General features: G+C 53.2%; 54 protein-coding genes and 1 other RNA gene (2 of these 55 only partly in view). 32 read left to right on the forward strand and 23 right to left on the reverse strand.

The genetic code is table 11. The features are described from left to right. Both kdsD and R9X49_RS12290 read right to left on the reverse strand, forming a co-directional pair. Positions 1 to 996 carry the 5' portion of an arabinose-5-phosphate isomerase KdsD gene (gene kdsD / locus R9X49_RS12285; protein WP_319848683.1) on the reverse strand. It extends 60 nt beyond the left edge of the window, so the window shows 996 of its 1,056 coding nt (coding positions 1-996); its start codon is at positions 994 to 996; its stop codon lies beyond the left edge, outside the window. A 55-nt stretch (positions 997 to 1,051) separates the two neighbouring features. Beyond that, entirely contained in the window at positions 1,052 to 2,017 is a 966-nt protein-coding gene (locus tag R9X49_RS12290; RefSeq protein WP_319848684.1) for a calcium/sodium antiporter, read from the reverse strand. Between the two features lie 301 nt (positions 2,018 to 2,318). On the opposite strand from R9X49_RS12290, the gene mlaF reads away from it, so the two are divergent. The 7 genes from mlaF to murA all read left to right on the forward strand — a co-directional run bounded on the left by mlaF (position 2,319) and on the right by murA (position 7,161). Continuing rightward, a complete protein-coding gene (mlaF, locus tag R9X49_RS12295) occupies positions 2,319 to 3,131 on the forward strand; it encodes a phospholipid ABC transporter ATP-binding protein MlaF (RefSeq protein WP_319848685.1) in 813 nt (270 codons plus the stop codon). Between the two features lie 7 nt (positions 3,132 to 3,138). Further along, positions 3,139 to 3,921, forward strand: a complete 783-nt coding sequence (gene mlaE / locus R9X49_RS12300) for a lipid asymmetry maintenance ABC transporter permease subunit MlaE (protein WP_012773003.1) — start codon at positions 3,139 to 3,141, stop codon at positions 3,919 to 3,921. 4 nt (positions 3,922 to 3,925) lie between these two features. Beyond that, entirely contained in the window at positions 3,926 to 4,492 is a 567-nt protein-coding gene (gene mlaD, locus R9X49_RS12305; RefSeq protein WP_319848686.1) for an outer membrane lipid asymmetry maintenance protein MlaD, read from the forward strand. Positions 4,493 to 4,504: 12 nt separating this feature from the next. After that, positions 4,505 to 5,134 (forward strand): phospholipid-binding protein MlaC, encoded by a 630-nt coding sequence (gene mlaC, locus R9X49_RS12310; RefSeq protein WP_319848687.1) that lies wholly within the window; start codon positions 4,505 to 4,507, stop codon positions 5,132 to 5,134. A 13-nt stretch (positions 5,135 to 5,147) separates the two neighbouring features. Beyond that, positions 5,148 to 5,438 carry a lipid asymmetry maintenance protein MlaB gene (gene mlaB, locus R9X49_RS12315; RefSeq protein WP_319848688.1) on the forward strand — a complete coding sequence of 97 codons (291 nt, stop codon included), beginning with the start codon at positions 5,148 to 5,150 and terminating at the stop codon, positions 5,436 to 5,438. Positions 5,439 to 5,561: 123 nt separating this feature from the next. Continuing rightward, positions 5,562 to 5,816 carry a BolA family iron metabolism protein IbaG gene (gene ibaG / locus R9X49_RS12320; protein ID WP_319848689.1) on the forward strand — a complete coding sequence of 85 codons (255 nt, stop codon included), beginning with the start codon at positions 5,562 to 5,564 and terminating at the stop codon, positions 5,814 to 5,816. A gap of 82 nt (positions 5,817 to 5,898) precedes the next feature. Then, entirely contained in the window at positions 5,899 to 7,161 is a 1,263-nt protein-coding gene (gene murA / locus R9X49_RS12325) for a UDP-N-acetylglucosamine 1-carboxyvinyltransferase (RefSeq protein ID WP_319848690.1), read from the forward strand. 110 nt (positions 7,162 to 7,271) lie between these two features. On the opposite strand, the gene degS is transcribed toward murA, so the two are convergent. The 3 genes from degS to zapG all read right to left on the reverse strand — a co-directional run bounded on the left by degS (position 7,272) and on the right by zapG (position 10,848). After that, entirely contained in the window at positions 7,272 to 8,384 is a 1,113-nt protein-coding gene (gene degS / locus R9X49_RS12330) for an outer membrane-stress sensor serine endopeptidase DegS (protein ID WP_319848691.1), read from the reverse strand. Between the two features lie 215 nt (positions 8,385 to 8,599). Next, on the reverse strand, positions 8,600 to 9,970 hold the full coding sequence (degQ, locus tag R9X49_RS12335; RefSeq protein ID WP_319848692.1) for a serine endoprotease DegQ: 1,371 nt from the start codon (positions 9,968 to 9,970) through the stop codon (positions 8,600 to 8,602). Between the two features lie 473 nt (positions 9,971 to 10,443). Next, positions 10,444 to 10,848 (reverse strand): Z-ring associated protein ZapG, encoded by a 405-nt coding sequence (gene zapG / locus R9X49_RS12340; protein WP_005975485.1) that lies wholly within the window; start codon positions 10,846 to 10,848, stop codon positions 10,444 to 10,446. Positions 10,849 to 11,063: 215 nt separating this feature from the next. Here zapG and zapE point away from each other — a divergent pair, with 215 nt between their 5' ends. From zapE to sspB, 5 genes are all read left to right on the forward strand, one after another. Continuing rightward, positions 11,064 to 12,215, forward strand: a complete 1,152-nt coding sequence (gene zapE / locus R9X49_RS12345; protein ID WP_319848693.1) for a cell division protein ZapE — start codon at positions 11,064 to 11,066, stop codon at positions 12,213 to 12,215. Positions 12,216 to 12,452: 237 nt separating this feature from the next. Beyond that, positions 12,453 to 12,881, forward strand: a complete 429-nt coding sequence (gene rplM, locus R9X49_RS12350) for a 50S ribosomal protein L13 (protein WP_012773011.1) — start codon at positions 12,453 to 12,455, stop codon at positions 12,879 to 12,881. Between the two features lie 15 nt (positions 12,882 to 12,896). Continuing rightward, positions 12,897 to 13,289: a 30S ribosomal protein S9 gene (gene rpsI, locus R9X49_RS12355; protein WP_039346610.1), complete on the forward strand. Its 393-nt coding sequence runs from the start codon at positions 12,897 to 12,899 to the stop codon at positions 13,287 to 13,289. Positions 13,290 to 13,619: 330 nt separating this feature from the next. After that, entirely contained in the window at positions 13,620 to 14,261 is a 642-nt protein-coding gene (sspA, locus tag R9X49_RS12360; RefSeq protein ID WP_005975503.1) for a stringent starvation protein SspA, read from the forward strand. Between the two features lie 5 nt (positions 14,262 to 14,266). Then, positions 14,267 to 14,773 (forward strand): ClpXP protease specificity-enhancing factor, encoded by a 507-nt coding sequence (gene sspB / locus R9X49_RS12365; protein WP_271875799.1) that lies wholly within the window; start codon positions 14,267 to 14,269, stop codon positions 14,771 to 14,773. Between the two features lie 62 nt (positions 14,774 to 14,835). Here sspB and R9X49_RS12370 read toward each other — a convergent pair whose 3' ends face one another. Beyond that, on the reverse strand, positions 14,836 to 15,609 hold the full coding sequence (locus tag R9X49_RS12370) for a (S)-acetoin forming diacetyl reductase (protein WP_319848694.1): 774 nt from the start codon (positions 15,607 to 15,609) through the stop codon (positions 14,836 to 14,838). Positions 15,610 to 15,988: 379 nt separating this feature from the next. Here R9X49_RS12370 and R9X49_RS12375 point away from each other — a divergent pair, with 379 nt between their 5' ends. Next, positions 15,989 to 16,402: a GFA family protein gene (locus R9X49_RS12375; protein WP_319848695.1), complete on the forward strand. Its 414-nt coding sequence runs from the start codon at positions 15,989 to 15,991 to the stop codon at positions 16,400 to 16,402. Between the two features lie 66 nt (positions 16,403 to 16,468). Here the strand turns inward: R9X49_RS12375 and R9X49_RS12380 are convergent, their stop codons facing one another. After that, on the reverse strand, positions 16,469 to 17,887 hold the full coding sequence (locus tag R9X49_RS12380) for a glutamate synthase small subunit (RefSeq protein ID WP_012773016.1): 1,419 nt from the start codon (positions 17,885 to 17,887) through the stop codon (positions 16,469 to 16,471). A 9-nt stretch (positions 17,888 to 17,896) separates the two neighbouring features. Beyond that, positions 17,897 to 22,357, reverse strand: a complete 4,461-nt coding sequence (gene gltB, locus R9X49_RS12385) for a glutamate synthase large subunit (protein ID WP_319848696.1) — start codon at positions 22,355 to 22,357, stop codon at positions 17,897 to 17,899. Positions 22,358 to 23,008: 651 nt separating this feature from the next. Here gltB and R9X49_RS12390 point away from each other — a divergent pair. The 5 genes from R9X49_RS12390 to R9X49_RS12410 all read left to right on the forward strand — a co-directional run bounded on the left by R9X49_RS12390 (position 23,009) and on the right by R9X49_RS12410 (position 29,593). Then, on the forward strand, positions 23,009 to 23,938 hold the full coding sequence (locus R9X49_RS12390) for a TIGR01212 family radical SAM protein (protein ID WP_319848697.1): 930 nt from the start codon (positions 23,009 to 23,011) through the stop codon (positions 23,936 to 23,938). A 106-nt stretch (positions 23,939 to 24,044) separates the two neighbouring features. After that, a complete protein-coding gene (gene arcB, locus R9X49_RS12395) occupies positions 24,045 to 26,396 on the forward strand; it encodes an aerobic respiration two-component sensor histidine kinase ArcB (RefSeq protein ID WP_319848699.1) in 2,352 nt (783 codons plus the stop codon). 427 nt (positions 26,397 to 26,823) lie between these two features. Further along, positions 26,824 to 27,477: an isoprenoid biosynthesis glyoxalase ElbB gene (gene elbB, locus R9X49_RS12400; protein ID WP_319849097.1), complete on the forward strand. Its 654-nt coding sequence runs from the start codon at positions 26,824 to 26,826 to the stop codon at positions 27,475 to 27,477. Beyond that, positions 27,474 to 28,208: a monofunctional biosynthetic peptidoglycan transglycosylase gene (gene mtgA, locus R9X49_RS12405; protein ID WP_319848700.1), complete on the forward strand. Its 735-nt coding sequence runs from the start codon at positions 27,474 to 27,476 to the stop codon at positions 28,206 to 28,208. Before elbB ends, mtgA begins: the two co-directional genes overlap by 4 nt. 89 nt (positions 28,209 to 28,297) lie before the next feature. Then, entirely contained in the window at positions 28,298 to 29,593 is a 1,296-nt protein-coding gene (locus R9X49_RS12410; protein ID WP_319848701.1) for an alginate lyase family protein, read from the forward strand. 124 nt (positions 29,594 to 29,717) lie between these two features. Here R9X49_RS12410 and dolP read toward each other — a convergent pair whose 3' ends face one another. From dolP to R9X49_RS12430, 4 genes are read right to left on the reverse strand one after another with little or no spacing between them, the layout of a single operon-like run. Next, entirely contained in the window at positions 29,718 to 30,290 is a 573-nt protein-coding gene (gene dolP, locus R9X49_RS12415; protein WP_319848702.1) for a division/outer membrane stress-associated lipid-binding lipoprotein, read from the reverse strand. 11 nt (positions 30,291 to 30,301) lie between these two features. Beyond that, on the reverse strand, positions 30,302 to 30,892 hold the full coding sequence (gene diaA / locus R9X49_RS12420; protein WP_012773024.1) for a DnaA initiator-associating protein DiaA: 591 nt from the start codon (positions 30,890 to 30,892) through the stop codon (positions 30,302 to 30,304). A 41-nt stretch (positions 30,893 to 30,933) separates the two neighbouring features. Then, on the reverse strand, positions 30,934 to 31,290 hold the full coding sequence (locus tag R9X49_RS12425) for a YraN family protein (protein WP_319849098.1): 357 nt from the start codon (positions 31,288 to 31,290) through the stop codon (positions 30,934 to 30,936). Next, positions 31,287 to 33,305, reverse strand: coding sequence for a penicillin-binding protein activator (locus R9X49_RS12430; protein WP_319848703.1), 2,019 nt, complete (start codon positions 33,303 to 33,305; stop codon positions 31,287 to 31,289). The genes R9X49_RS12425 and R9X49_RS12430 overlap by 4 nt, the downstream gene beginning before the upstream one ends. 61 nt (positions 33,306 to 33,366) lie before the next feature. Here R9X49_RS12430 and rsmI point away from each other — a divergent pair, with 61 nt between their 5' ends. The 5 genes from rsmI (at position 33,367) to ygiD (ending at position 36,681) form a co-directional block, all read left to right on the forward strand. After that, entirely contained in the window at positions 33,367 to 34,254 is an 888-nt protein-coding gene (rsmI, locus tag R9X49_RS12435) for a 16S rRNA (cytidine(1402)-2'-O)-methyltransferase (RefSeq protein ID WP_319848704.1), read from the forward strand. Positions 34,255 to 34,279: 25 nt separating this feature from the next. Continuing rightward, positions 34,280 to 34,658, forward strand: an RNA gene (rnpB, locus tag R9X49_RS12440) — RNase P RNA component class A. Positions 34,659 to 35,185: 527 nt separating this feature from the next. Continuing rightward, positions 35,186 to 35,440: a type II toxin-antitoxin system Phd/YefM family antitoxin gene (locus R9X49_RS12445; protein WP_180778477.1), complete on the forward strand. Its 255-nt coding sequence runs from the start codon at positions 35,186 to 35,188 to the stop codon at positions 35,438 to 35,440. Further along, entirely contained in the window at positions 35,430 to 35,717 is a 288-nt protein-coding gene (locus R9X49_RS12450; RefSeq protein ID WP_319848705.1) for a type II toxin-antitoxin system RelE/ParE family toxin, read from the forward strand. The genes R9X49_RS12445 and R9X49_RS12450 overlap by 11 nt, the downstream gene beginning before the upstream one ends. Positions 35,718 to 35,895: 178 nt before the next feature. Further along, complete coding sequence (gene ygiD, locus R9X49_RS12455; protein ID WP_319848706.1) at positions 35,896 to 36,681, forward strand: 4,5-DOPA dioxygenase extradiol; 786 nt, start codon at positions 35,896 to 35,898, stop codon at positions 36,679 to 36,681. Between the two features lie 260 nt (positions 36,682 to 36,941). Here the strand turns inward: ygiD and R9X49_RS12460 are convergent, their stop codons facing one another. The 3 genes from R9X49_RS12460 to tolC all read right to left on the reverse strand — a co-directional run bounded on the left by R9X49_RS12460 (position 36,942) and on the right by tolC (position 40,451). Next, positions 36,942 to 38,102, reverse strand: coding sequence for a glutathionylspermidine synthase family protein (locus tag R9X49_RS12460; protein WP_225086603.1), 1,161 nt, complete (start codon positions 38,100 to 38,102; stop codon positions 36,942 to 36,944). Between the two features lie 11 nt (positions 38,103 to 38,113). Then, a complete protein-coding gene (locus tag R9X49_RS12465; protein ID WP_129702548.1) occupies positions 38,114 to 38,788 on the reverse strand; it encodes a DUF1190 family protein in 675 nt (224 codons plus the stop codon). Positions 38,789 to 39,056: 268 nt separating this feature from the next. Further along, positions 39,057 to 40,451: an outer membrane channel protein TolC gene (tolC, locus tag R9X49_RS12470; RefSeq protein WP_319848709.1), complete on the reverse strand. Its 1,395-nt coding sequence runs from the start codon at positions 40,449 to 40,451 to the stop codon at positions 39,057 to 39,059. A 337-nt stretch (positions 40,452 to 40,788) separates the two neighbouring features. Between tolC and nudF the strand changes: the two genes are divergently transcribed. The 7 genes from nudF (at position 40,789) to R9X49_RS12505 (ending at position 47,637) form a co-directional block, all read left to right on the forward strand. Next, positions 40,789 to 41,421 carry an ADP-ribose diphosphatase gene (gene nudF, locus R9X49_RS12475; protein WP_319848710.1) on the forward strand — a complete coding sequence of 211 codons (633 nt, stop codon included), beginning with the start codon at positions 40,789 to 40,791 and terminating at the stop codon, positions 41,419 to 41,421. 4 nt (positions 41,422 to 41,425) lie between these two features. Then, positions 41,426 to 41,857, forward strand: coding sequence for a DUF1249 family protein (locus R9X49_RS12480; protein ID WP_010280219.1), 432 nt, complete (start codon positions 41,426 to 41,428; stop codon positions 41,855 to 41,857). 107 nt (positions 41,858 to 41,964) lie between these two features. Next, positions 41,965 to 42,792, forward strand: a complete 828-nt coding sequence (cpdA, locus tag R9X49_RS12485; RefSeq protein ID WP_319848711.1) for a 3',5'-cyclic-AMP phosphodiesterase — start codon at positions 41,965 to 41,967, stop codon at positions 42,790 to 42,792. Beyond that, positions 42,792 to 43,373 (forward strand): esterase YqiA, encoded by a 582-nt coding sequence (gene yqiA, locus R9X49_RS12490; RefSeq protein ID WP_319848712.1) that lies wholly within the window; start codon positions 42,792 to 42,794, stop codon positions 43,371 to 43,373. The genes cpdA and yqiA overlap by 1 nt, the downstream gene beginning before the upstream one ends. A gap of 92 nt (positions 43,374 to 43,465) precedes the next feature. Continuing rightward, entirely contained in the window at positions 43,466 to 45,361 is a 1,896-nt protein-coding gene (gene parE / locus R9X49_RS12495) for a DNA topoisomerase IV subunit B (protein ID WP_319848713.1), read from the forward strand. A gap of 188 nt (positions 45,362 to 45,549) precedes the next feature. After that, the gene (locus tag R9X49_RS12500) at positions 45,550 to 46,563 is read left to right on the forward strand and encodes an aldo/keto reductase (protein ID WP_319848714.1); all 1,014 of its coding nucleotides are present in this window, start codon (positions 45,550 to 45,552) and stop codon (positions 46,561 to 46,563) included. A 177-nt stretch (positions 46,564 to 46,740) separates the two neighbouring features. Continuing rightward, entirely contained in the window at positions 46,741 to 47,637 is an 897-nt protein-coding gene (locus R9X49_RS12505; protein WP_319848715.1) for a LysR family transcriptional regulator, read from the forward strand. Positions 47,638 to 47,677: 40 nt separating this feature from the next. Here the strand turns inward: R9X49_RS12505 and R9X49_RS12510 are convergent, their stop codons facing one another. From R9X49_RS12510 to R9X49_RS12545, 8 genes are all read right to left on the reverse strand, one after another. Beyond that, the gene (locus tag R9X49_RS12510; protein ID WP_319848716.1) at positions 47,678 to 48,259 is read right to left on the reverse strand and encodes an NAD(P)H-dependent oxidoreductase; all 582 of its coding nucleotides are present in this window, start codon (positions 48,257 to 48,259) and stop codon (positions 47,678 to 47,680) included. A gap of 200 nt (positions 48,260 to 48,459) precedes the next feature. Further along, on the reverse strand, positions 48,460 to 49,323 hold the full coding sequence (locus R9X49_RS12515; RefSeq protein WP_319848717.1) for a ketose-bisphosphate aldolase: 864 nt from the start codon (positions 49,321 to 49,323) through the stop codon (positions 48,460 to 48,462). Positions 49,324 to 49,411: 88 nt separating this feature from the next. Then, positions 49,412 to 50,263 (reverse strand): class II fructose-bisphosphate aldolase, encoded by an 852-nt coding sequence (locus R9X49_RS12520; protein WP_319848718.1) that lies wholly within the window; start codon positions 50,261 to 50,263, stop codon positions 49,412 to 49,414. An 11-nt stretch (positions 50,264 to 50,274) separates the two neighbouring features. Then, positions 50,275 to 51,366, reverse strand: coding sequence for a PTS fructose transporter subunit IIC (locus tag R9X49_RS12525; protein ID WP_319848719.1), 1,092 nt, complete (start codon positions 51,364 to 51,366; stop codon positions 50,275 to 50,277). Between the two features lie 25 nt (positions 51,367 to 51,391). Next, positions 51,392 to 51,706 (reverse strand): PTS fructose transporter subunit IIB, encoded by a 315-nt coding sequence (locus R9X49_RS12530; protein ID WP_319848720.1) that lies wholly within the window; start codon positions 51,704 to 51,706, stop codon positions 51,392 to 51,394. A gap of 13 nt (positions 51,707 to 51,719) precedes the next feature. Beyond that, positions 51,720 to 52,199, reverse strand: coding sequence for a PTS sugar transporter subunit IIA (locus R9X49_RS12535; protein ID WP_039282757.1), 480 nt, complete (start codon positions 52,197 to 52,199; stop codon positions 51,720 to 51,722). A gap of 47 nt (positions 52,200 to 52,246) precedes the next feature. Further along, positions 52,247 to 53,797 carry a transcription antiterminator gene (locus R9X49_RS12540; RefSeq protein ID WP_319848721.1) on the reverse strand — a complete coding sequence of 517 codons (1,551 nt, stop codon included), beginning with the start codon at positions 53,795 to 53,797 and terminating at the stop codon, positions 52,247 to 52,249. 432 nt (positions 53,798 to 54,229) lie between these two features. Next, entirely contained in the window at positions 54,230 to 56,632 is a 2,403-nt protein-coding gene (locus R9X49_RS12545) for a TonB-dependent receptor domain-containing protein (RefSeq protein WP_319848722.1), read from the reverse strand. A gap of 250 nt (positions 56,633 to 56,882) precedes the next feature. Here R9X49_RS12545 and R9X49_RS12550 point away from each other — a divergent pair, with 250 nt between their 5' ends. Both R9X49_RS12550 and R9X49_RS12555 read left to right on the forward strand, forming a co-directional pair. Then, a complete protein-coding gene (locus R9X49_RS12550) occupies positions 56,883 to 57,218 on the forward strand; it encodes a DUF2314 domain-containing protein (RefSeq protein ID WP_319848724.1) in 336 nt (111 codons plus the stop codon). A 63-nt stretch (positions 57,219 to 57,281) separates the two neighbouring features. Then, positions 57,282 to 57,417, forward strand: partial view of a hypothetical protein gene (locus R9X49_RS12555; RefSeq protein WP_319848725.1) — the 5' end (the start) only. 515 nt of this gene lie beyond the right edge of the window; only the first 136 of its 651 coding nucleotides appear in the window; its start codon is at positions 57,282 to 57,284; the stop codon falls past the right edge of the window.

Below are 57,417 nucleotides of genomic sequence, written 5' to 3' on the forward strand. Positions count from 1 at the left end.
TTCTGCCACTAGCACTGAGGTAATGTGGCGCGACTGCATCAGGTTAAGTGCATCCACCGCCAGCGTTTGCGGTGCGACCCGGATGCCGCCCGCGGTCATCACATCAGCAATGCGCGCGCTGTTCAAGTCAATATTCATGTCGAAGATGCGGCGCAGGTCACCATCGGTAAAGATGCCTTGAATTTTCATATCCGCCTCGCAGATTACCGTCATACCCAGATTTTTGCGCGTAATTTCCACCAGCGCATCACGCAGCGAGGCATCGTGTGGGACATGGGGAATCTCATCACCCGAATGCATGATATCGCTGACGCGCAGTAAAAGTTTGCGGCCGAGTGCGCCACCGGGGTGAGAAAGGGCGAAATCTTCGGCGGTAAAGCCGCGTGCCTGTAGCAAGGCTACGGCCAGCGCATCCCCCATAACCAGCGTCGCGGTGGTGCTGGAAGTGGGTGCCAGACCGAGCGGGCAGGCTTCCTGTGGGACGTGGACGCACAGGTGAATATCTGCCGCCTTACCCATTGTACTTTCCGGTGCGCTGGTCATGCAGATTAGGAACACTTTCTGGCGTTTCAGAACGGGAATCAGCGACAGAATTTCATGAGACTCGCCGGAGTTGGAAATGGCGATCACGATATCGTGCGGCGTCACCATACCGAGGTCGCCGTGGCTGGCTTCGCCCGGATGAACAAAAAAAGCAGGTGTACCGGTGCTGGCGAAGGTCGCGGCAATCTTACAGCCGATGTGGCCGGATTTGCCCATTCCCATTACCACCACTTTGCCCTGGCAATCGAATATCTTTTTGCAGGCAAGGGTAAAATTGTCATCAATGTACTGGTCTAATTGCGCAAGCCCATCGCGCTCGATACTCAGTACCTGCTTGCCCGCCTGCTTGAAGTCGAAATTGGCTGGTAGCGCATGAGCGGCTTGTTGTGCATGATCGGATTGTGCACGGTCAGACTGCTGTTTTAGATGAGCATCTTGTTCAAACTGTGACATACCAATAGTCCTGATTATAATGAAAAACAGAGCGTCTTATGAAAAACAAAACTTCTTATGAAAAGCAAAATAGGGCTGTCAGATAGGCGATAAACGCGCAGCATAATAATACGCCTGCGGCCTGTCCTATACGGCGTTTTTTGCTGAGGCACAGTGCGGTCAACAGCACGCTCGCCGCCAGCATTACCCAATAGTCGCGCTGAAAAACCTGAGGGTTCAGTGCGCCCGGCGAGAACAATGCGGGGACGCCCAGCACAATCGCGATATTAAAAATGTTCGAACCAATCAGGTTGCCCAGCGCAATATCATCTTCTTTCTTCAACGTCCCGACGATGGCGGTAGCAAGTTCAGGTAGGCTGGTGCCGATCGCCAATATCGTTAGCCCGATGGTCAATTCGCTGACATCGAAGTAGCGTGCAATGACGGTGGCGTTATCTACCACCATGCGGGCAGCCATAGGTAAAATAATCATGCCGAGTATCAGCCACAGCACGGCGACCATCTGGCTGCTGTCATCCTGTGGAAGCTCCGCCAACTGCTCGCGGGTCAGGCTATCGCCGCCTTCCCGCTGCGCCTGTTGCGCCATGCGAAGTATCAACACCAGGCACAGAACGGCGGCAAAGAGCAGCATCATGCCGTCGGCGCGGCTCAGGTAGCTATCATGCAGTAAAACGCCACACAATAAAGTGACCGACAACATGAGCGGCAATTCCCGGCGCAGGATGGCCGAATGTACCGTCAGCGGCCGAATAAGCGCTGCGCTGCCGAGAATGAGTAAGATATTGGCGATATTAGAGCCGATAACATTACCGACGGCCATATCGTTCTGATCGTTCAAGGCGGCGGTAACGGAAACAATCAGCTCGGGTAGCGAGGTGCCGAAGCCGACAATGGTGATGCCGATGACGAAAGGAGGTAAGCCAAGAGAACGCGCAAGCACGGCGGCACCATAGACAAGACGATCGGCACCGTAAACCAGTAGTAGCAAACCAACGAACAAGAGTAGTGTTGCAAAAAGCATGCAGCGTCCTTTAATAGGATATAATCACCGGCTTGTTGTCGAATAAGTCAGCATTTCTGGACGATTTTCGCACAAAAAGCATTTTTCTGTGATGAGTGCTAATTCTGACGGTGCTAGGCGAAAAAGTAAAACCTGTCGCGATAAGTAAAACCAGGTAACGGTTTATGCCGCCATTTTGGACAAGAACTTACGGTAAGTTTTTGTAAAAATCGCACCTTGATGAAAGTCAGCCGTTAGGCTGGAGTGAAAGACGCTACATAAGCGTACTGACTGGCGTACTGATTGGTAAGGAATGGAAATAATGCACCATGAGGCAACTAATCTGGTTGAGATCCGTGGTCTTAGCTTTCGGCGCGGAGAGCGAGAGATCTTTACGGACATCACGCTGAATGTTCCTAAAGGCAAGGTCACCGCGATCATGGGGCCTTCCGGCATCGGTAAAACTACGCTGTTGCGCCTGATTGGCGGGCAGCTACAGCCGGACAGCGGCGACATCTGGTTTGATGGCGAGAATATCCCGACGCTGTCGCGCAGCGAACTGTACAACGCGCGCAAGAAAATGAGCATGTTGTTTCAGTCCGGGGCGTTATTCACCGATTTGAACGTGTTTGATAATGTCGCCTGGCCGCTACGTGAACATACTAAGCTGCCGGAATCGCTGCTGCGTAGCATCGTGATGATGAAGCTGGAAGCGGTGGGGCTACGCGGTGCGTCGGAACTGATGCCTGCGGAACTTTCCGGCGGTATGGCGCGGCGCGCGGCGCTGGCGAGAGCCATTGCGCTCGACCCGCAGCTGATTATGTTTGATGAGCCTTTTGTCGGGCAGGACCCGATCACGTTGGGGACACTGGTGAAGCTCATCGATGAGTTGAACCATGCATTGGGCGTGACCTGCATTGTGGTTTCTCACGATGTACCAGAGGTGATGAGCATCGCCGATTATGCGTATATCGTGGCCGACAAACGGGTGGTAGCAGAAGGGACGGCGGATCAACTGCGGGCGAACAATGACCCGCAGGTTCGTCAGTTCCTGGACGGTATCGCCGACGGGCCAGTGCCTTTCCGTTTTCCGGCGGGCGACTATAAAACGTCACTGCTAGGTTCAGGGGGTTAACGCAGTCATGTTATTACGGACGTTGGCGTCGCTTGGGCGTCAGGGAATCTCCACTAGCGCTGCGTTTGGGCGCGCCGGGCTGATGCTGTTTAATGCGCTGGTGGGTAAACCCGAATTCAGAAAGCAGTGGCCGCTGTTGGTGAAACAGCTTTACAGCGTGGGTGTGCAGTCGCTGCTTATCATTATGGTTTCCGGCCTGTTCATCGGCATGGTGCTGGGGCTGCAGGGCTATATCGTCTTGACGACTTACAGCGCCGAGGCCAGCCTGGGCATGATGGTGGCGCTGTCGCTGCTGCGTGAGTTGGGTCCGGTGGTGACGGCGCTGCTGTTCGCCGGACGTGCCGGTTCCGCGCTGACGGCGGAAATCGGCTTGATGAAGGCAACGGAACAGCTCTCCAGCATGGAGATGATGGCGGTCGATCCGCTGCGCCGCGTTGTGGCGCCACGCTTCTGGGCTGGGCTCATCAGCATGCCGCTGCTGGCGGTGATTTTTGTCGCCGTAGGCATTTGGGGTGGCGCGCTGGTCGGTGTGGACTGGAAAGGCATCGATAGCGGGTTCTTTTGGTCCGCTATGCAGGGCGCGGTTGACTGGCGCCAGGATGTCTTGAACTGCGTGATTAAAAGTGTCGTATTTGCGATTACCGTGACCTGGATTGCACTGTTTAACGGTTATGACGCGATCCCGACGTCTGAAGGGATTAGCCGTGCAACGACCCGAACCGTCGTGCACTCGTCGTTAGCAGTACTGGGATTGGATTTTGTGCTGACAGCACTGATGTTTGGGAACTGAGTCGATGCAAACAAAGAAAACTGAAGTCTGGGTTGGTGTGTTTATGTTGATCGCGCTGGCTGCCATCCTCTTTTTATGTCTGAAAGTGGCCGATCTCAAATCGATCGGTAGTGAGCCGACGTACCGTCTGTATGCGACGTTTGACAACATTGGCGGGCTGAAAGCGCGATCTCCGATCCGAATTGGCGGCGTGGTCATTGGCCGCGTGGCGGATATTTCGCTGGACGAGAAAACGTACCTGCCGCGTGTCGCGATGGATATTCAGCAGCGCTACGATCATATTCCTGATACCAGCTCTCTGGCCATTCGCACTTCTGGTCTGCTGGGCGAACAATATCTGTCACTGAACATTGGGTTTGAGGATGAGGAAATGGGCACCGCGATCCTGAAAGACGGTGGTGTGATTCAGGACACCAAGTCAGCGATGGTGCTTGAAGACCTCATCGGTCAATTCCTATATAAGAGCGGCAGCAATAGCGAAGATAATGCCGGTCAATCAGGTACGGAGCCGGGTGCCGATCCTGCGGTAACCCCTGAGCACAACAACGAACCTGTTCCTTCACATCCATAAGAGGATATCTGCATGTTTAAACGTTTACTGATGGTGGCTTTACTGGTGGTCGCGCCATTAGCCAACGCGGCGGATCAAACGAATCCCTATCGTTTAATGAATGAAGCGGCGGAAAAAACATTTGATCGTTTAAAGAACGAACAACCAAAAATCAAACAAAGCCCTGACTATTTGCGTACTGTCGTACGTGAAGAACTGCTGCCGTATGTGCAGGTGAGATACGCTGGCGCGCTGGTTCTGGGTCGCTACTACAAAGATGCGACACCGGCACAGCGTGATGCCTACTTCAAAGCGTTTGAAGCCTATCTGGAGCAGGCTTACGGTCAGGCTCTGGCGATGTATAACGGGCAGACTTACCAGATTGCGCCAGAACAGCCGCTGGGCAATGCCGATATCGTTTCCATTCGCGTGACCATCATTGATAACGGCGGCCGCCCTCCCGTACGTCTGGATTTCCAATGGCGTAAGAACAGCAAAACCGGTAACTGGCAGGCGTACGACATGATTGCCGAAGGCGTCAGTATGATCACCACTAAGCAAAACGAGTGGGCGACCATTCTGCGTCAGAAAGGCGTTGATGGCCTGACTCAACAGTTGGAATCCTCAGCGAAGCAGACCATCACGTTGGATCAGAAAAAGTAATTTGGGTATGAACATGGCGAACGCATTGAACTGGCAGGTGCAGGACTCCACGCTGGCGTTAACGGGCGATCTGGATCGTGAAACGCTGTTACCGTTTTGGCAGCAGCGTGAAGCGTTGCTCGCGGGTAAAACCGTGCTGGATGTGTCGGGGTTAAACCGCGTTGATTCTGCCGGGTTGGCATTGCTGATGCACGTTTATCAGCAGCCATCTTCAGGTAGTGAGATAACGATTGTTGGTGCCAGCGATCGGCTAAAAACGCTCATTGCGCTCTATAACCTGAATGAAATCATCCCCGTGTCTTAACCTGTCACGCCGATGCCTGATTTCCCCTTCAGGCATCGGCGCATTCTTTGTTTAAGATAGCGCCATATTCATCTAAGATACCTCCCTGTAAATCATCTCCCCCTGACATAGAAATCGAGAGCGATGGAAAATAACGAAATTAAAGACGTGCTGATGAGCGCATTAGCACTGGAAGAAGCCCATGTTTCTGGTGATGGCAGCCATTTTCAGGTCATCGTGGTGGGCGGACTTTTTGCTGGAATGAGCCGAGTAAAAAAACAGCAGGCCGTTTATGCGCCTCTGATGGAGTACATCGCGGATAACCGTATTCATGCACTGTCAATCAAGGCCTATACGCCGGAAGAGTGGCAACGCGACCGTAAACTGAACGGCTTCTAAACACTCTCCGTGTGTGAGCAGAGAGAAATCGCCTGTATCAGTGTGATGAAATAGTGAATTAAGACATCGAGATACAAAGACTATGGATAAATTTCGTGTTCAGGGCCCAACCCGTTTAGCGGGGGAAGTGACCATTTCCGGCGCCAAGAATGCTGCGTTGCCAATCCTGTTCGCTGCGTTGCTCGCAGAAGAACCGGTAGAGATTCAAAACGTACCGAAACTGCGCGACATTGATACCACCATGAAGCTGCTTGGTCAGCTGGGTGCGCGCGTTGAGCGTAATGGCTCCGTCCATGTGGATGCCAGCGAGGTAAACGTATTCTGTGCGCCGTACGATCTGGTGAAAACCATGCGCGCATCTATCTGGGCTCTGGGACCGCTGGTGGCGCGTTTTGGTCAAGGCCAGGTATCGCTGCCCGGCGGCTGTGCGATTGGCGCCCGCCCGGTAGATTTGCACATTTATGGTCTTGAGCAGCTCGGCGCGCAGATTGTGCTGGAAGAAGGCTATGTCAAAGCGACGGTTGATGGTCGCCTGAAAGGCGCGCATATCGTGATGGACAAAGTGAGCGTGGGCGCCACGGTCACCATCATGAGTGCCGCAACGCTGGCGGAAGGTACTACGATTATTGAGAACGCCGCACGTGAGCCGGAGATTGTCGATACGGCAAACTTCCTGAACACGCTGGGTGCGAAAATCAGCGGTGCAGGCAGCGATAAAATCATCATTGAAGGTGTTGCTCGTTTGGGCGGCGGTGTATACCGCGTGGTGCCTGACCGTATTGAAACCGGGACATTCCTGGTCGCGGCTGCGGTATCCCGCGGTCAGATTATCTGTCGTAATACCCGCCCTGACACGCTGGATGCGGTATTGGCGAAGCTACGCGAAGCGGGTGCGGAGATCGAAATCGGCGAAGACTGGATCAGTCTGGATATGCATGGCAAGCGTCCGAAAGCGGTTACCGTTCGCACGTCGCCGCATCCGGGTTTCCCGACCGATATGCAGGCACAGTTCAGCCTGCTGAATCTGGTTGCGGAAGGGACGGGCGTGATTACCGAAACCATCTTCGAAAACCGCTTCATGCATGTGCCTGAGCTTATCCGTATGGGGGCACAGGCGGAAATTGAGAGCAATACGGTGATTTGCCACGGCGTTGATAAGCTGTCTGGTGCGCAGGTGATGGCGACGGACTTACGTGCGTCAGCCAGTCTGGTATTAGCCGGTTGTATCGCGGAAGGCGTGACAATAGTGGATCGTATTTATCACATCGATCGTGGCTATGATCGCATCGAAGATAAGTTGCGTGGATTAGGTGCGAACATCGAACGCGTTAAAGAACACGAGTAATCGCTTCCGCTATTCGTCTTCACTATGATGTTTACAGCCGGGTGGGGTCCCACCCGGTTTCTTGTTTACCCGCTGATATCGTCTCGTCTATCAACTCGCCCTAGATACCGCTATTGAGTGGGAAATTCCTGGATCGTCATTTGTAGCGTGATTTGCTTAGTATCGTTGCTATCGTTATTACGCTCAATCGTGACGGGAATGACGGTGCCGGGATGTATTTCTGAAACCTGCTCCATGGTTTCAATAATTGAGCGTGCAGGCTTATTGTTCACACTCACGATGACGTCTTCGACACGAATACCCGCCTTATCCGCTGGCCCGCCTGGGTCGATAGTCTGAACGAGAATACCGCTTAATCGCCCCTGAACACCACGATTGTTGGCCAACGTGCTGTTCTCAATATTCTCGATCTGTACGCCGTTGACGCCAATATATCCACGCACCACGCGACCATCGCGGATGAGCTTGCCCATCACCTTGGTCGCCAGCGCCACGGGGATCGCAAAACTAATGCCTTCCGGCGTTTCGCCGTTGCTGCTTTTATCAAAAGAGAGGGTATTGATACCGACCAGTTCACCCAGTGTATTGACGAGCGCGCCGCCGGAATTCCCATGGTTAATGGAGGCGTCGGTTTGCAGCAAGTTTTGGCGTCCGACCTGGCTTCGTTGCTGGCCATAAGCGCTGAGGCTGACGCGGCCAGTGGCACTGATGACACCCTGCGTGACGGTTTGTCCCAGATTATAAGGGTTGCCGATCGCCATCACGACATCGCCAACGTGCGGGATACGGTCTGAATTGATTGGAATAACGGGCAGATTGACGCCATCAATTTGCAGCACAGCCAGATCGGTTAAAGAATCGGAACCGATCACGCGGGCTTCGTACAGCCTGCCGTCTGACAGTTCTATCTGGATCTGCTGCACGTTATTAATCACATGCTTGTTGGTTAAAATATACCCTTTTTCATTCATGATGACGCCAGACCCCAAGGGATGAATAGCGACTTCGCTGGGTTTATCCGCCTTGGCAACCCGGTTGTAAATGTTCACCACAGCAGGTGCTGCACGGCTGACGCCCTGATGGTAGCTTACGGGCGAACCATCAGTCTGTCTGTCATTGTTTTTCAGAAACGACGTGCCAGACCCGACAAAGGGGAGTACGGCCAGAATAATACCGGCGACGAGGGCACCAAAGAGTGCTGAACGTAATAACTTAGCAAGCATGGCCGTGATTTACTGTGGAAAAGGGAGGTAGGGGGAGGATATCACGAGAAGTTCGGACACCGCATGACTCGGTGTCCGATTTTTTTATGGCGTGCCATCCTTGGCCGCCACCCTTATGGGCCGTTGCTGATACAACGTTAAAAATTTCTCTCGGAAATTTTTTAATATCAGCGAGGTTCTGCCCGGTTAAGCTGCCGAAAAAGACGACAGGGGGATTAACGTAACAGCAGATAAATCGTTTCTTCGCCCCGGACGATATTCAAAGCCAGAACGGAAGGTTTCGCTTCCAGCAGCTTGCGCAACTGCGTGATGTTTTCAATACGCTCACGGTTCACGCCGATGATGATATCGCCTTTCTGCAGACCAACCTGCGCCGCAGGTGTGTCTTTGGCGACGTTATCAATCTGTACGCCCTTGCTGCCGTCTTTCAATTGGCCATTGGTCAGAGACGCGCCCTGCAATGACGGTGAAAGCGTTTCGGCGCTGGTTGATGCCGATGAGCTGTTATCCAGCACGACGGACACTTCCTGCGGTTTGCCATCACGCAGCAGGCCGATTTTCACGGTCTTGCCCGGCGCGGTGGTGCCGACTTTCGCCCGCAGTTCCGCAAAGCTGCTGATCGGTTTACCATCCAGCGTCGTCAACACGTCGCCCGCCTTGATACCCGCTTTCGCGGCGGCAGATTTCGGTAAGACTTCGCTGACGAAGGCACCGCGTTGTGCATCGACGTTGAAGGCTTTCGCCATCTCAGACGTCATCTCACTGCCTTTAATACCCAGCAGCCCACGTTTGACTTCGCCAAATTCAACCAGCTGTTGTGCCAGATTCTGAGCCATGTTGCTGGGGATAGCGAAACCGATACCGATGTTCCCGCCGCCCGGCGCCAGAATCGCCGTGTTAATACCGATCAGCTCACCGTTGAGGTTAACCAGCGCGCCTCCGGAGTTGCCGCGGTTGATAGAGGCATCGGTCTGGATGAAGTTTTCCAACCCTTCCAGATTCAGCCCGCTACGTCCCAGCGCGGAGATGATGCCGGAGGTCGCTGTTTGACCAAGGCCAAACGGGTTACCCACGGCAACGGCGAAATCACCGACGCGAAGTTGATCGGAATCAGCCATTTTCACCGCGACCAGATTCTTGGCGTCATTCAACTGTAGTAGGGCGATATCGGTCTGCTCGTCGCGACCAATCAGTTTTGCTTCATACTCGCGCCCGTCATTAAGCTGGACGCGAATTTTGTCGGCATTATTGATGACGTGATTATTGGTGAGCACGTAACCTTTTGCGGCATCAATAATGACGCCAGAGCCCAGCCCTTCAAACGGACGAGAGCTTTGTTTGTCCGTCGGGAAGTTTGGGCCAAAGAAGAACTTAAACTCTTCCGGTACGCGCTGACGCTGTACCTGTGTACCTTCAACATGCACGCTGACGACGGCTGGCAAAACTTTTTCCAGCATCGGGGCCAGGCTTGGCGTCTGTTGCCCTTGTACCACGGCAGGCAGCGCAGCATTCGCTGCGGGAAGCGTGGACAGGGTCAAACCTATACTCATTGCCAGTGCACTAAATAATAATGATGTTTTTTTCATTGTTATTAACTCTCTCACGGCCTGCGGATGAATAAAACGATGATATATAAACTTAAAGACACGGTGAAGAGTCAGACTGGCGATCAATGTGTAAAGTTCACTGCTGTTTCGTCAGCAGATTGTAACTATCGCTTTTATACAACGTGTTACCGAACGGTGGTGTTATCGAACGATGGCAGCCGACGGTGCGCGTCTTAAACGGACAAACGCTTTAAGCGTAGAGCATAGGAAGGGAAAGCGTGAGGCGGAAAGCCCCACGTTATACCCGTCATACTTCAAGCTGTAGGTGTGTTGGCTGCGTCCGTTACTCGGCTCATCCATGAGCCTCGCCCCGTTGGGGCCGCTGCAAGCAGCGTTCAAATCTGCTCCAGGCAGATTTGTCACCCGAATCACTTACTTGAGTAAGCTCATCGGGATTCTTTCGCTTGCCGCCGTCCTACAGCCCGAATTATCTAGGGTATAATTAGTTGATATTACTTGCGAATCGGGCGTTCGCCCCGCAGCAGGCCTGATGCACCGTCGGAATAATCACGCGGTGGCATGTTCACCGGAGCCTGATCGTTATCCGCTTCGGATTCGGTCAGACGATATTTAAACGGATTATCCTGGCCGGGAACGTTAGGTAACAGGTTATTGGAGCTTTTCGCCATGTGCTGATAAAGCTGACGATAATCATCCGCCATGTTATCCAATAGCTCCGCACTGCGGGCGAAGTGACCAACCAGTTCCTGACGATAGTCTTCCAGTTCGGTTTTGCTTTTCTCCAGCTCATTCTGCAGTACCTGCTGTTGCCGCAGCTTACGGTTACCAAAGCGCATGGCTACAGCACCAATAATAATACCGACTACTAAACCTATCAGCGCATACTCCCAAGTCATAATAGCTCCTATTTTGACGTCGTTGTCCCGTAGGGTTTTTCACTTAATAATAGTCACTATAACCGTTAACCTTGCCTGAGTGGAATCCTGATACTCGATGACGGAAGGGAATGTTGACCCACCGCAGACATCAAGGTTGTTAACTGCGACGATTACGGCTTAAATCGACGGCAACACACAGCAAAACACGACTAACTTTTTTCTCAGGGATTGCGATGGCTACTCCACAGACAACACGGCAGCAAACAACACCCTTGGCACGTTATCAGCAGGCGCTTTCCGCTGGTGAATATCAGCCGGATGAGGTGCAGCGGCAAACGGTTGTGCGCCTGGAAGCGATACATCAGGCGCTATGCGAACGTGCTGCTGATGACAATGCAGGGGCATCCGGCCGCGTGGGAAAATGGCGTAGCTGGCTTGGGCTACGTGAGAAACGTGAATCTGCGCCAGTCCAAGGGTTGTATATGTGGGGCGGCGTCGGGCGCGGTAAAACCTGGCTGATGGATATGTTTTTTCACAGCTTGCCCGCTGAGCGCAAAATGCGCCTGCATTTTCATCGTTTTATGCTGCGTGTGCATGAAGAACTGAACCAGTTTCAGGGGCAGGAAAATCCGTTGGAAAAAGTGGCCGACGGTTTTAAAGCGGAAACCGACGTGCTGTGTTTCGATGAATTCTTCGTCTCTGATATTACCGACGCGATGCTGCTGGCTGAGCTGCTGCGTGCGCTGTTTGCCCGCGGCATTGCGCTGGTGGCGACATCAAATATTCCGCCGGACGATCTCTACCGCAATGGATTACAACGCGCCCGTTTTCTTCCTGCGATTGAGCTGATTAAACAGCACTGTGAAGTGCGTAATGTCGATGCAGGTATCGATTATCGTTTGCGCACACTGACACAGGCACACCTTTATCTGTCTCCGTTGAATGAAGAGACCGAGGCCACGATGCAGCAGATGTTTACCCGCCTGACGGGGAAACGCTGGCAGACGCCGGGGCCGGTGCTGGAGATCAATCATCGCCCGTTGGCGACACTCGGCGTGAGTGATGGCGTGCTGGCGGTCGATTTCCACACGTTGTGTACCGAAGCGCGCAGCCAGAATGATTACATTGCGCTTTCGCGTCTCTACCACACGATGCTGCTGCACAATGTGACGGTGATGGAAACGAAGGAAGAAAACACCGCTCGTCGTTTTCTTGCGCTGGTGGACGAGTGCTACGAGCGTCGCATCAAATTGATTATTTCTGCGCAGGCATCCATGTTTGAGATTTATCAGGGGGAACACCTGAAATTTGAATATCAACGTTGTCTATCCCGTTTGCAGGAAATGCAAAGCGAAGAGTACTTGCGACAGCCCCATTTGGCGTAACGCAGGCTGCGGTTTTTTAGTCATTTGCGTGTGAAAAAAGGTCGATCTTTGGGAATGACTTCTCTATAATCTTGCGACCCCACGTTACAACAAAGTTTTTTTCCCAAAAACTTTATAGTGCCGGCAATGGCTATTCGAAGGGGTAGGTTTGCTGGACTTGATGGTCGTGTGAGCCTCAACTGTTTTCGAGCGTTTGGGTGTTCACCAACGTGTAACTAATTATTGGGTAAGCTTTTAATGAAAACTTTTACAGCTAAACCAGAGACCGTAAAACGCGACTGGTACGTTGTTGATGCGAACGGTAAAACTTTAGGCCGTCTCGCTACTGAACTGGCTCGTCGTCTGCGCGGCAAGCATAAAGCGGAATACACCCCGCACGTTGATACAGGTGATTACATCATCGTTCTGAACGCTGACAAAGTTGCTGTAACTGGCAACAAGCGTAACGACAAGATTTATTATCACCACACCGGCCACATCGGTGGTATCAAACAAGCGACCTTTGAAGAGATGATTGCCCGCCGTCCTGAGCGTGTGATTGAAATCGCGGTTAAAGGCATGCTGCCGAAGGGCCCGTTGGGTCGTGCTATGTTCCGTAAACTGAAGGTTTACGCGGGCACCGAGCACAATCACGCGGCACAGCAACCGCAAGTTCTGGACATTTAATCGGGATTATAGGCAATGGCTGAAAATCAATACTACGGCACTGGTCGCCGCAAAAGCTCCGCCGCTCGCGTGTTCATCAAACCGGGCAACGGTAACATCGTTATCAACCAGCGTAGTCTGGAACAGTACTTCGGTCGCGAAACTGCCCGCATGGTAGTTCGTCAGCCGCTGGAACTGGTCGACATGGTTGAGAAACTGGATCTGTACATCACCGTTAAAGGTGGTGGTATCTCTGGTCAGGCTGGTGCGATCCGTCACGGTATCACCCGCGCTCTGATGGAGTATGATGAGTCTCTGCGTAGCGAACTGCGTAAAGCTGGCTTCGTTACTCGTGATGCTCGTCAGGTTGAACGTAAGAAAGTCGGCCTGCGTAAAGCACGTCGTCGTCCTCAGTTCTCCAAGCGTTAATTTCTTGCTGCTTTGCAGCGAAATCAATGCAAAAAACCCGGTGCTGGTCACCGGGTTTTTTATGTCTAAAATAAATTTCTTTGAAATATACGCTTTACTTTCAGTGTGTTAGAGATGAAGTTACGCTTATACCCCCACAAAACGAACAAAATCTGATAAGCTATTCGCCGATTTTATGCCTGTGTGCCAGCTATCGCGTCGCTGTTTAAAACGCCAGATATTGTCGGGCGATGTTTACACACATTGGCGAGCAGAATTTCGAATAGCGGTTTGCAGGTTATTGACTGCGCGGTTATTCGCCATATTTTCTCGATAAACTTGGAGGTTTTCATGGCTGTCGCTGCCAACAAACGTTCGGTAATGACGCTGTTTTCTGGTCCATCCGACATTTTTAGCCATCAGGTGCGCATCGTATTGGCGGAAAAAGGTGTGAGTGTCGAGATTGAGCAGGTAGACATGGATAATCTGCCTCAGGATCTTATTGACCTCAATCCTTACGGTTCCGTGCCGACGCTGGTCGATCGCGAACTGACGCTCTATGAATCACGCATTATCATGGAGTATCTGGATGAACGTTTTCCTCATCCGCCGTTAATGCCTGTCTATCCGGTTGCGCGCGGTAATAGCCGCCTGATGATGCATCGCATTGAGAGCGACTGGTATTCTTTACTGAAGAAAATTACCCATGGCAGTGCGCAGGAAGCGGACGCGGCGCGTAAGCAACTGCGTGAAGAGCTGCTGGCCATTGCCCCGGTGTTCAATGAAGCGCCTTATTTCATGAGCGAAGAGTTCAGTCTGGTGGATTGCTATCTGGCTCCGCTGCTGTGGCGTCTGCCGCAGTTAGGCATTGAACTGAGTGGTTCGGGCGCGAAAGAGCTGAAAGGCTACATGACTCGCGTCTTTGAGCGTGATGCGTTCCTGGCTTCCCTGACGGAAGTGGAACGTGAAATGCGTTTGCAAACCCGAGGTTAAACTGTATGGCGTTGTCTCAACTGTCTCCGCGTCGTCCGTATTTATTACGGGCTTTTTATGATTGGTTGCTGGATAACCAATTAACGCCTCATCTGGTGGTAGATGTCACTCTGCCGGGTGTTATGGTGCCGATGGAGTTCGCCCGTGACGGCCAGATCGTGCTGAATATCGCACCGCGCGCTGTTGGCGGCCTTGAGTTAGCTGATGACAGCGTTCGTTTCAATGCCCGTTTTGGCGGCGTACCGCGCCAGGTCTACGTGCCGATGGCGGCCGTAATGGCGATTTATGCGCGTGAGAACGGGGCTGGAACGATGTTTGAGCCTGAACCTGCTTACGAAGAATCAGCAGGTGAATTTGAAGACTTCCAGGAAGGCGCTCCCTCTTCAGGGACGGTGATATCGATTGTCGAGAGTCCGCCTGATTCTGAAGCCCCTGACGATGGCCCCGGTTCTGATGATGAACCGCCACAGCCGCCTAAAGGTGGCAGACCGTCGCTGCGGGTTGTTAAATAATTCATTTTCAAGGGCACCACTGCGGTGCCCTTTTCTATTTCTGTTGTTAGCTAAATATGCCGTTAACTGAACACCATTCCGCCATCAATCAATAGCGATTGCCCCGTCATATAGTCGGAATCGTGGCTGGCCAGATAGGAGACGCAGGCCGCGACATCTTCTGGTTCGGAAAGGCGACCCAGCGTAATGCGTTTGGCGAATTCTTCTGTCGCATAGCCACGCGGTTTCCCTGCGGACTCGGAGATCTTTCGATCGATCTCATCCCACATTGGCGTTTTTACGATACCTGGACAGTAACCGTTGACGGTGATGCCTAGCGGCGCTAAATCGCGTGCGGCAGTTTGTGTCAGACCGCGAACCGCAAATTTACTTGAGCTGTAGACGGCGAGCTCAGGGTTGCCCACATGTCCGGCCTGCGAGCAGGCATTGATGATTTTTCCGCCGTGCCCCAGAGATTTAAAGGCATCGAGCGCCGCCTGAATGCCCCAGATAACGCCTTTGACGTTGATGTTATACACGCGATCGATGACTTCCGGCGTGATGTCTTCAATCAGCGTTGAGGGGGCAACGCCGGCGTTATTGACGATGACGTTAAAGTCACCAAAGCGCTTTTTGGTTGCGGCAACGGCAGCAAAAACGGCCTCACGATCCGCGACGTCTGCCTGTAGCGCGATGGCCTGTCCGCCAGCTTTTTCGATTTCCTGCGCCACACTGCGCGCCGTTTCCTGATTGTAGTCCACGATGGCGACGGCAAAACCGTCGGCCGCCAGTCTGAGAGCAATAGCGCGGCCAATACCTTGACCGGCTCCTGTTACAAGGGCTACTTCGACTGTCATAGTTCCTCCTTAATGAAATCCAATCTCAATAAAGACAAGTAAATGCCGGAGGTAAGTGTAGGCCTTTAGCGTGATATTGCAGGATTTATTACGAAAAGTTCTTTAGAGGGAAGTGGAAAGATAAAGGTTTTATTGGACTTTCTGGTGTGATATTCCACAGGGAGAAGTGGCTGATTGCCATCGGCTGTTACGGAGTGGCTCACTTCAGCTTCTGACCACGACGTTTCGGGAACTACCGATGAAAGTTGAGCGCTGTCCGACTTCCTGAGAATAAGAACAAGGGCGTATATAACCTATGCTATAACCGGAACCAGCGGCGATATTCCTTGTTTATGGGATATTGCGATTCCAGAACGTAGAATATCGGGAAGGGGGAGCTATGCATCAAGGTCGTTGTTTATGCGGCGGGGTGACGATTTCCACGACGCACTCGGTGAGTGATGTCAGCGCGTGCCATTGTGGAATGTGCCAGACGTGGGGCGGTGGACCGTTGATGTCCGTCGAATGCACGGATCCGGCGATTGAGATAAAAGGCGAGGAGAACATTACGGTCTGGCCGTCATCGGAATGGGCCGAACGCGGTTTTTGCCGTGTGTGTGGAACGCATCTGTTTTACCGACTGCGTGGCGGTAATGCCTATCATATTCCAGCGGGATTTTTTGCTGACGAGACGGATAAGACGCTGATATCACAAATTTATATTGATAAGAAACCGGGTTACTACTCATTTGTTGAGAAGACACCGACGCTGACGGAGCAGGATATTATCGCGCTTTATGCAGGTAAAGATTGAAGGCTCAGGTAAGGGCGGAAAAAGAAAAGGGCAGCCTACGCTGCCCTTAAGAGAAGTGAGTCGTTTTTACACTTCCAGATAGTTCATGATACCGTCAGCGGCTTTACGGCCTTCTGCGATGGCGGTGACCACCAGGTCGGAACCGCGTACTGCATCGCCGCCCGCAAAAATTTTCGGGTTGCTGGTCTGGAAGGCGTTATCGCAGCTTTCCGGTGCGACAATGCGACCCTGATCGTCCAGCTTGACGTCATGTTCTGCCAACCACGCCATTTTATGCGGACGGAAACCGAACGCCATGATGACTGCATCGGCTTCCAGAACGTGCTCGGAACCCTCTACGATTTCAGGACGGCGACGCCCGTTGGCATCCGGTGCACCCAGCGCAGTCCGCGCCATTTTCACGCCGCACACTTTGCCCGCGCCGTTGATTTCGACGCTTAACGGTTGCAGGTTGAATTTGAACTCGACGCCTTCTTCACGCGCGTTTTTCACTTCGCGTTTGGAACCCGGCATGTTCTCTTCATCACGACGATAGGCGCAGGTAACGTGCGTTGAACCCTGGCGAATCGAGGTACGCACGCAGTCCATCGCGGTGTCACCACCGCCCAGCACCACAACGCGTTTACCTTGCATGCTGACGTAAGGCTCGTCTGCTGCGGCTTCAAAGCCCATCAGTTGCTTGGTGTTGGCAATCAGGAACGGCAGCGCATCGTAGACACCCTGAGCATCTTCATTGTCCAATCCGCCACGCATAGACTGATAGGTGCCGACGCCGAGGAAGACGGCATCATATTCATCCAGCAGCGCTTTCATCTGCACGTCTTTGCCGACTTCGGTGTTCAGGCGGAATTCGATGCCCATCTCGGTGAAAATCTCACGACGTTTCACCATCACCTCTTTTTCCAGCTTGAAAGAGGGGATACCGAAGGTCAGTAAGCCACCGATCTCGGGATGACGATCGAAGACGACGGCCTGTACGCCATTGCGCGCCAGTACATCGGCACAGGCCAGCCCTGCCGGGCCAGCACCAATGATAGCCACGCGTTTGCCGGTCGGTTTGACGTTGGCAACGCTTGGCTTCCAACCCATCTCTATCGCTTTATCATTGATATAGCGCTCGATGTTGCCGATGGTGACCGCGCCGAACTCATCATTCAGCGTACAGGAGCCTTCACACAGACGATCCTGCGGACACACGCGACCGCAGACTTCCGGCAGGCTGTTGGTCTGGTGCGATAACTCAGCTGCTTCGATAATGCGGCCTTCGTTCGCCAGCTTCAGCCAGTTCGGGATGTAGTTATGTACCGGACATTTCCACTCACAGTAAGGGTTGCCGCACGCCAGGCAGCGGTCTGCCTGGGCTTTGGACTGGCTTTCTGAGAACGGCTCGTAGATCTCAACAAATTCAATTTTACGAATCTTCAGCGGTTTCTTGGGCGGATCAACGCGCTGTAAGTCGATAAACTGGTAAACATTCTGACTCATGATGACCTCTTACTGCGCCTGAACCCGCAGCTCGGCTGCGGAACGACTACGGTGACCCAACAATGCCTTCACATCACTTGACTTCGGTTTCACCAGAGCAAATTTCGGTGCCCAGGTCGGCCAGTTAGCGAGGATCTCTTCTCCGCGGTGTGAACCGGTATTCTGCACGTGCTCGGTGATCAGGCCACGAAGATGCTCTTCATGAATAGCCAGTTCTTCGACATCCAGCACTTCCACCAGTTCCGGGTTAACGCGTTTGCGGAATTCACCGTCTTCATCCAGTACATAGGCGAATCCACCGGTCATACCTGCGCCAAAGTTCACGCCGGTACGGCCCAGTACGCAGACGATACCGCCCGTCATGTATTCACAGCCGTTATCGCCGATGCCTTCTACCACGGTGATACAGCCGGAGTTACGTACGGCGAAACGTTCACCCGCACGACCTGCGGCAAACAGCTTACCGCCGGTAGCGCCGTAGAGGCAGGTGTTACCGATGATGCTGGCTTCGTGGCTGCGGAAGGCTGAACCCACCGGAGGACGCACGGAGATGCTGCCGCCTGCCATGCCTTTGCCCACGTAGTCGTTGGCATCGCCGGTTAGTTTCAGTTCCACGCCGCCGGCGTTCCAGACGCCAAAGCTTTGCCCTGCGGTACCGGAGAAGTGAGCTTTAATCGGATCGCCTGCCAGCCCTTGATCGCCATGTTTCTCGGCAATCGCGCCGGACAGCGTCGCGCCGACGGAGCGATCGGTGTTGCGGATATCGAAGTAGAGCGCTTTGCCCTGTTTCGAATCGATGTGTGGCTGTGCCTGCGCCAGCAGCTCTTTGTTCAACAAACCTTTGTCGAACGACAGATTGCTTTCAGTGCAGTACAGCGCTTTGCCCGGCTGAGGCTGTGCAGCGTGCAGCAGCGGCGACAGATCCAGCTTGTTCTGCTTCGCACTGAAACCGTCAAGTTCAACCAACAAATCGGTACGACCGATCAGATCGACCAGACGGCTGACGCCCAGCTCTGCCATCAGTACGCGAGTTTCATGCGCGATGAACTGGAAGTAGTTGGTTACACGCTCAGGCAGACCGTGGTAGTGATCGCGGCGCAGCTTCTCATCCTGCGTTGCAACGCCTGTCGCACAGTTGTTCAGGTGACAGATACGCAGGTATTTACAGCCCAGCGCAACCATCGGCCCAGTGCCGAAGCCGAAGCTTTCCGCACCCAGAATGGCTGCTTTGACGATATCCAGACCGGTTTTCAGGCCACCGTCCACCTGAAGGCGGATTTTGTGGCGCAGACCGTTGGATACCAAAGCCTGCTGTGTTTCTACCAGACCCAGTTCCCACGGGCAGCCCGCGTATTTCACGGAAGACAGCGGGCTGGCACCGGTACCGCCGTCGTAACCAGCGATGGTGATCAGATCGGCATACGCCTTGGCAACACCTGTAGCGATAGTTCCGACGCCCGGTTCGGACACCAGTTTTACCGAAATCATCGCTTTCGGGTTGACCTGCTTCAGATCGAAAATCAGCTGAGCCAGATCTTCGATAGAGTAAATGTCGTGGTGCGGCGGTGGTGAAATCAGCGTCACGCCTGGCACGGAATAACGCAGACGAGCAATGTACGGCGTGACTTTATCACCCGGTAACTGACCGCCTTCGCCCGGCTTCGCGCCCTGCGCCACTTTAATCTGAATCACATCGGCGTTAACCAGATAGGCTGGCGTCACACCAAAGCGGCCAGAAGCAACCTGCTTGATACGGGACACTTTATTGGTACCGTAGCGCGCCGGGTCTTCGCCACCTTCACCGGAGTTGGAGAAGCCGCCCAGTCCGTTCATCGCCTCAGCCAACGATTCATGGGCTTCCGGGCTGAGTGCGCCGATGGACATGGCCGCGGTATCGAAGCGTTTGAACATTTCAGAGGCCGGTTCAACGCTGTCTATCGCGATGGCCGCGCCTTCTTGCGGTTTCAGCGCCAGCAGGTCGCGTAATGTGGCCGCTGGACGCTCGTTAACCAGTTTGGCGTATTGCTCGTAATCGCTGTACTCCCCGGTTTTCACCGCAGTTTGCAGCGTGGTGACGACATCCGGGTTGTAGGCATGGTATTCGCCGCCGTGAACAAATTTCAGCAGGCCGCCCTGTTCCAGCGTTTTACGTTTCAGCCAGGCACGCTTAGACAGATTCAGCAGATCCTGCTCGAAGTCGCTGTAGTTTGCACCGCCGATGCGGCTGACGACGCCCAGGAAGCATTGCGTCGATACATCTTTATGCAGGCCCACAGCTTCAAACAGCTTGGAGCAGCGATAAGACGCAATCGTCGAGATGCCCATTTTGGACATAATTTTGTACAGGCCTTTGTTGATGCCGTTACGGTAGTTCAGCATCACGGCACGATAAGGTTTGTCGATGGTGTGGTTATCCACCATCCGCGCCAGCGTTTCGTAGGCGAGGTAAGGGTAGATAGCCGTCGCACCAAAGCCTAACAGCACGGCAAAGTGGTGCGGGTCACGTGCACTGGCGGTTTCAACAATGATGTTGGCATCACAGCGCAGGCTCTTTTCCACCAGACGGCGCTGAACGGCACCCACAGCCATCGGCGCAGGGACAGGCAGGCGTGATTCGCTAATGCCACGGTCGGACAGCACCAGCAGAACGGCACCGTCTCTGACTTTGCTTTCTGCTTCGTCACACAGTTTTTCGATGGTCTGTTGCAGCGTTTGCTGCGACGGATCAAACGTCAGATCCAGCGTGTCGGCGCGATAGTGCAGTTCATCCTGCGACGTCAGCTGGGTGAAGTCGGAGTAAAGCAGGATCGGTGATTTAAAGCTCAGACGGTGAGCCTGACCTTCCGCTTCACAGAACACGTTCATTTCACGGCCGATGCTGGTCGCCAGCGACATGACATGTGCTTCACGCAGTGGGTCGATCGGCGGGTTGGTTACCTGCGCGAACTGCTGACGGAAGTAGTCATAAATGATGCGTGGACGGCTGGACAGCACGGCGAACGGCGTGTCATCGCCCATCGACCCCGTGGCTTCCTGACCGTTTTCGCCCAGTACGCGAATGACCTGATCCAGCTCTTCACTGCTGTAGCCGTACTGTTTCTGGTAGGTTTCCAGCAGATCGTCGTTGAATTCACGGCTGCCGACCTGATCGTCCGGCAACTCTTCAAACGGCACCAGACGCTTAACGTTTTTCTCCATCCACTCTTTGTAAGGATGGCGGCTTTTCAGGTCGTTATCGGTTTCGGCAGAGTGCAGGATACGGCCGCTGCGGGTGTCGATCACCATCAGTTCGCCCGGACCAACGCGGCCTTTTTCAACCACTTCATCCGGCTGATAATCCCAGATACCGACTTCAGACGCGCAGGTGATCAGCTTGTCTTTGGTTATGACGTAGCGCGCAGGGCGCAGGCCGTTACGATCCAGGTTACAGGCGGCATAGCGCCCGTCGGACATCACGATACCGGCTGGGCCATCCCACGGTTCCATGTGCATGGAGTTAAAGTCGAAGAAGGCGCGCAGTTCAGGATCCATATCCGGGTTGTTCTGCCAGGCTGGCGGAACCAGCAGGCGCATAGCGCGGATGATATCCATCCCGCCGCTCAGGAACAGTTCCAGCATGTTATCCAGCGAGCTGGAGTCAGAGCCGGTTTCGTTGACGAACGGCGCGGCATCCTGCAAGTCTGGGATCAGCGGGGTTTTGAATTTGTAAGCGCGCGCGCGTGCCCATTGGCGGTTACCGGCAATGGTGTTGATCTCACCGTTGTGCGCCAGATAGCGGAACGGCTGCGCCAGCGGCCAGCGTGGCACGGTGTTGGTTGAGAAACGCTGGTGGAACAGACAGATCGAGGATTCCAGACGCAGATCGGCCAGATCGAGGTAGAAGCGCGGCAGATCCGCCGGCATACACAGACCTTTATAGATCGTGACCAGATTGGAGAAGCTACAAACGTAGAAGTCTTTATCTTCGATACGCTTTTCGATACGGCGGCGCGCCATGAACAAACGGCGTTCCATATCACGTTGACGCCAGCCAGCGGGGGCGTTAACGAAAATTTGCTCAATACGCGGCATGGATGACAGGGCGATTTCACCCAGTACATCCGGGTTGGTCGGCACTTCACGCCAGCCCAGTACGGACAGCGTTTCGTTCTGCAACTCTTCTTCTACAATCCGACGCGTGGCGCGAGCCAGCTCTTCGTCCTGATTGAGAAACATCATGCCAACGGCGTAGTTTTTGGCTAAGCGCCAGCCATGCTCTTCCGCTACCAGACGAAAGAAACGGTCTGGCTTCTGAAGTAATAAACCGCAGCCGTCGCCAGTCTTGCCGTCAGCAAGGATTGCGCCACGGTGCTGCATGCGTGCGAGTGCGTGAATCGCGGTACGCACTACTTTGTGGCTCGGCTCACCTTCTATATGGGCGATTAATCCGAAACCACAGTTATCTCTCTCTTGGGATGCATCGTACAACATATTAGTGAACCTCCCCAGGCTCTGTGTGACTCTCACAACCTACTGCGAGAAAGCACCGTGGCGTTGAGCGGCTAGTATTACGCTCTCTTCTTCGGCCTCTCGTGACGGTCTCACAAGTGGTAAATGACTTGTTTTTAGAGGGAGTCTTCATTTACTGCATAAATATGACGAATCATGGACCCGTCAGGAAAGCTTCCAGCGGATTCCCAAATTAGCGAGAAACCCTGTTCAGGTCAAATACCAGTGCAAAATGTGCTGATAAACGATAATTTTTAATTATACCTATGAAACATAATGATTTTTTTAGAAAAACTATCTCGGGAAATGACTATGGCGTTTAATTGAAGTGTGAGCTGTATCACTATACAAAAGCGCGAGAACCCTTATCCGTGCTGCATTATTTCTGCGTTGCAGCATATTATGCTGTATATGACTACTTTTAGATTTCATGAAACTATTTTTAAGTATTGCTTCATCTTTTCATTAATTGAGCATACGGGATAAGAAAAATTAATTAGCACCGACGTGAGTTTATTTTCACTAAAAGCGAATAAAAATGCATTTCGTTGGGATGTGTGTGATTGATCGCGGTCATCGCGAAGGGGGCAAGAGAAAGGTAGTCTGCTGTTCCTCAAGGGAGCAGGTTAGAATATGCAATTGCAAAAATTAATCAATATGTTTGGCGGAAATCTTCAACGTCGCTATGGCGAGAAGATCCACAAGCTGACGCTGCACGGCGGGTTTAATTGCCCAAACCGTGATGGCACGCTGGGGCGGGGCGGTTGCACGTTCTGTAATGTGGCCTCGTTTGCCGATGAACAGATGCAGCAACGCAGCATCGCACAGCAGTTGGAGACGCAGGCAGGAAAGGTAAATCGGGCCAAACGCTATCTGGCGTATTTTCAGGCGTATACCAGCACCTATGCCGAAGTTCAGGTGCTGGAAAGCATGTATCAGGAAGCGTTGAAACAGGCCGAAATGGTGGGGCTTTGCGTCGGCACGCGCCCCGACTGCGTGCCTGATGCGGTACTGGATTTACTGTCCCGCTATCATGAACAAGGTTACGAGGTCTGGCTGGAGCTGGGACTGCAAAGCGCGTGTGACAAAACGCTGCACCGGATTAATCGCGGACATGATTTCGCCTGCTATCAGGAAACCACCCGCCGTGCGCGTGAGCGCGGTCTGAAAGTGTGTAGTCATCTGATTGTCGGTTTGCCGGGCGAAGACGCCCAGCGCTGCTTATCGACGCTGGAGCAGGTGGTTGAGACCGGCGTGGAGGGCATTAAGCTGCATCCTCTGCATATCGTGGAAGGCAGCACGATGGCGAAGGCCTGGCGAGCGGGAAGGCTGCCCGAGCTGGCACTGGAGCGCTACGTGGAGACGGCGGGAGAGATGATTCGCCATACGCCGCCGGAGGTGATCTATCACCGCATTTCCGCCAGCGCTCGCCGGCCCACCCTGTTGGCCCCGCTGTGGTGTGAAAACCGCTGGACGGGCATGGTAGAGCTGGATCGCTATCTGCAAACGCATGGCGTACAGGGTTCCGCGCTGGGCACGCCCTACCGTTACGATGGGGTCTGACGTGTCAGAAGACGCTGGTATTTCGTGCCGTGAATCTGTGCGGCAGCACCGTATCAGCCGCCGTTTTACGTTATGATGCGCGGGTGGGTGACTAAGGGAAATCGCTATGAAGCAAATTCGTCTGTTGGCGCAGTACTATGTTGATTTGATGGTAAAACTGGGGCTTGTCCGTTTTTCACTGCTGCTGGCCTCGGTATTGGTGCTGTTGGCGATGGTGGTGCAAATGGCCGTCACCCTGCTGCTCAGCGGGGAAGTCGAGAACATCGACGTCGTCCGTTCCATTTTCTTCGGGCTGCTGATTACGCCCTGGGCCGTTTATTTTCTCTCCGTGGTGGTGGAACAGCTCGAGGAGTCGCGCCAGCGGCTGTCGAAGCTGGTGGCGAAGCTGGAAGAAATGCGCCATCGGGATCTGGAGCTGAACGAGCAGCTTCAGGAGAACATCGTACAGCTCAATCAGGAAATCGCTGACCGCATCAAAGCGGAAGATGCGCGTGCGCTGGTGATGAGCCGACTCAAAGAAGAGATGTCCCGCCGCGAACAGGCGCAGATTGAGCTGGAGCAACAGTCGGCGTTGCTGCGTTCGTTCCTTGATGCCTCACCGGATTTGGTTTACTACCGTAACGAAGATAAAGAGTTCTCCGGCTGCAACCGCGCGATGGAGCTGCTGGTGGGCAAAAGCCAGAAGCAGCTCATTGGCCTGACGCCACAGGATGTTTACTCCCCCGATATTGCCGAGAAAGTGATGGAGACGGACGAAAAAGTGTTCCGTCATAACGTTTCTCTGACCTATGAACAGTGGCTGGTTTATCCCGATGGCCGTAAAGCCTGTTTTGAGCTGCGTAAGGTGCCGTTTTATGACCGGATGGGTAAACGTCACGGGCTGATGGGGTTTGGACGCGATATAACGGAGCGTAAGCGTTACCAGGACGCGTTAGAGAACGCCAGTAGGGAGAAGACCACCTTTATCTCAACAATCAGCCACGAGCTTCGTACGCCGCTTAATGGCATTGTCGGGTTAAGTCGCATCCTGCTGGATACGCAACTTGACCCTGAACAGCAAAAATACCTGAAAACCATCCACGTCAGCGCGATTACGCTGGGCAATATCTTTAACGACGTGATTGAGATGGACAAACAGGAGCGCCGCAAGGTGCAACTGGATAACCAGCCGATTGATTTCACTGGTTTTCTGGTGGATCTGGAGAACCTCGGCGGCCTGCTGGCGGAACCGAAAGGCCTGAAGCTGATTATGGATCAGCACCAGCCTCTGCCGCAGAAAGTCATTACTGACGGAACGCGCCTGCGGCAGATTCTGTGGAACCTGCTCAGTAACGCGGTGAAATTCACACCGAAAGGCGAAATTGTGGTGCGCGTCTGGCATGAAAAAGGCGATCGCCTGCGCTTTGAAGTGGAAGATTCCGGGATGGGGATTCCGGCGGATGAGCTGGAAAAAATCTTCGCCATGTATTATCAGGTCAAAGACCAGCACGGCGGGAAGCCCGCAACAGGTACGGGAATTGGCCTGGCGGTGTCGAAGCGTCTGGCGCAGAACATGGGGGGCGATATCCAGGTTTCCAGCACGCAAGGCAAGGGCTCCTGCTTCACCCTGACGGTGACTGCACCGAGCGTCGATGAAGCGGGAAGCGGTCTGGACGACGACGATGATCTGCCGCTACCGGCGCTGCACGTCCTGCTGGTGGAAGATATCGAACTGAACGTGGTCGTCGCGCGTTCGGTGCTGGAAAAGTTGGGCAATAGCGTGGATGTCGCCATGACCGGACAGGAAGCGCTGGATATGTTCGACCCTGATGAGTTCGATCTGGTGCTGCTCGATATTCAACTGCCGGATATGACCGGGCTGGACGTCGCGCGTCAACTGCGTTCGCGTTATGGCAACCGCAGCCTGCCGCCGCTGGTGGCGCTGACGGCGAACGTGCTGAAAGATAAACGCGAATATCTGGATGCGGGTATGGATGACGTGCTCAGCAAGCCGCTGTCGGTGCCTGCCCTGACGGCCGTCATCAAACAATTCTGGGATACTCACACCGTGTGGACGAAAGAGCCAGTGGCTGAGGAGGGTAATGAAATGGCAAAAGCAGAAGAGGATCTACTGGATATTCCGATGTTGGAACAGTATCTGGATTTGGTGGGGCCGAAATTGATTCACCAGAGTCTGGAGATGTTTGAACAGATGATGCCGGGCTATCTGGCGATTCTGGATTCCAACATGACAGCACGTGACCAGAAAGGCATTACGGAAGAAGGGCACAAAATCAAAGGAGCAGCGGGTTCAGTCGGGTTACGGCATTTGCAGCAAGTCGCCCAGCAGATTCAGACCTCATCGTTACCGGCATGGTGGGATAACGTGCAGGAATGGGTCGATGAACTTAAGCACGACTGGCGTCATGACGTTCAGGTACTGCGTGATTGGGTGGCAAAAGCAGAAAAAGAATCCTGATACGGTTTGTTACGGCCACAGGGACGTGGCGAGTAAAACGGCTGGAAAAATTTTTTCGTCTCATGCGATATCATGCAAAAAAACGGCAGATTGAGCAGGGGTTACGAGTGAAAAGGGACTTGGAATGCGAGGCTTTGCACGTTTTCATACGGTAGAAAAAAATGACCCCGGCCGAAGCCGGGGTGCGCGAATTATGCGCCAACACCAGGGAAAACATGCACCTGCATTTAGATTTCAGGTTTTGTAAACTCGCAAGTGCGGATATTCGTGTCTTAACTTACTACCTAACTACTTTACATCTTCATCAAGCAACAAAATAGCAAATGTAGAAATCTTTGTTACAAGAATCATTAAAATGTGTGATGTAGATTAGTGTTTGTCAATTAAAAAATCAATTAGTTGATGTAATGAAATGAAGGAAAAGATGATGAAACGAGTCGGCATTGTCCTTAGTGGCTGTGGTGTTTATGACGGTTCCGAGATTCATGAAGCCGTGTTGACGTTACTTGCGCTGGATCGCGCGGGTGCAGAAGCGGTTTGCTTTGCGCCAGATAAGCCGCAATTACAGGTGGTTAATCACCTGACGGGTGACGTAACTGGTGAGAATCGCAACGTTTTAGCAGAATCGGCACGGATCGCCAGAGGAAAAATCCAGCCCCTTTCTACGGCGAATGCACAAGATTTAGATGCGCTGATTGTGCCGGGTGGTTTTGGCGCCGCGAAAAATTTAAGTGACTTTGCGACGCAGGGAATGGCATGTCAGATCGATGAAACACTGCAATTGCTCACACAGGAAATTTATAAGCAAAATAAACCAATTGGTTTTATTTGCATCTCACCTGCGCTCCTGCCGAAGATTTTGGGTGAACCTGTTCGCGTAACCATTGGTAACGATATTGACACCGCAGAGGCCGTGGAAGAGATGGGCGGTATCCACGTTGTTTGTCCGGTCGATGATATCGTGGTTGATGCCGAACATAAAATCGTGACGACACCGGCCTATATGCTGGCTAACTCCATCAGCGAAACGGCAAAAGGCATTGATAAGCTCGTGGCCCGCGTTTTGGAACTCACCGAATGAGGTGGAGCCGAGGGCGTGGAGGCTTACTAACGTGGCTGAAGCGCCTGATTGTTCGCAGTGTGTTGGTCGTCATCGGAGCGTGGCTGGCTGGCATCCTGCTGTTTTCCTTCCTGCCGGTACCGTTCTCCGCGGTGATGGTGGATAGGCAGATCAGTGCATGGCTGAACGGCGAGTTCTCCTATGTCGCCCATTCTGACTGGGTTTCGATGGAGAAAATTGCACCGGAAATGGCGCTGGCGGTGATAGCGGCGGAAGACCAAAAGTTCCCCGATCACTGGGGCTTCGATCTGGATGCGATTGGTCAGGCATTGAAGCACAACGAACGCAACACACAGCGGATTCGTGGCGCGTCTACGCTCTCACAGCAGATGGTGAAGAACCTGTTCCTGTGGGATGGACGTAGCTGGGTGCGTAAGGGCCTTGAAGCGGGGATTACCACCGGGGTCGAGCTGGTCTGGACAAAACGGCGGATTCTGACCGTGTATCTGAATATCGCTGAATTTGGCCCCGGTATCTTTGGTGTGGAGGCTGCTGCCAGACGTTATTTCAACAAGCCAGCCAGCAGGCTGACGGCAAGCGAATCCGCTTTGCTGGCGGCGGTGCTGCCGAACCCCATTCGCTTTCGCGCAAATGCGCCCTCCGGCTATGTTCTTCAACGCCAGCAGTGGATTTTACGCCAGATGAGACAGATGGGCGGCGACGCGTTTTTGCGAGATAACGATCTATTGTGAGGTAACAATCTGAATTAAGTCGCCTTGTTCGTTTACTATACCGAGAAATTTTCGCGTTAACGGTCGTGTTTTCGACATCAGGAGAAAGTATGCGGTTACGTTATTGGTCAGGTTTACTGGTTGCATTGTGTTGTGTGGCTTCCGTTGCCCGTGCGGACGCGGAGCCTAAAGTGTCCCCCCCCGATAATCCCTACGCCTTCTTGCAGCAGCCCCAGCTATCCTCGGTAAAACAGCAGCTACAGCAGAAAACGGAAAAGCCGCAGACGCGAATGGCGTACGAGCAGCTTATTTCGGAAGCCGATCGCGCGCTGAAAATGGATAACCCCAGCGTGACGGAAAAAAAATCCACGCCACCTAGCGGCTCAAAGCATGATTATTTGAGCCTCAGCGCCTACTGGTGGCCCGATCCCGACAAAGCTGATGGTTTGCCTTGGATTCGTCGTGATGGGCAGGTAAACCCTGCCAGCAAGGATGAGGAGACTGATGGCGTTAGGCTGGCAAAATTCACGGCCCAAACGCAGGCGTTGACGCTGGCGTGGTACTTCTCGGGCAAACAGGCTTATGCCGATAAGGCCATATCGATGATCCGCACCTGGTTTATCGACCCCGAGACGCGCATGAACCCTAATCTCGATTTCGCGCAAGGCGTGCCGGGCATCGCGCCGGGCAGAGGGTCGGGCGTGTTGGACGGACGCTATTTTTCCACCCGTATTGTCGATTCGCTGATTATGTTGCGTCACGCTCCGGGCTGGACGGCGCAGGATGAGCAGCAGATGCAGAAATGGATGAGCGATTATCTACACTGGCTGCAAACCAGCAAGCTGGGGAAAAAAGAGGCAACGGCTCAGAACAACCACGGCAGCTGGTATACCGTACAGGTGGCGGGGATTGCCTGGTATCTGGGCAAAATCGACGTGGTGAAATCCATGGCGCAATTGCAGCGGGAAAAATTGGATCACCAGTTGCAACCGGATGGTTCTCAGCCGGAGGAACTGGCGCGCACGCGATCTTTCCATTACAGCTACTTCAACCTTCAGGCGATAACGGATATGGCTGTTCTGGCTTCCCGCGTTGGGGAGAATATCTGGCAATATCAAACGCCGAAAGGAAGCAGTGTGATAAAGGCGCTCGATTTTATGGCACCGTATCTGGATGAAAATAAGGCGTGGCCGCGCAAGACGATGGACAGACAAAGCAGCCGTCTTATCCCGCTGCTGTTGCAGGCGGAGCGCGGTTTGCAAGCGCCGCGTTACCAGACGCACATCAGGCAGGCGGGTTTTACGGAATTACTCACCGGGTCAGCGGGCAAACGGGATAAAGAACCGAGCCATATCAGCGTTGAAACCCGCCGTGCGCTCTGGCTGCTGAATCCTGCTACACCGTAATTTGGTTGTACCTGATTCCACCGGGCGACGGTACGCGCCTGTCTAATCGAGATAAAAAAACCGCTGATGTTGTCATCAGCGGTTTTTGTTTTTAAAAAGACAAACGAATTAAAGAGATAACGCGTTATTGCAGGTAGGTGAAGGCCGTTGTTACGTGCTTCACACCGCCAACTTTACTGGCGATTTCTGCGGCGGAGGTGCCTTCACGCTGTGTTACCAAGCCTAACAGGAAGACTTCGCTGTTTTCCGTTGTGACTTTTACGTTAGAGGATTTAACCGTGTCGCTTGCCAGAATCTGTGAGCGAACCTTGGTGGTGATCCAGGTGTCCATAGAGGCGGTTCCCATTGAGACTGGAGTGCCTTGACGTATTTCGTTGTAGACTTCGGCTGCACCTTCCACGCCGAGGGCGATTTGCTTAGCTCGATTTGCCATTTCTGTGTTCGGGGCTTGCCCTGTTAACAAGACTTTCCCCTGATAAGCCGTCGCAATAATACGGGCTTCTTTTTTCAACTGCTCGTCTTTGCTGATTGCATTCGTCACGCGGACTTCCAGTGTGCCATCGTCAACCTGCGTGCCAACGGTACGCGGGTCAGTGGCTGTTTTGGTCGCCACGGCACTGCCAACAGCAACAACCCCGACACAGCCTTGTAGCAGCAGGGCGATAGACAGCACGGCAAATGCAGAACTTATCCTCATGTAGTGCTCCTTCAATCGTTCTGGTGTGGAAAAAGTGTGTTATCAATCAAGTCGCACAGGCAATTTACTGTCAGCATGTGCATTTCCTGAATACGGGCGCTGCGGTGTGACGGGATGCGAATCTCCACATCCTGTGGCCCGAGCAGCCCAGCCAGTTCTCCGCCATCGTAGCCAGTCAGGGCGACAATCGTCATATCGCGAGTAACGGCAGACTCTACGGCTTTAACAATATCGCGGCTGTTGCCACGGGTTGAAATAGCCAGTAATACGTCGCCTGCCTGACCTAATGCTCTGACCTGTTTGGCATAGACCTCTTCATGCAAGCGGTCATTTGCTATCGCAGTTAAGACCACATTATCCGCATTAAGTGCGATAGCCGGTAAGCTAGGGCGTTCCGCCTCGAAGCGGTTAATCATGCTGGCGGCAAAATGTTGCGCATTGGCGGCCGATGTTCCGTTGCCACAGCACAGAATCTTGTTGCCGTTCAGCAGAGACTGCACCATCGCAATCGCGCCACGGGAAATGGCGTCTGGCAAGGCTTCTGCCGCTGCAATCTGCGTTTGAATACTCTCGGTAAAACAAACTTTTATTCTATCCAGCACGTTGAGTTAACCTACGTAAATTGAAGTCCATTAAAGATGAATTATCCCTGTGCGGCAAAGGCGTTCGGGAGCCAATCGAACCGATCGCCCGTAATTGCCAGCACGTCAAAACGGCAGTCTACCGTGTCAAAACTGGCGCCTCGCTGCGCCAACCACACGGCAGCGGCATGCAGCAATCGCTGCTGTTTGCGTCGGGTGACGCTGGCTGCCGCATCGCCAAAATGGGCGTTGCGCCGATAGCGCACTTCAACAAACACCCAGGTATGACGGTCACGCATAATTAAATCCAGCTCACCACCGCGTAGCGTAACATTTGCGGCGGTGAAGGTCAGACCCGCGCGTTCAAGATAACGGCGGGCCTGTTGTTCATAAACTGCGCCAGCGGCCCGCTGATTCAGAGAACTGGCACCAACTGGCCCTGACGATACTGCTGCCAGGTTAACTGCCGATTGATGGTGCAATCTGGCCCTGAACTTAACATCCCCGTTGCGCCGGGAATCTGGTGACCCGGAATCTGGCGCATTTCACCAAAGTGGCTGGCGAGCGTCCAGGCATCCATCCCCATGGCATACAGGCGGACTAACGAGTAATCGTTTTTAAACTGACTGCTGACCTGCTGCATCAGCGCCGGGTTTGCGCCTGCTAACAGCGGGATATCGCTGAACTGCAAACCTTCCATTTCGAGACGGAAGTCAGGGCCTAATCCAGCCTGGAAGCTACGTGAGCTGGCATAAAGCGCTGGACGTGCGCGTGAGGTTGTACGCATATCGATCATCGGCTTAATCAGCGCCAGCTCGTCTGGCGTTGCAATGATGTAGACCGCATCGATATTGCCACTAACGGATGAACTGACCGTCGGTTGAACCTGGGACGGAATGGTCAGGCCGCCGATGGTCGTGCCCGGCTGCGCCTGCTGTTGCGACACGCTAACCGGCTGGCCGCTCAGGCTTAAGCCTGCGCCGCTATTGATAGCCTGTTTTAACTCCGCGGTGTTGCCAAAGCGCTGTTGCAGAGGGCTGGTACCACTTTGCTGGTTCCAGGCCTGAGCAAATGCGTTGACGATACGGTCGCCCAGCGCACCGCGAGGGGCTAAGACCAGCGGCTGCTGTTTACCCTGCTGGTGGATGAATTTTGCCGCGTCTCTGGCTTCATCTTCCGGAGAGAGCGCGAAGTAGCAGATGTTAGGGCTATTTTCGACGTGTTCTGGCTGATTCAATGCCAAAATATTCAGCGGCGATTGGCTGTTCGCCAACTGATCCACTTCATTTTTCAGCAGCGGACCGATGACCAGCGATGCGCCATCTTGCTGTGCCTGTGTGAGAATATTCGCCAGCGGCTGTGAAGAGGTGTCATACACTTTGACCGGGAGTGAGCTGGACAGCCCGGCGCTCGTTGCCTGTGCTTCCGGTGCGGGGGCCGGAGAGGTGACTGCCTGATCGCTGTATGGCGCGGGCGATTGGGCATTCTGACCGTCGGATGATGGGGCTACCTGTCCGTCCTGCGCGGCGTCCGCTGAAGGTGCAGCAGGCGCAGATACGGGCGCGGTGGCTATCTGACCGTTCTTGGCTGCGTTAAAGCCTTGCTGAATGGCATTAGCGAAAACCTGCGCCTGACCGTTAAGTGGTAACAGCAACGCGATGCTGTTCACCGATGACTGCTGGTAGTTGAGTACCTGATTCAACTGTGTAGGCAGCGTTTTCGCCGCAGGGTGATGAGGGTAGCGCGTTTGCCAGTCTTGAATCGCACTCTTTAACTGATCGGGAGAAGTCCGGTTGTCCTGATAGTTATTGAGCAGATCGACCCAGCCTTGCAGCACATTTTCATTCGCATTAATCAACAGCGAGCTGGACTCCTGCGGTGACATTTGCGTCAACATCAGCCAGGTCTGATCGAGATTGATCTGATGTTCGTCGCCTTTCAGCAGCGGTTCTTGAGCGATATAGGCCCGCAGCAGTTCAATGGAAGGACGCCCTTGTGCTGTTTTGATCTGTGCCTGGTAATAGCGCTGTTTCTGCTGATCGGAAAGCGCGCCCACATCAAGCTGGCTCAGTGCTGCCTTGGCCGCATCCATATTGTTTTGGGCGACGGACAGCTCCGCGCTGAGTAGCTGCTGTTCTTGTTTTTGCGCCGCGCTCAATTTTTCTGGCAGTGCATTGAACTGCTGGCTTGCCTGAGGGGCTTTCCCTTCCTGTAATAGGGAACGAATAGCAAGTAATTGCCAGTCAGCCTTGTTATTATCGCTACTTTGCTGCATCTGTTGCAGATAATAATCGGATGATGCGTCGGCTTTGCCCTGAACCTCGGGTGGTGGGCTCTGCGGGGCGTGACTTGGACAGCCTGCGAGAAACAGTGCCGCTAACAAAACAGGGATAACACGCCCTGCCTGGGTACGGACGAAATGAAAGGGAAGCATACTGTATCCAGTGATTTTTTTTAAAGATGCTCAATATTAAATCGGCAACCCGGATGAAACAATGAATCAAGACCAACAAGCAGACATTTCTGCATCTACCCTCTACATTGTCCCCACGCCAATCGGGAATCTGGGCGACATCACGCAGCGTGCGCTGGCGGTATTGGCGAGCGTTGATCTGATCGCCGCAGAGGATACCCGCCATACCGGTCTGCTGTTACAACATTTTGCGATTAATGCGCGACTGTTCGCATTACACGATCACAACGAACAACAAAAAGCGGATGTGTTACTGGCTAAATTGCAGTCAGGGCAAAGCATCGCGCTGGTTTCAGATGCGGGTACGCCGCTGATTAACGACCCCGGTTACCATTTGGTTCGGCGCTGCCGTGAAGCTGGCGTTCGCGTGGTGCCGCTGCCGGGCGCATGCGCGGCGATAACGGCGCTCTCCGCGTCCGGTTTGGCGTCTGACCGCTTTTGCTATGAAGGTTTTCTGCCTGCCAAGACCAAGGCGCGTAAAGATACGCTACGCGATCTGGGGGAAGAACCCCGTACGCTAATTTTCTACGAATCCACACATCGCCTTTTGGACAGCCTACAAGATATCAGCGAAGTGCTGGGGGCCGAGCGCTATGTCGTATTGGCGCGTGAAATCACCAAAACCTGGGAGTCGATTCACGGCGCGCCTGTGGGCGAACTGCTGGCCTGGGTGAAAGAAGATGAGAATCGGCGCAAAGGGGAAATGGTGCTGATTGTGGAAGGGCACCAGGCTGATGACAGCGCGCTGTCGGCGGAAGCGCTGCGCACGCTGACGCTATTACGCGCCGAGCTGCCGTTGAAGAAAGCGGCGGCGCTGGCGGCGGAGATTCACGGCGTGAAGAAAAATGCGCTTTACCGCTATGGGCTGGAGCAAGAAGGCGATAGCGGTGAATCGGGGGATGACAAGTAGGGCAATTTGCCCTATCATCCGCGCCGGAGTTGACCAGACAGTCGCCGCTTCACTGCCGTCCCTTTCGGGGGAGACAGGTGGAGGGGAGGAAAGTCCGGGCTCCATAGGGCAGGGTGCCAGGTAACGCCTGGGAGGCGTAAGCCTACGACTAGTGCAACAGAGAGCAAACCGCCGATGGCCCACGCAAGTGGGATCAGGTAAGGGTGAAAGGGTGCGGTAAGAGCGCACCGCGCGACTGGCAACAGTTCGTGGCACGGTAAACTCCACCCGGAGCAAGGCCAAATAGGGGTTCACATGGTACGGCCCGTACTGAACCCGGGTAGGCTGCTTGAGCCAGTGAGTGATTGCTGGCCTAGATGAATGACTGTCCACGACAGAACCCGGCTTAACGGTCAACTCCCTTCATCATAAAACCCCGCTTCGGCGGGGTTTTGCTTTATGGGGCAGGCAAGATGAATGACTGTCCACGACGCTTTTTATGAAAGAACGCGGCTTAACGGTCAACGCTTTTCATTATGAAACCTCGCTTCGGCGGGGTTTTGCTTTATGGGGCAGGCAAGATGAATGACTGTCCACGACGCTTTTTATGAAAGAACGCGGCTTAACGGTCAACGCCTTTCATTATGAAACCTCGCTTCGGCGGGGTTTTGCTTTATGGGGCAGGCAAGATGGATGACTGTCCACGACGCTTTTTATGAAAGAACGCGGCTTAACGGTCAACGCCCTTCATTATGAAACCTCGCTTCGGCGGGGTTTTGCTTTATGGGGGCAGGCAAGATGAATGATTGTCCACGACGCTTTTTATGAAAGAACGCGGCTTAACGGTGAATATGAAACGATACTTAGGAAATGCTGTATTGAGTGCTTTTAGAAGTGCTATTATTAGCGTGTTTAAGTTGTCTTCGACTAACCGAATTGAGTGACCGAAATTATGGCTTTCAACATCCTAACTAACACAGCGGCCAGCATCACTGAACTGAAACGTGACCCAATGGGGACAGTACGGGCTGCTGAAGGTGAGACTATCGCTATACTGAACCGGAATGAGCCTGCGTTCTATTGTGTGCCTCCTGCCATGTTCGCTTATTTAATGGAATTGGCTGAAGATGCAGAACTGGGGCGTACCGTTGATGATCGGATGTCAGAGTTAGCTGACGCGGAAGAGATTTCGCTCGATGACCTATAAGTTAAAATTTGTGCCTTCTGCAATGAAGGAATGGAAAAAGTTAGGGCATCCTGTCCGGGAGCAGTTCAAGAAAAAGCTGGTCGAGCGCTTGGAAAATCCTCGCGTTCCTTCAGCACAGCTTCATGGCCGTAAAGACCAGTATAAAATTAAACTGAAGTCCGCTGGCTACAGGCTGGTGTATTTGGTCCAAGATGAGACCATTACGGTGATGGTTATGGGAGGGGGAAAGCGCGAAGGTAGCCAGATTTATTCTGATACTAAAGGTCGCTCTGCTTAATCTGGTCTTTTGCGAGTTATCTATTCCTCGTCGGCGGTTTTTCTTGCCGTGTAATACCTTTCAAATTAATTGATGTTCTTCATCACATAACTCTGACTTTTTCTGTGTCATAAAGCGCGTAAAGTAAGGCCATCGCGTGCGGTTGCACGCTCGCTGACATCTTTCAGAGGATATGACTATGAACAACACTTCCCGGATGCCTGCATTGTTCCTCGGCCACGGTAGCCCGATGAACGTGTTGGAAAACAATGTGTATACGCAGGCGTGGCAAACGCTGGGTGAGACGCTGCCGCGTCCGAAGGCGATTATTGCCGTTTCCGCGCACTGGTATACCCGGGGAACCGCCGTAACGGCGATGGAAAACCCACGTACCATCCATGATTTTGGTGGCTTCCCGCAGGCGCTGTTTGATACCCAGTATCCGGCACCCGGTTCGCCTGAATTGGCGGCGAGAATCCAGCAGGTGCTAGCACCGTATCCCGTGACCGCCGATCAGAACCAATGGGGTTTGGATCACGGCTCTTGGGGCGTACTGATCAAGATGTATCCCGATGCGGATATTCCCGTTGTCCAACTGAGCGTGGACGGCACGCAGCCTGCCGCGTATCACTACGAATTAGGGCGCAAGCTGGCGGCACTGCGTGATGAAGGCTTCATGATTGTAGCCAGCGGTAACGTTGTGCATAACCTGCGGATGGTGAAATGGGATGGCGATGCGGAGCCGTATCCGTGGGCAATCTCATTCAATCAATTTGTGCGTGATAACCTGACTTATCAGGGCGACGATCATCCGCTGGTTAATTTCATGCAGCATGAAGGTGCCGCCTTATCTAACCCGACGCCCGATCACTATTTCCCGCTGCTCTATGTGCTGGGAAGCTGGGACGGTAAAGAGGCGATCGGCATTCCGGTCGACGGGCTCGAAATGGGCTCACTGAGTATGCTGTCGGTGCAGGTGGGATAATCCGCGTTTTGCAGAAGAAATGAGTAAGGCACGGTTCTCACCGTGCCTTATATACTCGTCATACTTCAAGCTGCATGTATGTTGGCTGCGCTTAAATACTCGGCCCGTCGTGGGCCTCGCCCTAAAGGGCCGCTGCTGGCAGCGTTCAAATCTGCTCCCGGCAGATTTGTCACCCGAATCACTTACCTGAGTAAGCTCATCGGGATGTCTTCTCTTGCCGCCGCCATGCAACTCGAATTATTTAGAGTATATTTTGATGCTTAATCCAGAATGGTGTGCGGATAGAAACGCGAGAGATCCTGGGTGATCAGGGCGCGATCTTCACGTACGCCGATACCGCAAGGTTGATCGTTTACCAGCCAGCTACCAATCAGCGTGTAGCTATCGCCAAATTTCGGCAAAGGGTGATATTGCTGGACGATCATGCCTTCTTCGCCGTAAGGGCCATCGGCTGACGCAATCTCTTTCCCATTTTCGATAATTTGGATGTTTGCCCCTTCGCGTGAAAACAGCGGCTTGGTGACGTAGCTATCCAACTGGGGATGTTCATCTTCTGCGAAATAGGCAGGAAGCAGGTTGGGATGATTTGGGAACATTTCCCACAGCATCGGCAGCAGCGCTTTGTTGGAGATGATGCTTTTCCAGGCAGGTTCCAGCCAGCGCACGCCGGCATCTTCCAGTTTGGTGGAAAACATCTCGCGCAGCATGAATTCCCACGGATACAGCTTGAACAGATTACCAATTACCTGATTTTCAGGATCGGTAAACTGGCCTTTCTCACCGAGGCCAATTTCCTCAATGTACAGAAACTCGCTCGGTAGGCCCGCTTCCAGCGCGCAATCCTGAAGGTATTGCACCGTGCCGCGATCTTCTTCCGTATCCTGACAGCAGGCAAAGTGCAGCAGGCCGAAGCCGTGATTCAGTTTTAACTCTTCGAAGCGCTCGATTAGCTTTTCCTGAATGCTGTTGTACTGGTCAGAATTCTGCGGCAGATTCCCAGCGTTGATTTGATCTTCCAGCCAGAGCCATTGGAAAAAGGCGGCTTCGTACAGCGACGTTGGCGTATCCGCATTATTTTCCAGCAGCTTGGCTGGAGATTTGCCGTCATACGCCAGATCGAGGCGTGAATACAGCGAGGGCTGATTGGTACGCCATGAGTGTCTGACGAATTCCCAGGTGTGTTTGGGAATACGAAACTTGGCGAGCAGCGCGTCGCTATTGATGACTTTTTCCACCACTTGCAGGCACATCTGGTGCAGTTCTGCCGTGGTTTCTTCCAGTTCTTCGATCTGAGCAAGGGTGAACTGGTAGTAAGCCTCTTCGCTCCAGTAGGGCTCGCCGTACATGGTGTGGAAACGAAAACCAAACTCGGTCGCTTTTTCCTGCCAGTCAGGACGCGCTGTAATATCTATCCGCTTCATTCAATGCGTCCTCAGCCGCCCATGCTACGGGAAGAGCTGGAACTTGAGCTGGCGCTGCTGCGCTGCATGCTGTTTTGTTTCGCGACGGTTTCACCAAAGCCACCACGCGTGATGGTCGAGGTCGTTGCAGGCTTCGGTGCCAGTGCGGTTTTTGGCACGGTCATCGTACGGCCTGTTGTCGCGTTGCCGTAGTTTTTACCGGCAGCATCAACGAACTGACCATTGGCCGGGCTAGCTGGCGTTTTTGGACTGAACAATGGCTGCTGTGCGAAACCAGCACCGCCACCCATCATGCGACCCATCATGTAACCGGCCATCAATGGCATCCAGGACATACCGCCGCCTTGCTGAGATTCTGCTGCCATACCGGCCTGTGCTGGGGCGGGTGTTTGGGTACACTGCGCTTCGCCGAATTCCGCTACGCAATCTTCTTTCGTTGCGTATTTTGGTGCCGTTTTTTCCGCTTCTTTTAACGCATTATTGTACGCGGTGGTGCATTGGGCAGCCATAGACGGGTTAGCTGACGAACAATCATCTGCATTCTGATAGAGAGAGACGGTTTCGTCGGTTTGTTCACAGCCCGCGAGGAAAAATACGGCGCTGACGGCCAAAGCAACAGGTGCCAGACGGTGCGTTCGCCATTCCTTGCGGAACATTTCCTGATTAATATTTTTTGTACGTTTCATCGTGTTTATCCCAGAGCAAAGCATCATGGCCAATAACCAATAAGTGTGCCTAAGAATAGGGGAAGGCTGCCTGAATTTAAAGCGGCAATAGGTGTAACGGAAGGTGTCTTTACGTTGCTATACATTCTGTTGTGCAACGTTTCGCTTTATGGTGAGAGAAGACGGCTCCTGCCTTCTGGTACCGCTGCGTTATTCTGTTGGAAAGGCGTGGGGATGAAAAAAGGGGAACCGAAGTTCCCCGTCTGTATCGGTAAAAGCGGCTAGCCGATTAACGCTGTGCCGAGGCGGTGGTTACCAGCGGAGCGCTGTTGTCCGTTGCGGTTGGCGTGGTGGAAACCGGCTGACCCAGTGACGCATTCAGCGCCTGCAGGTCGGTTTCACTCAGCGTGCCCTGCGCGGATTTAATGTTTAACTGGTTGATCAGGTAATCATAACGAGCGCTGGAGAGCTGCTGTTTGGCGTTATACAGCGTGGTGGTAGCATTCAGTACGTCAACGATGGTGCGCGTGCCTACCTGATAACCCGCTTCCATTGCATCCAGAGAGCTTTGTGCAGACACTTCAGCCTGTTTGTAAGCGTTGATGCTGCTGATGGACGCAGAAATATTGTTAAACGATGAACGTACGGTCTGGATAACAGAACGGTGTGCGCTTTCCAGCAGTTCGCTGGCGCTGACATAGCTGTGCTGCGCTTGTTTCACCTGAGAGTTAGTCGCGCCACCGCTGTAAAGCGGCAGAGTGAAGTTGATTCCCACTTTATGCTGCCCAGCGTCTGAATCGTTAAACGAATTGCTGTTATTCGTCCGTGAACCGGAATAGCGAGTATCACTTACGCCCGTTGATGCGGTGAGATCCAAGGTCGGCATGTAGCCTGTTTCGGCGGAGCGAATCTGCTCACGCGCCAAATCCTGGCTCAAACGTGCGGATAAGAGGTTCAGGTTGCGGTTTTCGGCTTCTTTCAGCAGGTTGCTAACGGTTTCAGGTTTCTGGGTAGAGAAACGCTCGATGTTCAGACCTGCCAGCTGTGGGTAGAAGTTGCCGGTAATCTGACGCAGTGATTCCAGCGCGTTATCCAGCGTATTACGCGCCAACACTTCATTGGCCAGCACGCTGTCATATTGTGAACGGGCGTTCTGGACGTCGGTAATCGCGACCAGACCGACGTTGAAGCGCTGTGTCGTCTGATCCAACTGGCGATAAATCGCCTGCTTCTGCGCATTGGTGTAGGACAGCGAATCAATCGCACGCAGGACGTTGAAATAGGCGGTTGCCGTGTTCAGCATCAGGTTTTGTTGGGCTGTCTGATAGGTGACGTCTTCAATACCCGCTTGTTTTTCCTGCAACGTCAGCGCACGCCATTTGGACATGTCGAACAAGGTCTGAGTCAATTGCAGTGAAGCGCCTTTGACATTGCTGTCGACGCCTTTGCTGTCACGGTAGCCTTTGTTATAGGTATAGTCAGCCCCTAAACCTAACTGTGGCAGTAATGGGCTGCGCGCTTGATTAATCTTTTCAAACGCGGCGTCGCGGGTCGCCGCAGAGCTGCGTAAATCAGGGTTGGTGCTTTTTGCCTGTTGGTAGACCTGTAACAGGTTTTCCGCCTGACTCATGGCGCTAAAACCGCCCAGGCTCAGACCAATCAGAAGAGGGAGCAATTTCTTCATTTGCATTCCTTGTTGTGCAGCAATCTCGCTATGGTAGCGCTGTCTGTAGACGAATAATTGTCGATTCTATCAGAATCTGCCAATAGGATAAGGTAGCTGAACGTGCCATCTTTCAGCGGAATATGTCCAAATGGTCAGGTAAATTGACCCCTTGGATGATTCAGTGCGACGTTTTGCTGTTCAGTAAGGTACCGAAAAGTGATGCGATGGATGGGAATTCCCTTCACTTCGCCGACGTCACGCCTAATAAACGTTCAAAAACAATGATGAGTATAATGACAGCGGATTCCGCCATACAATACCGGATTCCATTAATACTTGTTACAGGAGTACAGCCATGGCGTCTTCCGTATCCGGTCCGGTTACTTTCACCAAAGATGATGTAGAAATTATTGCACGCGAAACGCTGTACGACGGTTTTTTTTCGCTGGAGCGCTATCGCTTTCGCCATCGCCTGTTTAATGGCGGCATGAGCGGTGAAGTCAGCCGTGAGATCCTGGAGCGCGGCCATGCCGTAGTGCTGTTGCCTTACGATCCGGTGCGTGATGAAGTGGTATTAATAGAACAGATTCGCATTGCCGCCTATGACACCAGCGCGTCTCCCTGGCTGTTTGAGTTGGTGGCTGGCATGATTGAACCAGGAGAAAGCCACGAAGAAGTGGCGCGGCGCGAAGCACAGGAAGAAGCCGGATTAAGGGTTGGCCGGTGCCGACCGATAATCAACTATCTCGCCAGCCCCGGTGGCACCAGTGAACGTCTGGCGGTGATGGTAGGTGAAGTGGATACTAGAACGGCGAAAGGCATTCACGGCCTCGCGGACGAGAATGAGGATATTCGTGTACATGTTGTGAGTCGTGAACAAAGTTATCAATGGGTTGAAGAAGGCATCGTTGATAACGCTGCGTCTGTCATTGCCTTGCAATGGTTGGCGTTGCACCATGAAGAACTGAAACGCGCGTGGGTGGATTGAATTTATGAAACGTTATACTCCGGATTTCCCGGCCATGATGAGGCTATGTGAAACCAACTTCATGCAATTACGGCGTTTACTGCCAAAAATTGATGAAGTCGGTGAAATCGCGGTTTATCACGTCAATAATGCGGTCTATCAACTGACGATTCTTGAGTCTACCCGCTATACCTCATTGGTCGAAATCAAGCAGACAGCGCCCACTGTCAGCTATTGGAGCCTGCCAATGATGAGCGTTAGGCTGTATCATGATGCACTGGTTGCGGAAGTGTGTGCCAGCCAGCAGATCTTTCGCTTCAAAGCACGTTATGATTATCCTAATAAGAAGTTACATCAACGTGACGAAAAGCATCAAATTAATCAGTTTCTTGCTGATTGGCTAAAGTATTGTTTGGCGTATGGTTCGATGTCGATACCGGTTTTCGATACCCAATAGATTTCAAAGCGCAGGACGGCGACAGTCGGGCCATCAAGGGAAGCTAGCGTATTCTGCAATTTGAGAGATGACGGGTAGAGACAGATTTACGTAACCAAGGACACCATTTGGAAAGCCTGTTGACACTGCCTGTGGCGAGTGGCGCCAGAGTCAGGATTTTACAAATAACGGATACCCACCTTTTTGCGGGCGAGCATGAAACCTTGCTGGGTATCAACACCTATCGTAGCTATCACGCTGTGCTGAATGCCATCAAGGCTCGGCAGGATGCGTTTGATTTAATCGTGGCGACGGGCGATTTGGCGCAGGATCACACGCTGGAGGCCTATCACCATTTCTCGCGCGGCATTGCGCAGATCCCTGCACCTTGCGTATGGCTTCCGGGCAACCATGATTTTCAACCGGCGATGGTTGATGCGTTGGCTGAGGCCGGTATTGCGCCATCCAAGCATGTGCTGCTGGGTGACAAGTGGCAGATTATTCTGTTGGATAGTCAGGTATTTGGCGTCCCACATGGCGAGCTGAGTGAATACCAGCTTGAGTGGTTGGAACGCAGCCTGAAAAGTCAGCCTGACCGCTTTACGCTGTTACTGCTACACCATCATCCGCATCCTTCCGGCTGTACCTGGCTCGATCAGCACAGCTTGCGTAATGCACATAGCCTGTCTGCGGTGCTGGATCGCTATCCGCAGGTGAACACCGTGCTGTGTGGGCATATTCATCAGGAGATGGATTTTGACTGGCATGGCCGTCGTTTGCTGGCTACACCGTCGACCTGCGTGCAGTTTAAACCGCATTGTACTAACTTCACGATTGATGACGTAGCGCCGGGTTGGCGCTATCTGGATCTGCTGCCGGATGGTCGCCTGGAAACCGAGGTCTATCGTCTGTCGGGCAGCGAATTCCTGCCTGACATGGATTCGGACGGTTACTAATGCCCACGCTTCTTTATCTGCACGGCTTCAACAGTACGCCACAGTCGGCGAAAGCGACGGCGCTGAAAGCGTGGCTGGCGGAGCAGCATCCTGAAATTGACATGGTGATTCCACAGCTTCCGCCTTATCCGGCGGAGGCTGCCGAAATGATGGAATCGTTGATTATGGAGCGAGCGGGCCGCCCGGTAGGTATTGTTGGTTCTTCCCTCGGTGGTTATTATGCCACCTGGTTATCCCAGTGTTTTATGCTGCCTGCCGTAGTGGTGAATCCTGCGGTGAGGCCGTTTGAGCTATTGCTTGACCATCTGGGCGAATACCAGAACCCCTACACCGGTGAACAATATGTGCTAGAGTCTCGGCACGTTTACGATCTGAAGGTCATGCAGGTTGACCGACTGGAATCGCCGGATTTGCTCTGGCTGCTATTGCAGACGGGGGATGAGGTTCTGGATTATCGTCAGGCAGTCGCGTATTACACGGCCTGCCGTCAAACTGTGGAGTCAGGGGGCAATCATGCCTTTGTCGGATTTGAGCACTTTTTCACGCCGATTGTGAATTTCTTAGGGCTCACGACAGACTGAATCGCCACCTATGCATTATGGATTGAAAAACGACTCGCGAAGGTGCGGTTCGTTAAACCCCATTCACTGAACTCAAAGAATTAACGCAAACTATGGCTCAATCAAGTTATAACGCTGATGCGATTGAAGTACTCAGCGGACTGGAACCGGTGCGCCGTCGTCCGGGAATGTACACCGATACCACGCGTCCTAACCATCTGGGGCAAGAGGTCATAGACAACAGCGTTGATGAAGCGCTGGCGGGTCATGCGCGCCGTATTGATGTGATTCTGCACGCCGATCAGTCGCTGGAAGTGATTGACGACGGCCGTGGGATGCCGGTGGATATTCACCCAGAAGAGGGTGTGCCTGCCGTTGAGCTGATTTTGTGCCGTCTGCACGCAGGCGGTAAATTTTCCGGTAAAAACTACCAGTTCTCGGGCGGCTTGCACGGCGTAGGGATTTCTGTGGTTAACGCCCTGTCTACCCGTGTTGAAGTCACCGTTAAGCGCGACGGTCAGGTGTATGACATCGCGTTTGCAAACGGCGATAAAGTGCAGGATCTCACCGTCACTGGCACCTGTGGGCGTCGTAACACCGGGACGCGCGTGCATTTCTGGCCGGATGAGAAGTTCTTTGACAGTGCCCGCTTTTCCGTTTCCCGTTTGACGCACCTGCTGAAGGCCAAAGCGGTCTTATGCCCCGGTGTGGAAATCATCTTTAAAGACAAAGTTAACAACACCGAGCAGCGCTGGTGCTATCAGGATGGCCTGAATGACTACCTGTGCGAGTCGGTGAATGGCCTGATCACGCTGCCGGAAAAGCCGTTTCTGGGGTCGATTACTGGCGAGACCGAAGCAGTAGACTGGGCGCTACTCTGGCTACCGGAAGGCGGTGAACTGCTGACGGAAAGCTACGTTAACCTGATTCCGACGCCAATGGGCGGGACACATGTTAACGGCCTGCGTCAGGGGCTACTGGATGCAATGCGTGAATTCTGTGAGTTCCGCAATATTCTGCCGCGCGGCGTGAAGCTGAGCGCAGACGATATCTGGGAACGCTGTGCTTACGTGCTGTCGGTCAAAATGCAGGAACCGCAGTTTGCCGGGCAGACCAAAGAACGCCTCTCTTCTCGCCAGTGCGCCGCGTTTGTGTCCGGCGTCGTGAAAGACGCGTTCAGCCTGTGGCTGAACCAGAACGTGCAGGCGGCGGAGCAGTTGGCCGAGCTGGCGATTTCCAGCGCGCAGCGCCGTATGCGTGCTGCCAAGAAAGTGGTGCGTAAAAAGCTGACCAGTGGGCCGGCGCTGCCGGGTAAACTGGCCGATTGTACCTCGCAGGATCTCAGCCGAACCGAGCTGTTTCTGGTGGAAGGGGATTCAGCGGGCGGCTCGGCGAAGCAGGCGCGCGAGCGTGAATTCCAGGCGATCATGCCGCTGAAAGGTAAGATCCTGAATACCTGGGAAGTGTCCTCCGATGAAGTACTGGCTTCGCAGGAAGTGCATGATATTTCGGTGGCGATCGGCATCGATCCTGACAGCGACGATCTCAGCCAACTGCGTTACGGTAAGATCTGTATTCTGGCGGATGCGGATTCCGATGGTCTGCACATCGCGACGCTGCTGTGTGCGCTGTTTGTTCGTCATTTCCGGGCGTTGGTTCAGGGTGGGCACGTTTATGTCGCGATGCCGCCGTTGTACCGCATCGATCTGGGCAAAGAGGTTTACTACGCGCTCGACGAAGAGGAAAAAGCGGGCGTGTTAGAGCAGCTTAAGCGCAAGAAAGGCAAGCCGAACGTTCAGCGTTTTAAAGGATTGGGCGAAATGAACCCGCTACAGCTGCGCGAAACCACGTTGGATCCGAATACGCGCCGTCTGGTGCAGTTGACCATCAAAGAAGACGACATCGATCAGACGATGGCGATGATGGATATGCTGCTGGCGAAGAAACGCTCGGAAGATCGCCGCAACTGGCTGCAAGAGAAGGGCGACAAGGCGGAGATCGAAGTCTAACCGTTACACGATTCACCGTACGCTCAGAAGCGGTTCGTTAACCCGTATTATTGCCTGTTTTCGAGATGTTCACTCGAACTGCGGAAACAGGCACATTCCTCTGCTTTATCCTGATTCCGCCAGTAACCTGATCACCCAGCAACGGAGAAGCGCTGCCTCAATCAGCGTATTCAACACAGGGAGAAACCATGCAATACACCACACTCGGCAACAGCGACCTCACCGTTTCCCGCATATGTATGGGCTGTATGGGGTTCGGTGACGCATCCACAGGGCAACACAGCTGGACGCTCGGAGAAGCGGAGAGCCGCGATATCATCCGTTATGGCCTGGAAAATGGCATCAACTTTTATGACACCGCCATCGCCTATCAACTCGGTTCCAGTGAACGCTATGTCGGCAAGGCCCTGCGCGATCTGGCGAAACGCGATGATGTGGTGGTTGCCACCAAATTCCTGCCGCGCACCGGACAACAGATCTCAGACGGGATCAGCGGTCAGCAAGCTATTGCGCAGTCGCTCGACAAAAGCCTGCAAAATCTTGGTATGGATTATGTCGATCTCTACATCTGTCATATCTGGGATTACAACACGCCGATCCTGGATGTGCTCGATGCGCTGCATCGTGCGGTGAAAGCGGGCAAAGTGCGCGCCATTGGCATTTCCAACTGCCACGCGTGGCAACTGGCAAAGGCTAATGCGATAGCGGAACGCGAAAACCTGACGCCATTCGTCTCAGTGCAAAGCCATTACAACTTGATTATGCGCGAAGATGAGCGCGAGCTATTCGGTTTATGCGCTGAAGACAATATCGCGCTGACGCCTTACAGCGCGTTGGCAAGCGGGCGCCTGTCGCGTTTGGAGGGAGTAGAGTCCCTGCGTTTAAAGGAGGATGCCTACGCCAAAGGGAAATACGATACAACGGCGGAGCAGGATCGAATCATCATCGACCGCGTGGCTGAACTGGCCGCCCGACGCCACGTCTCAATGACCGAAATTTCACTGGCGTGGCTGCTCACCAAGGTTACCGCCCCCGTGGTCGGAGCAACGAAGAAACAGCATATCGACGGCGCGGTGAAAGCGGTGAGTTTAACGCTTAGCGACGATGAAATTTACTATCTGGAAGAATGCTACCAGCCACATAGACTGGTCGGTGTCATGGCGCAGAATACCCCGCAGACGCAGGCCAAAAAGCAGGCGTAAAAGCGTTGATATGTCATTGCCGAAAACATTTTTCGGCGCTTTCATCCCTGCCGGGGCGAATAAGTCGCTTCGGCAGAGCGGTGTTTGACGTGGCAGCCATTTACAGGTGACTGCGGTATGATGCGAGTACACGATAACGCTTGGTAAATACCGAATCGACGGCAGGTGTACGCGCGTATGAAAGTCACGCTTGAGGAACTTCAGGCTTTTGTGGTGGTGATCGACACCGGCTCGATCACGGCGGCAGCGGAACAGCTGGGGCAAACCACGTCGGGCATCAGCCGGGCGCTGCGGCGTCTGGAGGACAAGCTGGGCACGACCTTGCTGCACCGTACCACGCGACGCCTCTCCCTTTCCGAAGAAGGCATGATGTTTCTTGAGCACGCCCGCGGTGTGATTCACGCGGTGGAACATGCCGAAGAGCAGGTGGTGCTGCGCCACGAGCAACCGAGTGGACGGCTACGGGTCAACTCGGCCTCGGCGTTTATTCAGCATGTGATTGTGCCTCTGGTACCGGAATTTCGCCGCCGTTATCCCAAGATCGTTCTTGAACTCAATACCGATGATTTCGTTATTGATTTACTTGAACAGCATACTGATATCGCGATTCGCATTGGCACGCTAAAAGATTCCACCATTCATGCCCGACCGCTCGGTGCAAGCAAGCTGCGTATTGTCGCCAGCCCTGAGTATCTCCAGCAGCATGGTACCCCCAAGACGGTTGAGTCCTTGGCCGATCATATTTGCCTGGGGTTTACTCAGGTGGAGTCGCTGAACCACTGGCCATTACAGCACGGACTTCAGGATTTCTATCCCATCACGCCTGCGCTGCTGGCATCAAACGGTGAGATATTGCGTCAGCTGGCGCTACGGGGCGAAGGGATTGTTCGTATGTCTAACTTCCTGATTCGGGATGATTTAGCGGCGGGGCGGCTGGTGCCGATTCTCACCGAAGAGACGGTGGACGCCAGCCTACCGGTTTACGCGGTGTATTACCGCAATAGCCAATTAGCGGCGCGCATTACCTGTTTTCTGGATTTCATGAGTGAGAAGCTGACGGAAAATCCGCTGTGAGACGTGGCCCACAGCGGTGGATAGGCGCGTAGAACGTCGATTAGGCAAAGTGTTTGTCCAGATGCTGACGGTAGTTTGCAAGATAAGCAGGGACGTCCGGTGCCTTTATCACATCGTTGCAGATGAAGGTCGGCAAGGGGGATAGCCCGATGAACTGGTTCGCTTTATGGAATGGCAGATACACGCCGTCCACGCCGACACCGTGGAAGAACTGTTCAGGGTCGTCGAAGGCCTCCAGCGGCGCATTCCACGTCAGAGACAGCATGTATTTACGACCTTGTAGCAACCCACCAGAACCGTATTTCTTGCTGGCATCCGAGCGGCTGCGGCCATCGCTGGCGTAAAGCGAGCCGTGGCCGGCGGTGAACACCTCATCGATGTATTTCTTCAGGATCCACGGCGTATCCATCCACCATCCCGGCATCTGGTAAATGATGGTATCCGCCCACAGGTAGTTCTGAATTTCCTGTTCAATATCATAGCCGTTGTCTACGACCGTCATGCGGACGTCGTGACCTTTGTCGCGCAGGAAACTGGCGGCGACCTCGGTAAGGGTATGGTTCAGCTCGCCTTTGGAGTGAGCGAATGATTTGCCTGCATCAATCAGCAAAATGTTTTGCATAGGTCTGTTCTCGAATCGGTTATCAACGAAGAGGTTGGGCGTAGTCTAGAGGAGAGAACCGTGTAGAAAAATGTGCGCTAGCGCATAACACTGTTGATTGAATATCAACAATCAGAAGCAGGATGGGGCGCGATTGAAAGAATCTAATGGGGAAAAGGCAAGAGAATCCTCCCTTGCCTTGTTCAGAGCGTGCGGCGTCTCTATCGATATAAATGGGCTTTTCCCGTTGAGCCGAAGAGCGCCATTTTATAGCGAATCACCTCTTTTGCCGCGTTGATGGGTTCCGGGTAGATGGCATTAGGATCCCACCAGGTTTCACGACTGAGGATTTCCCGCGCTTTCTGGAAATAGGCGAATTTCATGTCGCTGGAGATATTGATTTTGCCCACGCCCAGCGTCACCGCTTCGGCAATTTCGGCGTCCGGGTTGGCTGAACCGCCGTGCAGGACGAGTGGGATCGACACCCGTTGTGAGATATCCCGCAGGATATGCATTTGCAGCTCTGGCTTCAGGTCTTTGGGATAGATGCCGTGCGCGGTGCCGATGGCGACGGCTAACGTATCAACGCCGGTCCGGTTGACGAAATCTTCCGCCTGCTCGGGGTCGGTGTAGATCACTTTGCTCACGCCACCTTCTATCGTGGTGCCAGTATCACCAATCGTACCTAATTCCCCCTCCACGGAAACGCCAACGGCATGCGCCAGCTTCACCACTTCGGTGGTGAGCGCCACATTCTCTTCATAAGGCAGCAGCGAGCCGTCGATCATCACGGAGGTAAACCCGCACTGAATAGCGCGCAGAACGTGTGCGATCGACGCGCCATGATCGAGGTGGATGACAAACGGTACGGGGCTGCGCAGCGTTCTTTCTCGCACATAGGCGAAGAACTCATCGGTAACGAATTCCAGCTCGCTCGGGTGGATAGAGATAATGGCCGGGGTATTCGTCGCTTCGGCTTCTTCCACTACGGCGCGGATAAAGCAGCTATCGGCCACGTTAAATGCGCCGATAGCGAAACGGTGTTCACGCGTGGGTTTCAGGATGTTAGTCATTGAGATCAACATGTTATGTCTCTCCTGTGTCGGATAAAGGGCAAAGCGTTCCTATACCAGTGGAAAACCACTGATGGCGAAAGCGGGTAAAGGCGAACGGTCAGGCTTTGTTGGCTGAACCTGACCAACCGAGATAATCGGCGACTACGTCGCGGCAGGCGGACTCCGTTGCTGCCAGTAAGTCGGACAGCTCCGCCGTTGGGTGCTGATGCAGCATCTGCTGCAATGCCGTTTTTCCTGCCTCAAAAACGGCCGCACCGACGTTGATTTTGGCGACGCCGTGGCGGCTGACACGGCGAATGTCGTCGACCTTGGTGCCGCTGCCGCCGTGCAGCGCTAGCGGCACGGTCGATTCTCGGTGCAGGGCTTCAAGACGTTCAAAATCAATCCGTGGCGTCACCCCTGGCGGATAAATGCCGTGGGCGGTGCCGACCGACACGGCAAGCAGGTCGATACCGGTTTGGTGAATAAAGGGAACGACGTCTTCCACCTGCGTCATTTTCACCGCGGCATCCTCTTGGTCGTAGACGGGCGCGTCGGCGATATGACCAAGCTCGCCTTCCACACAGACGCCCGCCGTCGCGGCGATGGTCACCACCTGCTGCGTGCGCAGGATGTTTTCCGCCAGTGGATGACTGGAGGCATCGATCATCAGCCCGGTAAAACCGGCACGGAACGCCTGCCCAATCAGGCTGAATGCCGTACCGTGATCCAGACTGAGCGCCACCGGAACGGCGGCCTGCTCGGCCAGCGCCTTGACCAGCGGCACCGCGAGATGCGGCGGAAAGTGCGCGCAGTGACCCTGATACACATTAAGAATCAGCGGCGCACGCTGTTGCTCGGCGGCGGCAATGGCCGCACGGGCAGTCTCCAGATTGAAGCAGTTGATGGCGAGCACGGCATACTGTCGTTGATACGCGTCATCAATGAGGGCTTTCATTGCGGCATACATAGCGGCTCCTGTTACTCAAGGGTGAATTTAATGTCTTCGTCACGCACGCTACCGTCGTCAACGTCGTCGAACTCTTCATCTGCCTGCGTGACGCGCTTTTTAATCAGCGACAGCATCACGCCGCAGATGACCGTGCCGATACCGAGCGCCAGACAGAACATCAGCGGCTTGGTAAACAGCGGGACGACAAACATGCCGCCGTGTGGCACGGGTGCCTCCACGCCCCAGACCATGATGAGCCCGCCCGCAATGGCGGAGGCGACGACGCAGCTAGCGACGACTCTGAACAGGTCACGTGCGGCAATCGGGATCACCCCTTCGGTAATCATGCAGATCCCCATCGGGAAGGCGGCTTTCAGCGCCTCTTTTTCTGCACGGGTGTATTTGTAGCGGGTCAGCAGGAAGGAAAGCGTGATACCGAAAGGCGGAATCATTGAGCCGACAAATTTGACGGCTTCCGGCCCGTAGATACCATCGACCAGCATGCCATCTGCGAAGAGCGACATCGTCTTGTTCACCGGCCCGCCGAAATCGAAGGTCGCCATCGCCCCCAAAATCGCCCCCATCAGGAATTTCGAACCGCCCTGCATGGATTCCAGCAGATGAATCAGCGCTTTTTGCAGCCAGACAATAGGCTGACCGATAAACGTCATCATCAGCAGCCCTGCGATAATGGTGCTGAGCAGCGGCAGGATCATGACGGGCATCAGCCCCTGCATCGACGTGGGCAGTTTGATGTAGCGACGCAGCAGCAGCACGGTGTAGCCGACTAAGAAGCCGCCGAGAATACCGCCGATGAATCCGGTTTGAATCTGACCACAGATAAAGCCTACGATCAGACCGGGAGCGAAGCCGGGGCGGTCAGCAATAGAGTAAGCGATGGCGGCGCTGATGAGCGGAACAATCAGCCCCATGCCCCAGCCGCCGATCTGGTTGAGCATCCACGCAATGCTGCCGGTTTGCTTACCGACATCCGGGCCGCCGATAACCTGACCGAGTGCAATACAGATCCCGGCGGCGACAATGAGCGGGATCATCCAGGAAATACCGGTAAGAAGATGCCGCTTTATTTCCTGTCCAACGGTGATTTTTCTGGTGTTCATAATAATTACCCCGAAATGGAGATATTCAGGCACCCGCTAAAGAACTAGCGACTTTTTCCAGAAATTTAATCGGAGATTTAATAACAACCTCCGTTTTTACCCGAACGATCGGTTTACCTTTAAATCGCTCTTCGCCTTTTATTTTGATATCGATGGCCAGAATAACGACATCGGCTGCGGCTATCTCATCGGGCGTTAATTCATTTTCAGTACCAATGGTGCCCTGAGTTTCTACTTTGATGGCGTAATTTAAGGCGTTAGCACCTTTAATGAGTTTCTCGCGTGCGATATAGGTATGCGCAATGCCTGCCGTGCAGGCGGCAACACAAACAATATTCATTTTGAGCCTCGTCTTATGTCGGAGTGACGGGAGCTGTTTCTGCATACTGACTAAACAGCCGAATAATTTTATGGGGATCGGATTCGTCCAACAGTTGAGCAATCACCTCATCGTCGGCCAGTGCACTGGCAACCTGAGACAGCAGGCGAATATGTGTCGTGTTCTGATCTTCCAGACGCACGGCAAAAAGAATAATGCAGCGAACCTGGCTACCGTCCAGCGTCTCCCAGGGAATATCCTGACGGGTACGGCCAATCGCGAGCGTGGTCTGTTTTACGGCGGAGGATTTTCCGTGGGGGATCGCAATATGGTTTTCAAAACCGGTCGATCCTTCTGCTTCACGTAGCCAGACGTCATGAATAAAATCCTGTTTATTGGTAATAGCGCCATCGGCATACAGCAAATCAGTTAATTCATTAATGGCTTCATCTTTATTGGTTGCGGACATAGTTAGCTTTACGCGATTAGCATTCAGTATTTTATTGATATCCATTTATCACACCTCATCTATAAATGTTAAAAGTAACGTTCGGCCAATAATCAATGGGGGACGGCCTGATGCAGTTGATTAGCGATAACTTTTTCGGTAACACGCTTAATGTCATCGTCATTAAAAAAGGCGGAAACATAGACGACAGGAATGTGTTGTTCTTCCAGGTGAATCGTGGAAATAATCAGCTCAATCTCTTCCTGCTGACAAAATATCTGCATATTGCTGGCTGAGACCACGCCAACAATAATCCAGTCGGGAAACGCGCGCAGAATACGGTTTTTTAGCAGATGCGAGGTTCCCACACCGCTGGAGCACACCACCAATATACGTTTATGGGCAATTTGGCGTTCCAGCGCGGCTTGAAAATGAATGGTCAGATAGCCGATTTCATCCTCAGCGACCGGTTTTAATTGAAACTGCTGGCATACTTCACTCATTGCCTGCTGAGTCATTTCATAAATATCGATAAATTCGCTTTTGATATCGTCTAATAACGGGTTGCGAATGTGTATTTGGTATTTTAAGCGGTTAAGCAATGGCTTGATATGAATCAGCAGCCCTTCATGCAATAATTTATCTGTGGACAGGTCGATATTGATTAACGCAGAAAATATCTGCGTCAATGCGCGCGTGATTCTTCGTGACTCACCGTTAGAGAATTGATAACGCAGCAGTTGGTTATTTTCCCGCTCCTCCATCACAATGCCCGAAGAAATAATATATTGATAAATGAACCAGACCTCATCAGAGGGCAGCGTGCTCTCGACCCGCTGTTCTATTTGGCTCACCATATTTTGAGCGATGGAGAAGATACGATTATCAACCTGCTGATGAACGGATTCTTCCGCCATCATTAACGCTTTTCCCTGCGCAATACGGTGCATCATAATTAAGGTATGTGTGAAAATGTTGATGTAATAAGGCTCGCCGAGCGGATAAGAAAGCTGCCGCTCCATGCTCTGTAACAGCGCTTCGACGAAGGACACGTCTTCTTCACCGAAATAGTTAATCAGCGCTTTATAGCTACCGGGATCGAGACGAGAATGGCTAAGCGGGCCGGGTTCTTTATGGTGCATCACGTCATTAATGAGCGAGGCCATCGCCTGGCGTACCTGATTCTCACTGCCTTCGATGTGCGTACCGCTCTGGCTGCGCACCAGCGACAGCCCCAGCGGATGTAGCCAGCTTTCGATGATTTTCAGGTCGTTAACGATAGAGGCGCTGCTGATAAAATAGCGCTCTGACAGCTTGCTGATGGACGTTTCATGAGGCGTATCGCTTAACAGCTGCGAGGCGATTTTGACGCGGCGGGCATTGTTGATCAGCGCATCGGTATCCCCGTCGTCCACGACAATTTGCTGTTCCAGCAACGCGAGGTGTCGGTCGTCATCGGTGGTTAACATGATTCCCGCACCGACCTTTTTGTCTGGATAAATATTCCAGACAGAAAGGAAGGCCTCAACAAATTGCATATCACGATAGACGGTTTTTTCAGACACATCGAGGTAATGTGCAATATCTTTAACCGTTACATATCCCTGGTGTTGTAACAGATATTTCAATAAACGGTTCTGGCGTGAGGTGAGTGGCTGCATCATATTACCCTCATTTGTCTTTAGATTTTCTGATGCTTATCGAATTGATAATTTTTTCTAAATAATTTCCTGTTTTATTTTCTCTGTCGGTTTATTTAAATAGCGTGCTGTAGTAATGAATCTAGTCGCGATAGCCGAGAGGGACAATACTAAATGCTGTCCGCTGAATAGGACAAAATTAAAACATGGCGCTGACTGAATATTAATTGAGATCGCGATCACGTTATAGCATGAGTTAAGTCAGACATTCTTATCGATATATTCATTCTTTAATACTGAGAAATAACGATATTGGCGTAATTAAACGGGGTGCGGCGGGAAGAGCGTGTAGAGAAAAATAAAAAGGCAAGAAAGCCGCGGTGTGCATTCTTGCCTGAGTGGTGGCGATGCCTGAATGAGGCACCGCCTGTTCAATGACAGCGTGAGTGATGCGGATTAGAAGTCCACGTTCACGCCCAGTTGGAAGGAACGGCCAGGCTGCACGGAGAGTGCGCGGTCATACTGCCCCTGCCGATCGTTGGTCTCAATCTGGCGGCTGCTGAGATAATCCCAATATTTACGGTCAGTCAGGTTATACACGCCGCCGTTGATTCTCACGTTTTTGGTCACGCGATAGTAGGCCGTCAGGTCAACCATGCCGTAGCCGGGAATCCGCATATATTCGGCACTCGAGGCTGTGATCGCGCTGCCTGCATTGGTATAGCTTTCACGGCTGGTATCCTTCGCCTGTTTCCCTTTCTGGAAGGTGGAGGTCAGGGCGGCACCGTAGCGCTGGGAAGGATCGTCGTAGGCGATACCTATCACCGCTTTCATCGGAGCAACGCTGTCGAGATCGACATAGCGGTCGCCAAGGTAGCGGGATTGCGATTGGCCTTTGGTGTAGCCAAACGCCAGCGTGGTGCTGAGCCCATCAACAGCCGGGAACCAGGTGCCTAGCTGTATTTTGCTGCTGACTTCGCCGCCGTAGATATAAGCCTTATCGCGGTTTTCCGCCTGATATATCGTACTGATGTTACTTGGCACATTGGTAAATTTATCGGGGTTAGCGCTACGACGGTAACGGGTGTTGGCGATAAAATTCTTATACGTGTTGTAGAACAGCGCGGTGCGGAAAGTGATTCCCTCCGTCGCTTCACCTTTTAAGCCCCATTCGACGTTGTTGCTGGTTTCTGTTTTGAGGTCGCTATTGCCGATAAAGGCATACTGGAATGGCCCGGCATAGTTGGCGTCAAGGTTGGTGCTGCCATAAAGCTGGCTGGCATCCGGGAATTGTGCGCCACGACGGTACTGCAAATAGGTTGTCAGCGTTGGGGTGATGTCATAGAGGAAGCTCAGTGAAGGCAGGACTTGCGTATCACTGTTGGCTTTACCGTACAGTCTGTTGACATCGGATTCATTGATTACGCTGCCGTCACCGCTCAGGCGAACCGTATTGGTTGGTTTGGTGCGCTGATGGACGGCGCGCACGGCAGGGACAACCGAGAAGGCGTGCCCCGCCAGATCCCACGTAACCGTATCCTGCACAAAGCCTCCAACGGTGTAGCTGTTGCTATCGGCTTCTGGCTGCATGATGTTATTGGCACCCGTTTGATTAGGCGATTGCCTGAACGGGCGCTCTGTCTTGCTTTGGCTGGCATTAAGGCCCCAGCTGAACTCGTGACGATCCCAGCTTTTCACCATATGGGTATCGAATCCATAGGTGGTGACATTGTAGTCGGAATAGACCCGGTGGCTATCTGCTGCCGCCATCCCTGTGGTTGCTGGCAGCCAGGTATTGTCGTGTGATTCGCTGTTTTGGAAGTAAATGCGGCTATCAACCAAATCGACCAGCGTATTGTTAACGGGCGTCCAGCGATCTTTCAGGCTGGCGGTCCAGCGGCGTGTCTCGCTGCTTTGTTGTGCCGTGCCGTAAATGGTGTTGTTGCCGCTTGGCAGATTACCCCAGTAGTCATAATGGGTATGGTTGGTTTTATGGTAATAATCCAGCGTACCGGTGAGCTGATGCTCGTCATTGGCCTGCCAAATGCCGGACGCCAAAATGGCGTTAGAGTGCCAGTTGGCAGGGTAAGCGGCGATCTCGTCGCTGTTATTACGCGTTTGCTGGCCGTCGCGGCGGCTGAGTACGAGAACGCCGCGCAGCTCGGCATCACCACCTGCGGCGGTGATGCCGTTATGCCAACCATGGTTGGCGGAATCAAAGTCACTCTGAAGACCAAAGTAGTCCTGCTTGCCTGCTTTCAGATAATCATCGGCAGATTTGGGGCGGAAGGAGACGCTGCCACCGAGTGCATTGATGGTATTTTCGGCGGAGGTGACGCCTGACTCAATATCGACGCCGCTGTACACGTAAGGGTCGATATAGTCGCGTCCCATGCCGAACGTATTGAATCCGGCGCGGCTGGCGTAGCTGCGGCCTGTGGCATTGGGCAGAGCGATGCCATCGGTATCGATAGCCACGCGGTTGCTTTCAATGCCGCGAATGTTGTAGCCCGTGTAACCGCCGCGATCGAAGCCGCTTTTCCCTGTATTACTGCCACCGCTGGCACCCGTTGCGCTCACCAGCGGTTGATAACGCATGATGGTGCCAAAATTATTGCCGCCTTCTTTCTGCATATCTTCGGCGGTTAGCGTCGTACTCGACCCCGCTTTTTTCTCAATTTTCGGCGAGTTAACGACCATCACATCGTCGGTCTGTCCCGTTTTTTCTGCCGAAGTGTCTTGATTCTTCCCGCTGAGTACGTTGTTGCCCGTGGTGCTATCCGCTGCCATGCTGTTCAGCGCGACGCCAGTTAAGATGCTGGTGAGAAGAATTTTATTTAAATTCTTGTTAATTAACATAATGATGCTCTGCTATAAGGTTGTTCTGGCCAGCGGCGTTGGGGAAACATGGCGTGCTGGTAGCTAACGTCTGCAAGGGAAATGCAAAACGACGAATAACATTAATTATCATGTGGTAATGATAACTATTATCAATATGCTAATTATTATCATCTGTTGTTGCAATGATGATGAATAATTCTTAATGAAACGGTATGTGTGCTATCAATGCTGAAGCGACGGTGGATGCGCGATGTATCAATGAGGTGTAATGAAACTGCCAACGTATGAAACCGATCACTACGAGCTGGACGACGGTGAAGCGCTTAACCGCGAGTATCCTGATTCATTCTGGATTCCAGACAACGAAGTACGTGAGTCACTCGTCCCCGACGATTTTGTTAAGCTGATCTTTCGTATGGAAAAAACCGCAGGCGCGGATGAGCTTTCGGTGGAAAGGATGTGGGTCAGAGTGACGAAAAAGCATCACGTGTTTTATCAAGGTGTTTTAGACAATACTCCCACGGGAAGCGACTGCGTGCGGTGCGGCCAGATTGTTACGTTTCATGCTTGTCACGTGATTGGTATTTATGGAAAGGATGAATAGCCGCATTGGTCACAGCAGCGACATCCAGGTGCCAGCTCTGCTGGTTGATAGGGTACTTAATAGATGAAGATTGCGGCACTTCGGGCAAAAGCCCGGCGTAACACGCTTGAAGTCGAGCATATTCTTGCTGCGGCGAAAGCACGCTTGCCGGGGTTACGCGATGAGCTTAATCGGCTATCCGCTGAGTGTAGCTGGTCTC

The sequence above is a fragment of the Pectobacterium carotovorum genome (assembly GCF_033898505.1).
Taxonomy (GTDB): Bacteria; Pseudomonadota; Gammaproteobacteria; order Enterobacterales; family Enterobacteriaceae; genus Pectobacterium; species Pectobacterium carotovorum_J.

What these genes read in the sequence shown, in the direction of transcription:
- R9X49_RS12290 (WP_319848684.1), bottom strand. Translation starts at nt 2,017, where the DNA reads ATGCTTTTTGCAACACTACTCTTGTTCGTTGGTTTGCTACTACTGGTT.
- mlaF (WP_319848685.1), top strand. Translation starts at nt 2,319, where the DNA reads ATGCACCATGAGGCAACTAATCTGGTTGAGATCCGTGGTCTTAGCTTT.
- mlaE (WP_012773003.1), top strand. Translation starts at nt 3,139, where the DNA reads ATGTTATTACGGACGTTGGCGTCGCTTGGGCGTCAGGGAATCTCCACT.
- mlaD (WP_319848686.1), top strand. Translation starts at nt 3,926, where the DNA reads ATGCAAACAAAGAAAACTGAAGTCTGGGTTGGTGTGTTTATGTTGATC.
- mlaC (WP_319848687.1), top strand. Translation starts at nt 4,505, where the DNA reads ATGTTTAAACGTTTACTGATGGTGGCTTTACTGGTGGTCGCGCCATTA.
- mlaB (WP_319848688.1), top strand. Translation starts at nt 5,148, where the DNA reads ATGGCGAACGCATTGAACTGGCAGGTGCAGGACTCCACGCTGGCGTTA.
- ibaG (WP_319848689.1), top strand. Translation starts at nt 5,562, where the DNA reads ATGGAAAATAACGAAATTAAAGACGTGCTGATGAGCGCATTAGCACTG.
- murA (WP_319848690.1), top strand. Translation starts at nt 5,899, where the DNA reads ATGGATAAATTTCGTGTTCAGGGCCCAACCCGTTTAGCGGGGGAAGTG.
- degS (WP_319848691.1), bottom strand. Translation starts at nt 8,384, where the DNA reads ATGCTTGCTAAGTTATTACGTTCAGCACTCTTTGGTGCCCTCGTCGCC.
- degQ (WP_319848692.1), bottom strand. Translation starts at nt 9,970, where the DNA reads ATGAAAAAAACATCATTATTATTTAGTGCACTGGCAATGAGTATAGGT.
- zapG (WP_005975485.1), bottom strand. Translation starts at nt 10,848, where the DNA reads ATGACTTGGGAGTATGCGCTGATAGGTTTAGTAGTCGGTATTATTATT.
- zapE (WP_319848693.1), top strand. Translation starts at nt 11,064, where the DNA reads ATGGCTACTCCACAGACAACACGGCAGCAAACAACACCCTTGGCACGT.
- rplM (WP_012773011.1), top strand. Translation starts at nt 12,453, where the DNA reads ATGAAAACTTTTACAGCTAAACCAGAGACCGTAAAACGCGACTGGTAC.
- rpsI (WP_039346610.1), top strand. Translation starts at nt 12,897, where the DNA reads ATGGCTGAAAATCAATACTACGGCACTGGTCGCCGCAAAAGCTCCGCC.
- sspA (WP_005975503.1), top strand. Translation starts at nt 13,620, where the DNA reads ATGGCTGTCGCTGCCAACAAACGTTCGGTAATGACGCTGTTTTCTGGT.
- sspB (WP_271875799.1), top strand. Translation starts at nt 14,267, where the DNA reads ATGGCGTTGTCTCAACTGTCTCCGCGTCGTCCGTATTTATTACGGGCT.
- R9X49_RS12370 (WP_319848694.1), bottom strand. Translation starts at nt 15,609, where the DNA reads ATGACAGTCGAAGTAGCCCTTGTAACAGGAGCCGGTCAAGGTATTGGC.
- R9X49_RS12375 (WP_319848695.1), top strand. Translation starts at nt 15,989, where the DNA reads ATGCATCAAGGTCGTTGTTTATGCGGCGGGGTGACGATTTCCACGACG.
- R9X49_RS12380 (WP_012773016.1), bottom strand. Translation starts at nt 17,887, where the DNA reads ATGAGTCAGAATGTTTACCAGTTTATCGACTTACAGCGCGTTGATCCG.
- gltB (WP_319848696.1), bottom strand. Translation starts at nt 22,357, where the DNA reads ATGTTGTACGATGCATCCCAAGAGAGAGATAACTGTGGTTTCGGATTA.
- R9X49_RS12390 (WP_319848697.1), top strand. Translation starts at nt 23,009, where the DNA reads ATGCAATTGCAAAAATTAATCAATATGTTTGGCGGAAATCTTCAACGT.
- arcB (WP_319848699.1), top strand. Translation starts at nt 24,045, where the DNA reads ATGAAGCAAATTCGTCTGTTGGCGCAGTACTATGTTGATTTGATGGTA.
- elbB (WP_319849097.1), top strand. Translation starts at nt 26,824, where the DNA reads ATGAAACGAGTCGGCATTGTCCTTAGTGGCTGTGGTGTTTATGACGGT.
- mtgA (WP_319848700.1), top strand. Translation starts at nt 27,474, where the DNA reads ATGAGGTGGAGCCGAGGGCGTGGAGGCTTACTAACGTGGCTGAAGCGC.
- R9X49_RS12410 (WP_319848701.1), top strand. Translation starts at nt 28,298, where the DNA reads ATGCGGTTACGTTATTGGTCAGGTTTACTGGTTGCATTGTGTTGTGTG.
- dolP (WP_319848702.1), bottom strand. Translation starts at nt 30,290, where the DNA reads ATGAGGATAAGTTCTGCATTTGCCGTGCTGTCTATCGCCCTGCTGCTA.
- R9X49_RS12430 (WP_319848703.1), bottom strand. Translation starts at nt 33,305, where the DNA reads ATGCTTCCCTTTCATTTCGTCCGTACCCAGGCAGGGCGTGTTATCCCT.
- rsmI (WP_319848704.1), top strand. Translation starts at nt 33,367, where the DNA reads ATGAATCAAGACCAACAAGCAGACATTTCTGCATCTACCCTCTACATT.
- R9X49_RS12445 (WP_180778477.1), top strand. Translation starts at nt 35,186, where the DNA reads ATGGCTTTCAACATCCTAACTAACACAGCGGCCAGCATCACTGAACTG.
- R9X49_RS12450 (WP_319848705.1), top strand. Translation starts at nt 35,430, where the DNA reads ATGACCTATAAGTTAAAATTTGTGCCTTCTGCAATGAAGGAATGGAAA.
- ygiD (WP_319848706.1), top strand. Translation starts at nt 35,896, where the DNA reads ATGAACAACACTTCCCGGATGCCTGCATTGTTCCTCGGCCACGGTAGC.
- R9X49_RS12460 (WP_225086603.1), bottom strand. Translation starts at nt 38,102, where the DNA reads ATGAAGCGGATAGATATTACAGCGCGTCCTGACTGGCAGGAAAAAGCG.
- R9X49_RS12465 (WP_129702548.1), bottom strand. Translation starts at nt 38,788, where the DNA reads ATGAAACGTACAAAAAATATTAATCAGGAAATGTTCCGCAAGGAATGG.
- tolC (WP_319848709.1), bottom strand. Translation starts at nt 40,451, where the DNA reads ATGAAGAAATTGCTCCCTCTTCTGATTGGTCTGAGCCTGGGCGGTTTT.
- nudF (WP_319848710.1), top strand. Translation starts at nt 40,789, where the DNA reads ATGGCGTCTTCCGTATCCGGTCCGGTTACTTTCACCAAAGATGATGTA.
- R9X49_RS12480 (WP_010280219.1), top strand. Translation starts at nt 41,426, where the DNA reads ATGAAACGTTATACTCCGGATTTCCCGGCCATGATGAGGCTATGTGAA.
- yqiA (WP_319848712.1), top strand. Translation starts at nt 42,792, where the DNA reads ATGCCCACGCTTCTTTATCTGCACGGCTTCAACAGTACGCCACAGTCG.
- parE (WP_319848713.1), top strand. Translation starts at nt 43,466, where the DNA reads ATGGCTCAATCAAGTTATAACGCTGATGCGATTGAAGTACTCAGCGGA.
- R9X49_RS12500 (WP_319848714.1), top strand. Translation starts at nt 45,550, where the DNA reads ATGCAATACACCACACTCGGCAACAGCGACCTCACCGTTTCCCGCATA.
- R9X49_RS12505 (WP_319848715.1), top strand. Translation starts at nt 46,741, where the DNA reads ATGAAAGTCACGCTTGAGGAACTTCAGGCTTTTGTGGTGGTGATCGAC.
- R9X49_RS12510 (WP_319848716.1), bottom strand. Translation starts at nt 48,259, where the DNA reads ATGCAAAACATTTTGCTGATTGATGCAGGCAAATCATTCGCTCACTCC.
- R9X49_RS12515 (WP_319848717.1), bottom strand. Translation starts at nt 49,323, where the DNA reads ATGTTGATCTCAATGACTAACATCCTGAAACCCACGCGTGAACACCGT.
- R9X49_RS12520 (WP_319848718.1), bottom strand. Translation starts at nt 50,263, where the DNA reads ATGTATGCCGCAATGAAAGCCCTCATTGATGACGCGTATCAACGACAG.
- R9X49_RS12525 (WP_319848719.1), bottom strand. Translation starts at nt 51,366, where the DNA reads ATGAACACCAGAAAAATCACCGTTGGACAGGAAATAAAGCGGCATCTT.
- R9X49_RS12530 (WP_319848720.1), bottom strand. Translation starts at nt 51,706, where the DNA reads ATGAATATTGTTTGTGTTGCCGCCTGCACGGCAGGCATTGCGCATACC.
- R9X49_RS12535 (WP_039282757.1), bottom strand. Translation starts at nt 52,199, where the DNA reads ATGGATATCAATAAAATACTGAATGCTAATCGCGTAAAGCTAACTATG.
- R9X49_RS12540 (WP_319848721.1), bottom strand. Translation starts at nt 53,797, where the DNA reads ATGATGCAGCCACTCACCTCACGCCAGAACCGTTTATTGAAATATCTG.
- R9X49_RS12545 (WP_319848722.1), bottom strand. Translation starts at nt 56,632, where the DNA reads ATGTTAATTAACAAGAATTTAAATAAAATTCTTCTCACCAGCATCTTA.
- R9X49_RS12550 (WP_319848724.1), top strand. Translation starts at nt 56,883, where the DNA reads ATGAAACTGCCAACGTATGAAACCGATCACTACGAGCTGGACGACGGT.